This window comes from Streptomyces sp. NPDC057565 (genome assembly GCF_042801455.1).
In the GTDB taxonomy this organism is placed as follows: Bacteria; Actinomycetota; Actinomycetes; order Streptomycetales; family Streptomycetaceae; genus Streptomyces; species Streptomyces yanii.
Genome location: NZ_JBHVFU010000020.1, coordinates 1 through 56,460, shown reverse-complemented (window position 1 = coordinate 56,460; position 56,460 = coordinate 1). Strand labels below are relative to the sequence as shown.

Here is a 56,460-nt window from a genome sequence, read left to right as displayed (position 1 = left end):
GGTACGGCCCTCCGGCCGATCTGTGCCGCGGATCAGACGGCGATGGCCACCTCGGAGAGGCCACCGGTCTGCGCGACGACCGTGCGGTCGGCGCTGCCGCCCGGGACGAGGGCGCGCAGCGTCCAGGTGCCCTCGGCCGCGTAGAAACGGAACTGTCCGGTCGCCGAGGTCGGGACCTCGGCGGTGAACTCGCCGGTCGAGTCCAGCAGACGGACGTAACCGGTCACCGGCTCGCCGTCGCGGGTCACGCTGCCCTGGATCGTGGTCTCACCGGGCTTGATCGTCGAAGCGTCGGGGCCGCCGGCCTTTGCTCCACACATGGTGTTCTGTCCTTCTGGTCGGGGTCGGGGTGGTCCAGGTCGCGCGGAGTTACTTGTTGGCGCCGAGCTCGATCGGCACGCCGACGAGGGAGCCGTACTCGGTCCACGAGCCGTCGTAGTTCTTGACGTTCTCCTGGCCGAGCAGCTGGTGCAGCACGAACCAGGTCAGGGCCGAGCGCTCACCGATGCGGCAGTACGCGATGGTGTCCTTCGACAGGTCGACCTGCTCGTCCTCGTAGAGGGCCTTGAGCTCGTCGTCCGACTTGAAGGTGCCGTCGTCGTTGGCGTTCTTCGACCACGGGATGTTGCGCGCGGTCGGGACGTGACCCGGACGCTGCGACTGCTCCTGCGGGAGGTGCGCCGGGGCGAGCAGCTTGCCGCTGAACTCGTCGGGCGAACGGACGTCGACCAGGTTCTGGTTGCCGATCGCTGCCACGACGTCGTCGCGGTAGGCGCGGATCGACTGGTCCTGGGCCTGGGCCTTGTACTGGGTGGCCGGGCGGGACGGGATCTGGTCGCCGTCGACCAGGTCGCGGGAGTCGAGCTCCCACTTCTTGCGGCCGCCGTCGAGCAGACGGACGTCCTGGTGACCGTAGAGCTTGAAGTACCAGAACGCGTAGGACGCGAACCAGTTGTTGTTGCCGCCGTAGAGCACGACCGTGGTGTCGTTGCCGATGCCCTTCTCGGACAGGAGCTTCTCGAAGCCGGCCTGGTCGATGAAGTCACGGCGGACCGGGTCCTGGAGGTCCTGGGTCCAGTCGATCCGGATCGCGTTCTTGATGTGGTTCTTCTCGTACGCCGAGGTGTCCTCGTCGACCTCGACAAGAGCAACCTTCGGGTCGTCGATGTGGGCTTCGACCCAGTCGGCGTCTACGAGGACGTCACTGCGGCTCATTCTGTTCTCCTCCGGGGCAGTCTGCGGCGAGATGGTGCGGGGTGCGGATGTACGGGGGCGCGTTTCTGCGCGGACACACATGCACGGCAACGGGCCCTGACAGTGGTCGAAGGGCCGGGGAATGCGGGATGCGACGATCCCGCTCAGACAGTGCGACAGAGCATGGCGGCGACGCGGCACAGGTCTACTGCCCGCCGCTTCGTGAGATCCGCCTGGCCCCGCTGACGGAGACCGCTGATAGAGCACTGCATGGGACCGATCGTAGGGACGTGCGGGCGGACATGTCACCGCCGTGTCGCATTGTGAGACACGATCGTCCGCAATCCGGGACGGTTGACCGATTGCGGCGCCGCCCGGACCGGCGCCGGGCGAAGCGCGTCGTCCAGTCATCTGCGGGTCGGACGAGTCCGTCTCACTATGTGGCGCAACGGCTGCGGAATGTCCTACCCAGCCTGCACGCGGTTCATCTATCCCGCGAGCCGGATGTCCGAGCCCGTCACCGAGATCTCCAGACCGTCCTTCGTCGGCTCGATCCGCTGCAGCTTCAGCCCGCTGGGCAGGGCGCCGATCTCCCGCTCGAAGTCGGTCTTCCTGCGCACCAGGCCTTCGAGTCCGGGAATGCCCTCGCCCGGCACCTTGTCCGCGTGCACCCGCACGGTGCGGCCGTCGACGAGGGTGACGGTGGAGGTCACGCTGCGCGTGAGGGTGCGGCCGAGGATGTCGACGGCGCCGGTCACCTTCACCTTGCCGTTGCCGCCGTACTCGACGACGACGCCGTCGTCGGCCGCGTGCGTCAGGTCCTCGTACGAGATGGTCGCCGTGCCCGTGGCCCGGGCGGCGGTGGCGGTGGCGAAGCCGTCGGCCAGCGTGACGTCGTGGAGTTCGGCCTTCATCTCGCTGATCCGGATCCTGCGCCCAGCGGCGGCGGTCTCGATGCCGGTGAGCTTGATGTCGACCTGGTCGAGTGCCGATCCGGCGACCTGGGTCAGAAAGGGGAAACCCTTGATGGAGACGTCCGTCGAGTCGACCGTGCCCCCGCTGACCTCGATCCGGCCCGCGGCCTCGGACTCGGCGAAGTACACCGCGGTCCGGTCGACGACGATGAAGACGCCGCCCAGGACCACCACGATGACCAGCAGTATTCGCAGTGCACGCATGCCCGTTCTTCCCCCCACCCTGCCGTCCGCCCGGACCCCCTGGCGCCCGTGAGCCCACTGTCGCCGCACGGCACGCCCGGGGTGATCGACGAGCCCGGGCCCCTCCGCGGTTCCCGGTCGGCGGCGGTCCCGCGGGTCAGGAGATCGCGCGGCCGATCAGATACACGGCGGGGGCGGCGGCGGTGAGCGGCAGCGCCACCCCGGCCGTCATGTGCACAAAACGTGACGGGTAGTCGTAGCTCGCCACCCGCAGCCCGATCAGCGCGCAGCCACCGGCCGCGAACCCGAGGAAGGCACCCTTCGCGCCCAGGTCGGTGAGCCCACCGGCCGCGACACCGGCGCCCGCGGCGGCGAGCAGCGCCACCACGACCGAGGCGGGTCCGGGCACCGGCAGCGCCCTGGCGAGCACGGCGACCGCGACAGCCACACAGCCGACCGTCACGGCGTCCGGCGCCGCCGCGAGATGCCCGGCGGCGAGGATCGCCAGGGCGGCCGACGCGACGGTGGCCATCAGCCCGTACATCCGCTCGTCGGCGCCCGCGTGGCTGCGCAGTTGCAGGACGACGGTGAGCAGCACCCAGATGCCGAGGGTGCCGAGGATCGCCGCCGGGGCGTTGTCCCGGCCCGCGACGAGCAGCACGACATCGGCGACGAACCCGCCGGCGAAGGCGAGCGCGATGCCCTGCCGGGCGGGCCACATGCCGTTGAGCCGGAACCAGCCGGCGGCGGTCACGGCCTGGAGGAGCACCAGCGGTACGAAGAGCGCGTACTGTCCGATCGCGGCGCCGAGGGCGAGCAGCAGCCCGAGCCCCGCGGTGATCGCCGCAGGCTGCATCCCCGGCGCGATGATCGGCGAACGGCCCTCGGCGCGGGCGCGCTGGGCGTCGGTGATGCGGCTGTTGCCCAGGGTGGTGGGCGCGCTGTAGCCGGAGGCGTCGTGCGCGGCCGCCGCGGCCGGTGCCGGGGCGGCCGCCGGGACCTCGGGGGGCAGCGGGTACGAGCCGGAGGCGCCCTGAGGAATCGGGTATCCGGCGTCGACGGCGGGACCGGCGGCGGCCGCGACGGGCTGCTGCGGCGCCTGCGCCGGGTACGACTGCCCGTACTGGGGCTGCTCGTACTGAGGCTGCTCGTACTGCTGGGCGTAGGGCTGCCCGTGCTGAGGCTGCTCGTACTGCTGGGCGTAGGGCTGCTCGTACTGAGGCTGCTCTTGCTGCTGGGCGTAGGGCTGCCCGTACTGAGGCTGCTCTTGCTGCTGGGCGTAGGGCTGCCCGTACTGAGGCTGCGCATACTGCTGCGGCTGCCCGTACTCGGGCTGCTGCGGCTGCTGCGTGGGCTGGACGGCCGGCTGGTACTGGGTGTCCCAGGTCTGCCCCTCCCAGGTCTGTGCGACCCCGGGGTCCTGGATCGCCTGGTTCGGGTCGTACGGGACCTGCTGCCCGTACGACTGCGGTTCCTGGCCGTTTCCGTACCCGTAACCGGTCCCGGTCCCGGGCTGCTGTCCGTACGGATACTGCTGATCGCTGTTGCTCATGTGCTGCGGTTCACCCTCCTGCGAACGGCGGGAGCACCTCGACCGTGCCGCCCTCGGCAAGGCGTACGGTCTCATGGCTGCGGGTCCCCACGGGGTCACCGTCGATCAGGAACGAGCACCGTTGCAGCACTCGGGTGAGCTCACCGGGGTGCCGCTCGCGCACCGCGTCGAGCGCCTCGGCGAGCGTCGCGGCTGCGTACGGCTCCTCCGCGGTCCCGGCGGCGGCCTTGGCGGCGGCCCAGTAGCGGATGGTTCCCGCTGGCATGGCGACGCTCCCTTCGTCTCGCATCAGCTGTCCATGATGAATCACTCCGCCACCGCCCAGTCCGCGATCCGGGTGAGCAAGCTCTCGTCCGCCGCGTTCTCGGCGTGCCCCATGCCGCGCTGCAGCCACAGTTCCGCACCGCCCTGTGCCGCGTCGGCCAGCATGCGGGGGTGGTCGAGCGGGAAGTAGGGGTCCTGGTCGCCGTGCACGATGAGCAGCGGCGCCGGGGCGATCAGCGGGACCGCCTCGACCGGGGAGAGCGGCACGGGGTCCCACTCCTTGCGGTCGATCCGGGTGCGGAAGCCGTACCGGCCGACCAGCCGACCGGTGGGCCGGGTCACCACCCAGTGCAGGCGCCGCATCGGGGCCGTACCCCGGTAGTACCAGCGAGCGGGAGCACTCACGGCCACCACCGCATCCGCGTGTGCTGCCATGCGCCCCCCGTGCGCGGGAACCGGACGAGCGAGCTGCGCCGTGTCCGGAGAGGTCCCGGGAGCCGTATACAGCGCCCCGTGCCGGAGCACCACGGACCCGCCCATCGAGAACCCGACCGTCACCACCCGCCGGTGTCCGAGCGAGCGCGCCCACGCCACCGCGGCCGCCAGATCCAGCACCTCGCGGTCACCGACCGTCGACCGGCCCCCGGACCCCCCGTGCCCCCGGAAGGAGAACGTGATCACGGCCGCACGCTGGGCGAACACCCCCGCCGCGCGCCGCACGGCCGGCCGGTCCACCGAACCGGTGAATCCGTGCGCGACCACGATCGCCGTGCCGGTGTCCCCGCCATCGACGCCGGGGGCGGCACCGGTCGTACACGGTACGTACACCGCCTCGATCGGCAGCCCGTCATCCGTCCGCAATGTGGTGCGCCGGGCTCCCGGCGTGATCAAGCGAACAGAAGAACCCCGAAACGGACTCTCGGACACAGAACTCATGTGGGCTATTCTGCTGGGAAGAGGATCCGGGCAATGCAGCCCCCGGGTCCTTTTGTGCTTTACGCGCGTTGTTACGACGACGTTTCAACAAGCTCAGCGGTCGCAGGGCGCGGGACCGCACCGTAAAACTCGTATGACAACCGTCGTACGGCAGCAGCACGGAAAACGTACGAAGAAGTGCTGCAGATCTCCCCCGGGCCCCACCCGGGAGTGCCCCTCTCGCAGGGAACGAGGAGGACCGACGTAATGGGCGAGCAAGGCAAGAAAATCGTGCACGATCATCGACCGACGACCCGGGCAGGTGGGCGGCGATGAGTTCTCTGCTGCTTCTCACCAACGCTCTTCAACCGTCGACGGAGGTGCTTCCCGCCCTCGGCCTCCTGCTGCACAACGTGCGGGTGGCCCCCGCCGAGGGACCCGCTCTCGTCGACACCCCGGGTGCCGACGTCATCCTCGTCGACGGCCGCCGCGACCTGCCGCAGGTGCGGTCGCTGTGCCAGCTGCTGCGGTCCACCGGACCGGGCTGTCCGCTGATCCTCGTCGTGACGGAGGGCGGTCTCGCGGCCGTCACCGCCGACTGGGGCATCGACGACGTGCTGCTGGACACCGCGGGACCGGCCGAGGTCGAGGCCCGGCTGCGGCTCGCCACCGGCCGGCAGCAGCTCACCTCCGACGACTCCCCGATGGAGATCCGCAACGGTGATCTCTCGGTCGACGAGGCGACCTACAGCGCAAAACTGAAGGGCCGGGTCCTCGACCTGACCTTCAAGGAATTCGAACTGCTCAAGTACCTCGCGCAGCACCCGGGCCGGGTCTTCACCCGCGCCCAGCTGCTGCAGGAGGTCTGGGGCTACGACTACTTCGGCGGTACCCGGACGGTCGACGTCCATGTCCGGCGGCTGCGCGCCAAGCTCGGCCCCGAGCACGAGTCGTTGATCGGCACGGTCCGCAACGTCGGCTACCGCTTCGTCGCACCGGAGAAGGTGGAGCGCGCCGCCGAGGAGGCGAAGTCCCAGGCGGCGAAGGCAGCCGCCGAACCACTCACCCGTTCGGAGCATCCCTCCGTGCCCGAGGTCATGGAAGATGCCCCGGTCCGGCCTGCCAACAGGTAGGTCCATCCGCGTAGACTGCCGCGCGTGGCCAAGGTGACGCGGGATGATGTGGCGAGACTGGCGGGGACGTCGACCGCGGTCGTCAGCTACGTCATCAACAACGGACCCCGGCCGGTTGCCCCGGCCACGCGCGAGCGGGTACTCGCCGCGATCAAGGAGCTGGGCTACCGGCCCGACCGGGTCGCCCAGGCGATGGCCTCGCGGCGGACCGACCTCATAGGGATGATCGTTCCGGACGCCCGCCAACCCTTCTTCGCGGAAATGGCGCACGCGGTCGAACAGGCTGCCGCCGAGCGCGGAAAAATGGTTCTCGTCGGCAACTCCGACTACCGCGACGAGCGCGAGGTCCACTACCTCCGCGCCTTCCTCGGTATGCGCGTCTCCGGACTGATCCTCGTCAGCCAGGGACCCAGCGAGCGGGCTGCGGCCGAGGTGGAGGCATGGGACGCCCGGGTCGTGCTGCTGCACGAGCGGCCCGAGGCGATCGACGACGTCGCGGTCGTCACCGACGACATCGGCGGCGCGCAGCTCGCCACCCGGCATCTCCTGGAACACGGCAACGCGTACGTGGCGTGCCTCGGCGGCATGGAGTCCACCCCGGCGGTCGGCGACCCGGTCGCGGACCACGTCGAGGGCTGGCGAAGGGCGATGCACGAGTCGGGGCGCTCGACGGAGGGCCGGCTCTTCCAGGCCCCGTACAACCGCTACGACGCCTACCGGGTGGCGCTCGGACTGCTCTCCGGTCCGGATCGGCCCCCGGCGATCTTCTGCTCGACGGACGACCAGGCCATCGGGGTGCTCCGGGCCGCGCGCGAACTGCGGATCGATGTGCCCGGGGAGCTCGCGGTGGCGGGCTTCGACGACGTGAAGGAAGCGGGCCTGACCGATCCGCCACTGACGACGGTCTTCTCGGACCGCCCGGCGATGGCCAGGGCCGCGGTGGATCTGGTGCTCGACGACTCGCTGCGGGTCTCGGGCTCGCGGCGGGAGCGGCTGAAGCAGTTCCCGTCGGCGCTGGTGGTGCGGCGCTCGTGCGGGTGCGGGGAGCCGGCGGACCGGTAGCCGGGACACTTCCCCGGCCCGGGGCGCTCGCCCTCCCGCCCACCCGTACGACGTTCCCCGTGGTCCTTATATGGGGCATACGCGGTTCTGTCGGGCTTCTCAGGGCGTGCTCAGGGTTCTCTCATGTTCGCTGGACACAGTCGTAGACATGACTGAGAGCCAGCGCCCGAGCGGCGAGTACCCGATGTACCCCTCGTACGGCAACGGCGACGCGGCCTACCCGCCGCCGCCCTCGTACCGGCCCGCGCAGCCGATCGCCACGGGTCCCGGGACGACCGTGTGGCCCGGCGGCGGCGCCGACGGTCACAGCGGCGGCGGTGACGACGGCTACGGCGGCTTCCACGGGCTGCCGCAGCCCGCACCCCAGCCGCCCGCACGCGGCAGGCGCCGGGTCGGACGGCCGGTCGCCCTCCTGACGGCCGTGGCCGTCGCGGCGGCGGTCGTCGGCGGTGTCACCGCCACTGCCATCGGTCAGTTCACCGACTCCGGTTCCAGCGGCAGCGGCACCAGCAGTGCCGTCAGCGGCACGACCGTCTCGCAGAGCAGCGCGGGCACCGTCGCCGGAGTGGCGCAGGCGGTGTCGCCGACGATCGTCGAGATCGGCGCGAGCTCGAACATGGGGGAGTCCACCGGGTCCGGCGTGATCATCACCTCCGACGGCGAGATCGTCACCAACAACCATGTCATCGCGGGCGCCTCGACGATCAAGGTGACGCTCAACACCGGCAAGACGTACACCGCGAAGGTCGTCGGCACCGACGCCGACAAGGACCTCGCGCTCATCAAGCTGGAGGGGGCGAGCGGGCTGAAGACGGCCACGCTCGGCGACTCCTCCTCGCTCAAGGTCGGCGATCAGGTCGTCGCGATCGGCTCGCCCGAGGGCCTCACCGGCACCGTCACCAGCGGCATCGTCTCCGCGCTGAACCGCGATGTCACCGTCGCCAAGGACGGCGACAGCGGTCAGGGGCAGCAGGGCGGGGGCCGCAGCGACTGGCCGTTCGAGTTCGGCGGGCAGCAGTTCAACGGCGACACCGGTGACTCCACCACCACCTACAAGGCCATCCAGACCGACGCCTCGCTCAACCCCGGTAACTCGGGCGGCGCGCTCATCAATATGAACGGCGAGATCATCGGCATCAACTCGGCGATGTACTCGGCGAGTTCGTCCGACGGATCGAACAGCTCCAGCGCGGGCAGCGTCGGCCTCGGCTTCGCCATACCGGTGAACACGCTCAAGGCCGACCTGGACACCCTGCGGTCCGGCAACAGCTCCTGAGGAGATCAGCCATGAACCACCCGTCCGACACCCCCACCGGCCCGGCCGCCCTCGCGCTGCCACTGATACTCGCGACGGAGTTCGCCACCGTGGCGCGGCGCTCCCCGGAGGTCCGTGCGGCCACCCGCGCCACCGGCCGGCGACGCCGCGCCGCCCGCCGCCGCGCCACGGCCGTGCGAGGCTGAGAAGACAGCACCACGGCAGAGCAGAGAGAAGAGGACGACGAGCGATGAGCCCCGCCGAAGACGATCCGCAGCGCATCCTGATCGTCGACGACGAGCCGGCCGTGCGCGAGGCCCTGCAGCGCAGTCTGGCGTTCGAGGGGTACGGCACGGAGGTCGCCGTCGACGGACTCGACGCGCTGACCAGGGCGGAGTCGTACGCCCCCGATCTGATCGTCCTCGACATCCAGATGCCGCGGATGGACGGTCTGACCGCAGCCCGCCGCCTCCGCGCCACCGGCACCACCACGCCCATCCTGATGCTCACCGCCCGCGACACCGTGGGCGACCGCGTCACCGGACTCGACGCCGGCGCCGACGACTACCTGGTCAAGCCCTTCGAACTGGACGAGCTCTTCGCCCGTATCCGGGCCCTGCTGCGCCGAAGCTCGTACGCGGCCGCGGCGGGCGGCGGCGTCCCCGACGACAACGTGCTGTCCTTCGCCGACCTGCGGATGGACCTCGCCACCCGCGAGGTCACCCGCGGCTCGCGCCGCGTCGAGCTGACCCGGACCGAATTCACGCTCCTGGAGATGTTCCTGGCCCACCCGCGCCAGGTGCTGACCCGCGAGCAGATCCTGAAGGCGGTCTGGGGCTTCGACTTCGAACCGAGCTCCAACTCCCTGGATGTGTACGTGATGTACCTGCGCCGCAAGACGGAAGCGGGCGGCGAACCGCGGCTCGTACACACGGTGCGGGGGGTCGGTTACGCGCTCCGCTCGGGCCGCGGTGACGGATGACCGGGACCCTGCGCCGGTTCCGCGCCCTGCCGCTGCGCTCCCGGCTCGCGCTGCTGGTGGCGACGGCGGTGGCGGTCGCGGTGGCGGCGGTCGCGGCGGCCTGCTGGTTTGTGACGCGGGTCCAGCTGGAGCATCAGCTGGACACCTCGCTGCGCAACGTCCACGTCGACGACAAGTATGTGGAGACCCTGCTCACCGCCTGTACGCACCCCGGCCAGGCGGCCGCACCGCAAGTCGGCGGGGCATACGTCGTGCAGCTCGTCACCGTGTCCGGGAACACCTGCACCGCCCCCAAGGCGTCACCGATCGGTGTGACCACCGACGACATCGCCGTGGCCGCCGGTCTGCGGGACAACGCCCTGCACACGGCCAGGGCCGAGAACGGCAAGAAGATGCGCGTCTACACCTACACGACCCGCCCCCCGGTGCCGGGCCTGCTGCCCAACAGCTTCGCGGTCTCCGTCGCCCGCCCGCTGAGCGAGATCGCCGAGCCGCTCGCCACCCTCTCCTGGGTCCTCCTGGTCGTCTCCGGCATCGGCGTCGTCGGTGCGGGCGCCGCCGGTCTCTGGGTGGCCCGCACCGGCCTGCGCCCCGTCGACGAGCTCACCGAGGCTGTCGAGCATGTCGCCCGCACCGAGGATCTCTCGCTCCGCATCCCGGTCGAGGGCGAGGACGAGATCGCCCGGCTGTCCAGCTCCTTCAACTCGATGACCGCTTCCCTCGCCAGCTCCCGCGACCGGCAGGCCCAGCTGATCGCGGACGCCGGGCACGAGCTGCGGACCCCGCTGACCTCCCTGCGTACGAACGTGGAACTGCTCGCCCGCAGCGAGGAGACCGGCCGGCCCATCCCGCCCGACGACCGCAGAGCGCTGATGAAGTCGGTGACCGCGCAGATGACGGAGCTGGCGGCGCTCATCGGCGACCTCCAGGAACTGGCTCGCCCGGACGCGGCCCAGCCCGGCCCGCTCCAGGTCGTCGGCCTGCACGACATCGCCTCCGCCGCGCTGGAGCGGGCACGGCTCCGCGGCCCCGAGCTGACCATCACCGCGGACCTGGAACCCTGGTACGTCAGGGCCGAGCCGGCAGCGCTGGAGCGGGCGGTCGTCAATGTCCTCGACAACGCGGTGAAGTTCAGCCCGCAGCACGGCACGATCGCCGTGGCCCTGCGCGGCGGCGAGCTGACCGTGGTGGACCAGGGTCCCGGCATCCCGGCCGAGGAGCTCCCGTACGTCTTCGAACGCTTCTGGCGCTCCCCGTCCGCCCGCCAGCTGCCGGGCTCGGGGCTGGGCCTGTCGATCGTGGCGCGCACGGTCCAGCAGACGGGCGGCGAGGTCGCGCTGCGCCCGTCGCCGGGCGGCGGCACGGAGGCATGGATCCGCCTGCCGGGCGCCCCGCAGCCGCCGCCGGAGAACTAAGACCGACCGGCAATTGGGGGGCGGCGTCACGGGGCTGGGGCACGCACCTCGCGGCGTTGTCGTCAATCACCATGGCTCCTTCCCCAAGCTCTCGGCTTCGCTCGAGCAGGGGAGACCCCATCTGGCTCAATCCTCCGCCTTGCGATGTACGCACCCCAGCCCCGCTTCTTCACCCACCCCCCGATTGCCGGTCGGTCTAAAGGGCGTCGAGGGCCGGTGACGTGGCCTGGCGTACGGCGGCCACCGTGCTCGCCTCCAGCGCCGCGACACCGGCTTGGCTCGCCGGCCCCAGCCCGTGGCGCGCGGCGACCCATGAGGCGTCGTTGCAGGTCACCCAGGTGACCCCGGTGGCGTCCTGCCAGGCCAGCGCCTTCGCCGGAAGGTCGATGCCGGCGGTCTGCTTGTCCTGCATCAGGTGCGTGCCGCCCTCGGGCTTGCCGAAGATGAGCAGCTCGGTCGGACGGAGTTCCAGCCCCACACGGGCGGCGTGGTCCGCATGGTCGACCCGCGCGAACACATGGAAGCCCGCTGCTGTGATCGCGTCCTGAAGCCGGTCGATCGTCTCGCGGACAGGCCTGATGCTGGCCACGGTGACCAGGCCCTTGTCTGCATCTTCAGTCATTCTTGCGACCATAGGCGAGACTTTTTCGGATCCCCTGATGACACCAGGGCGGTGGGCCCATCCGGCCCACCGCCCCACTCACTCACCCGAGCACGGGCACTGCGTGTCCCTCAGGACCTACTGAACGACCGTGATCCGGTCCGTGACCGGCGGGGCCAGCGGCGCCGCCGCCGACGAGTGGGCCGACAGATAGGCGTTGAACAGGTCCAGGTCGGAGGCGCCGACCAGCTTGTTGGTGCCCTGGCCGAGCGCCGCGAAGCCGTCACCGCCACCCGCGAGGAACTCGTTCATCGCGACGCGGTACGTCTTGGCCGGGTCGATCGCCGCACCGTTCAGCTTGATCGTGTCGACGACGACGCGAGCGGCGCCGGTCTTCTTCATGTCCAGCGTGTAGGTGAGCCCCCTGGACACCTGGAGGATCTTCGGGCTGGCCTCGTTGGAGCCGCTGACCTGCTGCTGGAGTGCGGTGATCAGCTGGGCGCCGGTGAGGTCGACGACGTTCATCATGTTGGTGAAGGGCTGCACGGTGAAGGCCTCCCCGTACGTCACCACCCCGTCGCCCTCACTGCCGGTCGACTTGTACACCAGGTCCGCGCGGATACCGCCGGGGTTCATGAGGGCGACGACCGCCCCGCCCTTGTCCGCCGGGGCCAGGCCCTCGAGCTGCGCGTCGGCGATCAGGTTGCCGAGCGGCTTCTCGGGGGCCGTGGAACCGCGGCCGTTGATGTCGGCGGAGATGTAGCCCTGCGGCCTGCTCGCGATGGGCGCGGCGAGGGTGTTCCAGCGGGCGATCAGGGCCGTCATGTCGGTGGCCCTGGGCTGGTCCCGGGTGACGATGTGGTTCGTCGAGGTCGGGTTCGAGAAGCTCGACGACTTCACCGAGGTACGCACGATGTCCTGGGTGCGGCGGTCGTACGTGAGGGTCGTGTCCGTGTACAGCTTGCCGAACGACGAGGCCGAGGTGACCAGGCGCGGGTTGCCCGCCGGGTCCGGCACGGTGCACACGTACGCCTGGTGCGTGTGGCCCGTGACCAGCGCGTCGACCTTCGGGCTGATGCCCTTGGCGATGTCCACGATCGGCCCGGAGATGCCGTCACCGGCGCCGGGGCTGTCGCAGTCGTAGTTGTACGAGGAGGAGGCGGGGGCCCCGCCCTCGTGGATGAGCGCGACGATGGACTTCACGCCCTGGCGGTCGAGCTCCTTGGCGTACTTGTTGACCGTCTCGATCTCGTCGTGGAACTTCAGGCCCTTGACGCCGTTGGCGGTGACGATGTTCGGCGTGCCCTCCAGCGTCACCCCGATGAAGCCGATCTTGACACCGTTCTTCTTCCACACCGTGTACGGCTTGAGGATCGGCCTGCCGGTCTTCTCGTCCGTCACATTGGCGGCGAGATAAGGGAAGTCGGCGCCCTGGAACGTCGTGCCCTGCTCGTAGCACCCCTCGACCGGGTGGCAGCCGCCGTTCTGCAGACGGGCCAGCTCGGTGGCGCCCTCGTCGAACTCGTGGTTGCCGACCGTCGTCACATCGAGGTCGATCTTGTTGAGCGCCTCGATGGTCGGCTCGTCGTGGAAGAGACCGGACAGCAGCGGGCTCGCGCCCACCATGTCACCACCGGCCGCGGTGATGGAGTAGGGGTGGCCCTGGCGCGCGGTGCGCAGCGAGGACGCGAGGTACTCGACACCGCCGGCCGGAATCGTCTTCGTCGTGCCGTCGGCCTGCTGCTCGGTGACCGTGCCGGCCGACCCGGCCGGCGGCTCCAGGTTGCCGTGCAGGTCGTTGAAGGAGAGCAGCTGGACGTCGACGGTGCTGGCCGGCTCGTGGTTCCCAAGGCCCTGATCACGGCTCTGGGCATCGGCCGGCATGGCGGCGACGAGCGCGCCGACGGTGGCCAGACCGGCCGCGGCGGCAAGCACCCGCCGGGACGCACGGTTCTTATGCGGTGTCGCTGACATCGGTCCCCTTGTGAATTCAGCGGGAGGGTTCGGCCCGCAGCCTAGAGTCAACGCGCGTAGCGCGACAGGTGTTTCGAGTTACGAACTGGTTGCCTTGTGGTCAGTAAGGGCATCTATCACCGCACTTCACCCGTACGGCACCCATATGCAGGCAGGAACGTCACGGCATGCAGGTCGCCGCAGGCCGGTACGCCAGGGCCGACGGGCCGGGACCGGCCGCCGGCCGCGCTCACCCCGCGAAGGCGGCCCGGACCCGCACCGCACACCGCCGATCGAGGCCGCAACGCCCCGCTCCGCCCCACCAGCACCCCGCCCCGCCGTACGCTCGTACGCATGACGACTGATGTACCCCTCCCCGCTCCGGGACGCGAGATCCAGACGCTCGACGAGCTCTCTCCCGACCAGGCCGGAGCCGTCCTCGACCTGCTCGGCGAGGCGGCCCGCGCCGACGGCAGGCCCGCAGTCTCCGAACAGGGGCGACTGCAGCTGCGGGGCGGGCGCCGGGAGGGCGTACGGCACTTCCTGCTCACCAGCACAGGAACCCTCGTCGGATACGCGCAGCTCGAGGACACCGACCCCGTCGAGGCGCCCGCGGCCGAGCTGGTCGTGCATCCCGCCTACCGCGGGCAGGGGCACGGGCGTGCGCTGGGCGCCGCACTGCTCGCCGCGACCGGGAAGCGGTTGCGTGTATGGGCGCACGGCGGGAAGTCCGCCGCCCGCCATCTCGCCCAGGTCCTGGGCCTCTCCCTCTTCCGCGAGCTGCGCCAACTGCGCCGCCCGCTGAGCCCGCTGGACATCCCTGAGCCCGTACTGCCGCCGGGCGTCACCGTCCGTACCTTCGTGCCCGGCCAGGACGACGCCGCCTGGCTCGCCGTGAACAGTGCCGCGTTCGCCCACCACCCCGAGCAGGGGTCGCTCACCCAGCGCGACCTGGACGACCGCAAGGGTGAGCCCTGGTTCGACCCGAAGGGGTTCTTCCTGGCCGAGCGCGAGACCGAGGGCGTGACCGAGCTGGTCGGCTTCCACTGGACGAAGGTGCACGCCGAGGAGCAACTCGGCGAGGTGTACGTCGTCGGCATCCGGCCCGACGCGCAGGGCGGCGGTCTCGGCAAGGCGCTCACCGCGATCGGGCTGCGCCACCTCGCCGCCGAGGGGCTGCCGACCGCGATGCTCTACGTCGACGCGGACAACCCTGCGGCGCTGACGGTGTACGAGCGGATGGGCTTCGCCACCCATGAGGTGGACCTGATGTACCGCGCGGAGTCCTGAGCCCGCACACCATCCCTCCGGGGCGGCGTCGCTTGACGCCGCCCCTTTCTTCCGACACCCTTTCACTACTCAATTAGTGAAAGGGGTGAACATGGCAGAGTCCGCGGCGATCGACTTCCGCATCGACCGGCGCAGCGGCGTCGCCACGTACCTCCAGATCGTCCAGCAGACCAAACAGGCCCTCCGCCTCGGACTGCTGGAGCCCGGCGACCGACTGCCCACCGCACGTGAGGTCGTGGAGGCCACCGCCATCAACCCCAACACCGTGCTCAAGGCCTACCGCGAGCTGGAGCGCGAGGGCCTGGTCGAGGCCCGGCGCGGGATGGGCACATTCGTGCGCCGGACCCTCGGCACCGCGGCCACCACGGACACACCCCTGCGGGGAGAACTCACCGACTGGGCCCGCCGGGCCCGCACGGCGGGGCTGGAGCGCGACGACATGGCCGCGCTCTTCACCGCCGTACTGGACAGCACGTACAAGGGGGACGACCGCACATGACAGGCGCTGCGATCGAGGCGACCGGCCTCGGCATGAAGTACCGGCGCAGAAACGGTGGCTGGGCACTGCGCGACTGCTCGTTCCGGCTGCCCACGGGCCGGATATGCGCGCTCGTCGGGCCGAACGGGGCCGGCAAGTCCACCCTGCTCGCCCTCGCCGCGGGCTTCCTGCGGCCGGTCGAGGGAACCCTGCGGATCCTCGGCTCCGCGCCCGCCGAGGCCCGGAGCCGGGTGGCCTTCGTGGCCCAGGACAAGCCGCTGTACCCGCAGTTGACGGTCGCCGAGACGCTCTGGGCGGGTGCCGAGCTGAACCCCGCCACCTGGGACCAAGCCACCGCCGAACGCGTCATCGGGGACCTCCCGAGGGACGCCGGGGTCCGTACCCTCTCCGGCGGCCAGCGCACCCGCCTCGCGCTCGCCCTCGCGCTCGGCAAGCGCGCCGAACTGCTGCTGCTCGACGAGCCGATGGCCGACCTCGACCCGCTCGTCCGGCACCAGCTGATGGGTGTCCTGATGGCGGAGGCCGCCGAGCACGCCACCACCATCGTGATGTCCTCGCACATCCTCACCGAGCTGGAGGGTGCCTGCGACTACCTGCTGCTCGTCGACGGCGGCCGGGTCCGTCTCGGCGGCGAGACCGAGGACATCCTCGGCGCACACGCCCTGCTCACGGGTCCGGTACAGGACCTGGCACCGCACACCGTCGTCGAGTCCCGCACGACGGGGCGCGGGCTGACCGCACTGGTACGGAGGGAGGGCCCGGTGGACGAGGCGGCCTGGGAGATCGCGGAACCGTCACTGGAGGAGCTGCTGCTGGCGCATCTGCGGTCACCGGAGGCGCCCGCGCTGCTGACGCCGAGCGCGGCGCACGGCGAGACCGTGGCCCGTGAGGCGGTGGCGGCGCGATGAGCACCCTCAGCCTGAGCGGCCCGGCCCGGATCGTCGTACGCCGGCACCGCCGGACCCTGTGGACCGTCGGCGCCCTCGCGCTCGCCGGGATCGCCGTCGTGGTCGGCACCTATCTGTGGAGGAGTTCCGTCTCCGACACGTTCGCGGGCACGGGCTGCTCGGCCCAGAACGTCACCCGGGGCTGCGGCGACACCGTCCGTCACTTCCTCGACGCCGAATTCCAATTCCACCGCGTGCTCCAGTACGCCGACCTGGTGATGATGCTGCTGCCCGCCTTCATCGGCATCTTCGTCGCAGGTCCGGTGATCGGCCGGGAGCTGGAGAGCGGCACCTACAAGCTGTCCTGGACCCAGTCCGTGTCACCCGCGCGCTGGCTCGCCGCGCAGCTCGCCGTGCCCGCCGTCCTGACTCTTGCCGGAGTCTCCGTCCTGTCCGCCGCCTCCGCCTGGGCCTGGGCGCAGGGGAACGAAACGCTCTACCAGCTGGAGTGGTACGAGCGGGTCGTGTACGGCGCGATGGGCACCGTCCCCGTGGGCTACGCCCTGTGCATGCTCGCCTTCGGCGCACTCGCCGCGCTTCTGCTGCGGCGCACGGTCGCCGCGATGATCGTGACGGTGGTCGCGTACGGCGCGCTGGTCGTGGCCCTGAACACCGTACGCAACAGCCTGTGGCCGGTCCGTACGGACACCTTCCGGTTCGATGGCGCCTACCGGTTCCCCCGGGCGGCTGCCGACACCGGCCAGGGGTGGATCACCACCGGCGGCAAGCGCCTGCCCTCCGACGTGTGCCTGAACTCGGCCGACGATCTGAAGGACTGCCTGGCCGGCCACGACGTCGCGTTCCGCTACCTCGACTACCACCCCGCCTCGCACTTCTGGCCCCTCCAGCTGGTCGAGACGGGCATCCTGCTCGTCCTCGCCGCCGCCGCCGTCGCCCTCGCCTTCCGGGTACTGCGCCGACACCACGGCTGAACCGCCACGATCGTCCGGGTCCGGGCCGCAGAGGGGGCGGCCCGGACCCCGCACACGCAGCGCGACACCGCAACCCGCACCGCACACCGCTTCCTGCACGTCATGTCGCCGTTACCGGCCATTCAGACGCGCTTGCGACCCTCTCAGGATGCAGCCAGCTGTGCCGACCCCCCGGAACGGGAGAAATCCCGGCAGAAACCCCGTGTTTTCCGCGATCTCCGCCCCTTCCGACGCGCCTCAGGCACCTTCCGCGCGGAACAATAGGGCCATGAGCCAGTTGCCCAGCTCCGAGGTCCCGGTCCAGCCCGCCGTGCAGCCGTCGGTCGGCTCTCTCGCCGCGCACCGGCCGCATGCCGTCGCCTCCCCGAATTACGCGGGAGCCGGTCTTTCCATGGCCGCCGACCTCGATCCCGATCTCGACGCCGACGTGGACGTGTACGAACCCGACGTCGACGGCAGCGAGCTGCCGCATGGCCGGTTCCTGGACCGGGAGCGCAGTTGGCTCGCATTCAACGAACGGGTGCTGGAGCTCGCCGAGGACCCGGCGACGCCCCTCCTCGAACGAGCGAATTTCCTCGCGATCTTCGCCTCTAACCTGGACGAGTTCTTCATGGTCCGGGTGGCCGGTCTCAAGCGCCGTATCGCCACCGGCGTCGCCACCCGCTCCGCGTCCGGTCTGCAGCCCCGCGAGGTCCTCGATCTGATCTGGACGCGGTCCCGCGAGCTCATGGCCCGGCACGCCGCCTGCTTCCAGCAGGACATCGCGCCCGCGCTGTCGGACGAGGGCATCCAGCTGATCCGCTGGCCGGAGCTGACCGAGAAGGAACAGGCCCGCCTGTTCACCTTCTTCCGGCAGCGGGTCTTCCCCGTACTGACGCCGCTGGCCGTCGACCCGGCGCACCCCTTCCCGTACATCTCGGGCCTCTCGCTCAACCTCGCGGTCGTCGTACGCAACCCGGTCAGCGGCCACCGCCACTTCGCCCGCGTCAAGGTGCCGCCGCTGCTGACCCGGTTCCTGGAGGCGTCGCCGCAGCGTTACGTACCCATCGAGGACGTCATCGCGGCGCATCTGGAAGAGCTCTTCCCGGGCATGGAGGTCCTCGCCCACCACATGTTCCGGGTCACCCGGAACGAGGACCTCGAAGTCGAGGAGGACGACGCCGAGAACCTGCTCAAGGCCCTGGAGAAGGAGCTCATGCGGCGTCGCTTCGGCCCGCCGGTGCGCCTGGAGGTCGAGGAGTCCATCGACCCGTACGTGCTCGACCTGCTGGTCCGCGAGCTGAAGGTGTCCGACGCCGAGGTCTACCCGCTGCCCGGACCGCTCGACCTCACCGGGCTGTTCGGCATAGCGTCGCTGGACCGCCCGGAGCTGAAGTACCCCAGGTTCATCGCGGGTACCCACCGCGATCTCGCCGAGGTCGAGTCCTCCTCGGCGCCCGACGTCTTCGCCGCGCTGCGCGAACGCGATGTGCTGCTGCACCACCCCTACGACTCGTTCTCCACCTCCGTCCAGGCCTTCCTGGAGCAGGCGGCGGGCGACCCGGACGTGCTCGCGATCAAGCAGACGCTGTACCGGACCTCGGGCGACTCGCCGATAGTCGACGCCCTGATCGACGCCGCCGAGTCCGGCAAGCAGGTCCTCGTACTCGTCGAGATCAAGGCCCGCTTCGACGAGCAGGCCAACATCAAGTGGGCGCGCAAGCTGGAGGAGTCGGGCTGCCATGTGGTCTACGGCCTCGTCGGGCTGAAGACGCACTGCAAGCTCTCCCTCGTCGTCCGCCAGGAGGGCGACACGCTGCGCCGCTACTCGCACGTCGGCACCGGCAACTACCACCCCAAGACCGCGCGGCTGTACGAGGACCTCGGCCTGCTGACCGCCGACCCCCAGGTCGGGGCGGACCTCTCCGACCTCTTCAACCGGCTCTCCGGCTACTCCCGCCGCGAGACGTACCGCCGCCTCCTCGTCGCCCCCAAGTCCCTGCGCGACGGGCTGATCTCCCGGATAAACAAGGAGATCACTCACCAGCGGGCCGGTCGTCCCGCCTACGTACGGTTCAAGGTCAACTCGATGGTCGACGAAGCGATCATCGACGCCTGCTACCGGGCCGCCCAGGCGGGCGTTCCGGTGGACATCTGGGTACGCGGCATCTGCGCGATCCGCCCCGGCGTCGCCGGCCTCTCCGAGAACATCCGGGTCCGCTCGATACTGGGCCGTTTCCTCGAACACTCCCGGGTCTTCTCGTTCGGCAACGGCGGCGAACCCGAAGTGTGGTTCGGCAGCGCCGACATGATGCACCGCAACCTCGACCGCCGGATCGAAGCACTGGTCCGGGTCACCGACCCCGCCCACCGTGCCGCGCTCAACCGGCTCCTGGAGACCGGTATGGCCGACACCACCTCCTCCTGGCACCTCGGTCCCGACGGGAACTGGACCCGGCACGCCACGGACGCGGACGGCCAACCACTGCGGCACGTACAGGAAATGCTCATTGACGCCCGGAGGCGCCGGCGTGCGACGCCCTGACCACCAGACGACGACCCGGACGGACGTGTCCGCGGGCGCGGTCCTCGCCCCCTACCTGCAGGAACAGGCCGCGAACTTCCTTCGCAGCCTGCGTCTGCACCGCGAGAACAGCGCTCCCACGGACGCCGGGACACTCGCCGCCGAGCAGGCCGCCGGTGCACTGCGCCGCTCGGCCCGCCGCATCAGCGGCACCCTCCACACCTTCCGGTCGGCACTCGAACCCGGCTGGGCCGAGCAGCTCCGTACGGAACTGGCCTGGCTCTCCGGCACATTGGCCCGCGAGCACGCGTACGCGACCCGGCTGACCCGGCTCCTCGAAGCGCTGCACACCCTGTCCGGCACCCCGCTGCCGCCGCCCCGCGCACAGCGGACCGCCGCCGCCGGTGCCGATATCGATGTCACCCCGCACGACGCCGCGCAGGCCAAGGAACGGGCCGCACTCGGCGTCGGTGCGGCCCGGGCCGGAGCGCTTCTGGAACGACAGCTCACCCTCGCCAGGACCCGTGCCCACTCGGCGGCCCTCCAGGCGCTCGGCTCGTCCCGGTTCCACGCGGTCGCCGACGCGGTCGCCCTGCTCGCCTCCGAGGTCCCGCTCTCCGCCGCGTCCACGGCCCCGGCCGCCGAAATGCTGCACGGGCCCGCGAACCGGGCCGAGCAGCGGCTGCTCGGCGCGGTGGCCGCGCTCCCCTCCGACCAGGCGGTCGAGCCGTACAACGAGGCGCACGACGCGCCCTGGCACCAGGCCCGCCTTCTGCTGCGACTGCACCGGTACGCCCACGAGGTGGTACGCGGCGCCCCCGACCCGGTCCTGGCCGCCTCCGGACACGCGCTCGACCTGCACCGGGACGCGGCGGAGGCAGCCGCGGCGGCGGCATCGGCGGCCCGTACGCCGAGGATCGCGCCGGCCACCGCCTACGCCCTGGGAGTGCTCCACGCCGACCAGCGGCACGAGGTGGAAGCGGCCCGCGGGGTGTTCCGGGAGACCTGGCCGTACACGACGGCGGCTGTGACCGCGCCATGAGCGGCGGGACCGTGCAGGCCGCGGGGTGTGTGCTGTGGCGCCGGTCGGAGCACTCCGGGGAGCTGGAGATCTGCCTGGTCCACCGGCCCCGTTACGACGACTGGTCACATCCGAAGGGCAAGCTCAAGCGCGGCGAGCCGGCGATCGACGGCGCCCTGCGCGAGGTTCTGGAGGAGACCGGCCACCACTGCATACCGGGGCCCCCGCTGCCCACCGTCCGGTATCTCGCGAACGGCCGCCCCAAGGAAGTCCTGTACTGGGCGGCCGAGGCGACGGACGGCCTGTTCGTACCCAGCGACGAGGTGGACCGCATCCTCTGGCTCCACCCGGAAGCGGCCCGCGCCCAGCTCACCCAGCCCCGCGACCGCGACCTGCTGGACGCACTGCTGATCAGCGGGTGACGGCCGGTGCGGTGCCCGGGTCCGGGGTGACCGGTTCCGTCCTCGATCGCCGGACGGGCTGGATTTTCGGCGCCGTGTCCCGGGGGCGCCGCCGCCTCTGCCGGGTGGTGGGGTGGGCGGGGCCCCTCCGGGGCGTCTCCTCAGGACTGGCGCGGAAGCCCGCACGCGGACGAACCCGGCACGTACGCCAGCCCCTGCGGGGACTCCCCTGCACGGCCCCACCCAGGCATCACCCGCGCCCACCACCCGGCGGTCGTGACACGAGGGCACACCAGGCCGCGGACGCGCGACGACCGGTCCGGGGCCGTGCAGGGGAGTCCCCGCAGGACAACGAACGGACACCCGGGCCCCCCGCGTACCCGCCGAACGTTCGTCGTTCGAGGAGACACCCCGGAGGGGCCCCGGACCACCACCCACCAGGGCAGGCGACCGTGCCACCAGAGCCCAGACCGACACCCCAAGCCCGTCCGGCGATCGAGGACGGAACCGGCCACCCCGGACCGGGGCACCACACCACGCAACGCCCCGCCCAGGGGCCCCGCACCACGCAACACCCCCGCCCCGCCCAGGGGCCCCGCACCACGCAACACCCCCGCCCCGCCCAGAGGCCCCGCACCACGGCGACGAGAACCAGGCCGCCCGCCACGGTTCACCTCCTGTTCACTCTCCCCCGTAAGCCGCTTCACCTGTTCTGCCTAATTTCGGCAGTGCACGGTGCGCGGCGAAACGCCGCACCACCCACCACATCGCACGCCGTCGTAGAACGAACAAGACCTCGGCGGCTCCTGGAAGGAAAAACCCGAAAGTGAAGCTTCAGCGCAAGAACCGGCTTCGTGCCACCGCGCTCGGTGCCCTCGCCGTCTCCAGCGCCCTGGTCCTCACGGCGTGCGGTTCGGACAACAACAGCGGCAGCGACACGGGCGGCAGCGGCGAGAAGACGAGCGCCGCGTCGAACATCAAGTGTGACGACGCCAAGGGCCAGCTCCTCGCCTCCGGCTCCAGCGCGCAGAAGAACGCCATGGACCTCTGGGTCAAGGACTACATGGCGGGCTGCAAGGGCGTAGAGATCAACTACAAGTCCTCGTCCTCCGGTGAGGGCATCATCGCCTTCAACCAGGGCACGGTCGGCTTCGCCGGCTCCGACTCGGCGCTGAAGCCCGAAGAGGTCGCCGACTCGAAGAAGATCTGCAAGACCGGCCAGGGCATCAACCTCCCGATGGTCGGCGGCCCCATCGCGATCGGCTTCCACCTCGAGGGTGTCGACAGCCTGACGCTGGACGCCCCCACGCTCGCCAAGATCTTCGACGGCAAGATCAAGAAGTGGAACGACCCCGCGATCGCCAAGCTCAACGACGGCGCGAAGCTTCCGGACAAGGCGATCCAGGCCTTCCACCGCTCCGAGGACTCCGGCACCACGCAGAACCTCGGCAAGTACCTCGCCGCCACCGCGCCGAACGACTGGAAGTACGAGCCCGAGAAGAAGTGGCCGGCCCCCGGTGGCCAGGCCGCGTCCGGCTCGGCCGGTGTCGCCGCCCAGGTGAAGCAGGTCGACGGCTCGATCGGTTACTTCGAGCTCTCGTACGCCTCGTCGCAGTCCATCTCCACGGTCGACATCAACACCGGTGGCTCCGCCCCGGTCAAGGCCTCCTCGGAGAACGCCTCCAAGGCCATCGCCGCCGCCAAGATCAAGGGCACCGGCAAGGACCTGGCGCTCGACCTCGACTACACCACCAAGGCCGAGGGTGCGTACCCGATCGTCCTGGTGACCTACGAGGTCGTCTGTGACACGGGCAACAAGGCCGAGACGCTCCCCACGGTCAAGTCCTTCCTGAACTACACCGCGGGTGACGAGGGCCAGAAGCTCCTCACCGACGCCGGTTACGCGCCGATCCCGACCGAGATCAACGCCAAGGTCCGCGAGACCATCGCGTCCCTCTCGTAACCAGAAGCAACACCCGTAACACCAGCTGAAACCCAGCTCCACCAGCAACACCCGGCAGGCCGGCCCGGTGCACCCCTCCGGACCGGCCCGTCGGCATCACCCCCATCCGGTGCACCGCCGCCAGGGGAGCGTGTCGCTCCCCCACACAGACCGGAAAGACCATGGCTTCCACCACACCGATAAACACGCCACCGGTACCCCCGGTGCAGCGCAAGCGCGCCAGGCCCAAGCCGGCCGGACGCGCGGGCGACAAAATCTTCCTGGGCCTCTCACGGGGTTCAGGCATTCTGCTGCTCGTGATCATGGCGTCGATCGCCGTGTTCCTCACGTACCGCGCGACCCTCGCCATCTCCAAGGACGAGGGCAACTTCTTCACCACGCTGGACTGGAACCCGGTCGGCGACAAGCCGGTCTTCGGTATCGCGGTCCTGCTCTTCGGCACGATCGTCAGCTCGATCATCGCGATGGTCATCGCGGTTCCGATCGCTGTCGGTATCGCCCTCTTCATCTCGCACTACGCGCCGCGCAAGCTGGCCGCGCCCCTCGCGTACGTCGTCGATCTGCTCGCGGCAGTGCCCAGCATCGTGTACGGCATCTGGGGCGCCCTCTTCCTGGTGCCGTACCTGGAGGGGCTGAACCTCTGGCTCGACCAGTTCTTCGGCTGGACGTACGTCCTGGAGAAGACCGAGGTCGGCGTCGCCCGCTCGCTCTTCACCGTCGGCATCCTGCTCGCGATCATGATCCTGCCGATCGTGACGAGCGTCAGCCGCGAGGTCTTCCTCCAGGTCCCGAAGATGAACGAGGAAGCCGCCCTCGCTCTCGGCGCCACCCGCTGGGAAGTCATCCGCCTCTCGGTGCTGCCCTTCGGCCGCTCCGGCGTGATCTCCGCGTCGATGCTGGGCCTGGGCCGCGCACTCGGCGAGACGATGGCCGTCGCCACGGTCCTGTCGCCGAGTTTCGTCATCTCGGCGCATGTGCTCAACCCCGGCGGCGGAACGTTCGCCCAGAACATCGCCGCGAAGTTCGACGAGGCCGACCAGTTCGGGCGCGACGCCCTGATCGCCTCCGGGCTCGTCCTCTTCATCCTCACCCTGCTGGTCAACGGCGCGGCCCGGCTCATCATCGCCCGCCGCAAGGAGTACTCGGGGGCCAACGCATGAGCCAGGCAGCCAACACCGGCATACAGGAACGCCCCGCACCCACAGCGGCCGCTTCCCCGGGCAGCCTCAGCAGCCGGTCGCTCCCCCGCTGGGCCCCGGCCGCCTTCGCGGGTGCCGCGATCGTGCTCGGCGTCGGCATCGGCGCCGCGGCGGGCTGGCAGAGCCGCATCCAGTGGGGCCTGCTCTCCGCGGTGCTCTTCATCGTCATCTCGTACGTCACGACGTCGGTCGTCGAGAACCAGCGCCAGGCCAAGGACCGGCTCGCCACCAGCGTCGTCTGGGTGTGCTTCCTCCTCGCCGTCGTGCCGCTGGCCTCGCTGATCTGGACCACGGTCAGCCGCGGCGCGAAGGTCCTGGACATCTACTTCCTCACCCACTCCATGGCCGGTGTGCTCGGCACGGCGCCGGGTGGCGGTGTCTACCACGCCCTGGTCGGCACCCTGGAGCAGGTCGGCCTCGCCACCTTGATCTCCGCCCCGATCGGCCTGCTGACCGCCGTCTACCTGGTGGAGTACGGCAAGGGTGCGCTCGCCAAGGCCGTGACGTTCTTCGTCGACGTGATGACCGGTATCCCGTCCATCGTCGCCGGTCTCTTCATCCTGTCGATCATGCTGATTGCGCAGCTCCAGCCGTCCGGCCTGATGGGTTCGCTGGCGCTGACGATCCTGATGATCCCGGTCGTGGTCCGCTCCACCGAGGAGATGCTCAAGCTCGTCCCGAACGAGCTCCGCGAGGCATCACTCGCCCTCGGCGTCCCGAAGTGGCGCACCATCCTGAAGGTGGTTCTGCCCACCGCGATCGGCGGTATCACCACAGGTGTGATGCTCGCCATCGCCCGGATCGCCGGCGAGACCGCACCGATCATATTGCTGGTCTTCGGCAGCCAGCTGATCAACTCCAATCCCTTCCAAGGCGCGCAGTCGTCGCTCCCCTTCTACATCTGGGAGCAGTACAAGATCGGCAGCGAGGCGTCGTACGACCGTGCCTGGGCCGCCGCTCTGGTCCTGATCGCCTTCGTCATGATCCTCAACCTGGTGGCCCGCGGTATCGCCCGCTGGAAGGCCCCGAAGACCGGCCGCTGACGCGGCACGAAAGAAGCAGTGATTCAGATGGCCAAGCGCATCGACGTCAGCGGCCTGTCCGCCTATTACGGCTCCCACCTCGCCATCGAGGACATCTCGATGACCGTGGAGCCCCGCTCCGTGACCGCCTTCATCGGCCCGTCCGGCTGCGGCAAGTCCACCTTCCTTCGCACCCTGAACCGGATGCACGAGGTCACCCCCGGTGGCCGCGTCGAGGGCAAGGTCCTTCTGGACGACGAGAACCTGTACGGGTCCCACGTCGACCCGGTCACCGTGCGCCGCACGGTCGGCATGGTCTTCCAGCGGCCGAACCCGTTCCCGACCATGTCGATCTTCGACAATGTCGCGGCGGGCCTGAAGCTGAACGGTTCGTACAAGAAGGGCCAGCTGGCGGACGTCGTCGAGAAGTCCCTCCGTGGCGCCAACCTCTGGAACGAGGTCAAGGACCGCCTGAACAAGCCGGGCTCCGGCCTCTCCGGCGGTCAGCAGCAGCGCCTGTGCATCGCCCGCGCGATCGCGGTCGAGCCGGATGTGCTGCTGATGGACGAACCGTGCTCCGCCCTGGACCCGATCTCCACCCTCGCCATCGAGGACCTGATCGGCGAGCTGAAGGAACGCTTCACGATCGTCATCGTGACGCACAACATGCAGCAGGCGGCCCGCGTCTCGGACCGCACGGCGTTCTTCAACCTCGCGGCGGTCGGCAAGCCCGGCAAGCTCGTGGAGATAGACGAGACGGAACGGATCTTCTCCAACCCGTCGGTCCAGGCGACGGAGGACTACATCTCCGGCCGCTTCGGGTGATCAAGGACGGCCTTTGGGGTGCTGCATGGCGGTGCCACCCTCAAGGCAAAGGGTCCGCCCCCGCTCCTCACGAGGGAGCGGGGGCGGACCCCTTTCACTTCAAGCCCGTCGGGACGTCTCAGGCGCGTCCGGCAGCCGAGGACGGAGCGGCCACCGGACAACCCCGGCAGAGCCCACCCCGCTCACCCGAACAGCAGCACGACGACCCCGTAACTCGCGGCAGCAACCAGAGCCGCGGCCGGCATCGTGATGAACCACCCGAGGACGATGTTCTTCGCGACCCCCCACCGCACCGCGTTGACCCGCTTCGTGGCCCCCACACCCATGATCGCCGAGGTGATCACATGCGTCGTGGAGATGGGCGCGTGGAACAGGTAGGCCGAGCCGAACATGATCGACGCCCCGGTCGTCTCCGCGGCGAATCCCTGCGGCGGGTCCAACTCGATGATCTTCCGGCCGAGCGTCCGCATGATCCGCCAGCCACCCGCGTACGTACCCAGCGAGAGCATCAGCGCGCAGACGAGCTTCACCCAGACCGGGATCGGGTCGCTCGGACTCTCGACATCGGCGATGACCAGCGCCATCACCACGATGCCCATCGTCTTCTGCGCGTCCTGCAGACCGTGCCCGAGCGCCATGCCTGCCGCCGAGACCGTCTGCGCTATGCGGAATCCGCGCTTGGCCTTGTGCGGGTTGACCTTCCGAAACAGCCACATGATCGCGACCATCACCAGATAGCCCACGACCAGACCGACGACCGGCGAGACGAACATCGGGATGACGATCTTGTCGAGCACCCCGTTCCAGTGCACCAGCGTTCCGCCGGCCAGCGCCGCACCGACCATGCCGCCGAACAGCGCGTGCGAGGACGACGAGGGCAGACCGAAATACCAGGTGACGAGATTCCAGATGATCGCGCCGACCAGGGCGGCGAAGAGGATTCCCATCCCCTTCTGCCCCTCGGGCGTCGCGATCAGGCCCTCACTGACGGTCTTGGCGACTCCCTGCCCCAGGAAGGCACCGGCGAGGTTCATCACCGCGGCCATCGCCAGGGCCGCCCGCGGGGTCAGCGCCCGGGTGGAGACCGAGGTGGCGATGGCGTTCGCCGAGTCGTGGAAGCCGTTCGTGTAGGTGAAGCCGAGCGCGACACCGATGGTCACGATCAGCGCAAAGGTGTCCACGTGGTTCAGGACTCCTTGACCGCGATGGTCTCCACCGTGTTGGCGACGTGCTCGAACGCATCGGCCGCCTCTTCCAGCACATCCACGATCTGCTTGAGCTTCAGCACCTCAATGGCGTCGTACTTGCCGTTGAAGAGATGGGCGAGCAGCTTGCGGTGGATCTGGTCGGCCTGGTTCTCCAGGCGGTTGACCTCGATCCAGTACTCGGTGAGGTTGTCCATCGTGCGCAGGTTGGGCATCGCCTCGGCGGTCAGCTCGGCCGCCCGCGCCAGCACCTCGATCTGCTGCTCGACGCCCTTGGGGAGTTCTTCGATCTGGTACAGCACGACCAGGTCGACGGCCTCCTCCATGAAGTCCATGATGTCGTCGAGCGACGATGCGAGGTTGTAGATGTCCTCGCGGTCGAACGGCGTGATGAAAGAGGAGTTCAGCTGGTGGAAGATCGCGTGGGTGGCATCGTCCCCTGCGTGCTCCGCTGCCCGCATACGTTCCGCGATCTCGACTCGGGAGGCAGCATCCGCCCCGAGCAGTTCCATGAGGAGTTTCGAGCCCGTGACGATGTTGTCCGCGGATGCGGAGAACATGTCGTAGAAGCTCGTCTCCCTGGGGGTCAGACGAAAGCGCACGTGGGGTCCTCGGGATGCTTTGGTTTCGGTCAGGCTGATGCTAGGCGCATCATCCGGCCACGGCTAACCGGCATTCTTCAGTGTCGCGCATCGAACACGGTGATCAGCACGGGCCCCCGGTCACGGTTCAGCTGAATTCGTTAGGATATACCCACCCGGGGTATATAAAGCGCAGGGTAAAGGGAAAACGGGAGGCAGCAATGACCACCACCGAGACCACAGAGGCGACGGAACCCACCGAGGAAACGGCGGAGATCCTCACCGACCACGACCGCGGCATACACGGCTACCACCACCAGAAGGCCGACCACGTCAAGCGGCTGCGCCGGATCGAGGGCCAGATCCGTGGTCTGCAGCGGATGGTCGACGAGGACGTCTACTGCATCGACATACTCACGCAGGTCTCGGCGTCCACCAAGGCCCTCCAGTCGTTCGCGCTCCAGCTCCTCGAGGAACACCTGCGCCACTGCGTCGCCGACGCGGCGGTCAAGGGCGGCGAGGAGATCGACGCGAAGGTCGAGGAAGCCACGAAGGCCATCGCCCGCCTGCTCCGTACCTGAGGCAGCGCCGCTGGAGGTCGCACCGTGTGTGGTCGCATCGCCTGGGACACTGTCCGAGGCACCGCCTGACGTGCGCTTTCGTCCGTCAACCCCGGTGGTCGCCCTGCCGGGGGACGGTGGTGAGTTCGGTGCCCGCCCCGACGTTGAGCACCTCGTCGATACGGTCCGCACTGAGCCGTTCCCCGATCGCGGCCGACGCCGCGATCATCAGCTCACCGCATAGCTCGATCTCGGCGAGGGCCACATGGTCCTGAACGGTCCGAGTGCTGAGCGTCACCACGTACGTCACCTCTCACTGCCGTCGCCGACTTCCTAGCGTAGGGAGCGGACCACGCGCCGCGCATGGCACGGACGGACCATTTCGGCCCCTCCGGATGCCTACACGCCCGGCCCGCCGCGTCCTCCGCCGCTACCGCTGCCCTGCTCGATCTGCCCGGTGTAGATGTCGCGATCGTCCGGAAGCTTCACATTCACGGACACCCCGAACCCGAACAGCAGCGTCGTCGACACCACCTGCACCGCCGGTCCCTCATTGACGAAAGTGAACCGGTGCCGCACCTTCCGCAGCCGCCCCGCCTCGTCCAGATACGCATCGAACGGCACCGCGTCCGTGCGGAACCCTTTCGCCGCCGCGGCCAGTGCGCCACGCGATTGCGGCGAGGCGGTCCGCGCCGCGCGTCCGAGGTCCGCGGTCCCCCGGTAGTGCCGGACCATGACTCCGGCGAGCTCGCTCTCCCCCATGTACGTCACTGTGTCCGCGCCGCGCAGCAGTTCGGCGGCAGCCATGGGATCGGTGGCCCCGCCCGTGACGAGATTGCCGTCCTCCAGGGCCGTCGTATCGACCCGGACCCACTTGCCGACGGGGACTCCGGCACCACGGTTCTTCATGTAGAGCGCACCGGGGGCGAGGAGTTCGGTGATGGGGCGGTGTTCGTACTCGCCCGCGGCGTCCTTCGGCAGCACCACGGTGAGTCGGCCGAGCTGCCTGCGGAAGTCGTACGTCCCCCGGCCGGTGATCGTCACCCGTGTCCCGCCTGCCGCGGTCTCCATCGACGTACGCACCTCGGCGCTCCCGGCGACGTCGCGGCTCCCTGGCCGATTCCCGTCCCCCGTCCCGGCGAGCACCGCCGCCGCCCGGTGGATCGCATCGAGAAAATCGCCCCCACCCCGCTCGTCCACCACGCTCCGGCCGCCGGCATCGATCCCGTCCCGGCCACCGCTGTCCGAGCATCCGGCGGCCGCCGCCATCACGCCCACCACGGCGAGGGCGCAGACGGCGCGCGCCCCGCCACCGGACCTGTGCTGCACCACCATCGCCTGCCAACCCCCAACGACGTACCGCTTGCCCGAGCCCCCCACCCGCCCCGCATAACGACCACCCGTGTCCCCCGTCACGCCGTCCTCGGGGGCCCCACGGACGGGTGCCCGTCCCCAGTACCGTGGACGCGTGTACGACCAACACACCGCGGAGGTCACGCCGACCGCTCCCGCCACCCCGCCGACGCCCCCCGCCCACGAGCCCTTCACCATCGAACGCGGCTCGTTCTGCATCGCCCGCTGCGGATGCGGATGGACCGGCCCGGCCCGTCGCTCCCGCGACCGCGCCCGCACCGACGCCGAGGAACACCGCACCGCCCGCTGATCACGGATCACGCATCACGGATCACCGACAACCGATCCATCCGACGGTCGCCCGACCGATCGACCCGCGAGGCCATGACCCGGAGGTCCGATGACCCTGCCGAACCGGCGCACCCTGCTCACCGCGGGCGCGGCAACAGCCCTGGCCGGCGCCACGGCCACCGCCTGCAGAGGCACCGGCACGGGTTCCTCGGCCGACACCTCGGCCACCGCCACCCGCACGTCGCCCACACCAGCCGGCTCACCGTCTGCCACAACCGGCAAGGCGGACTGGCCCGCCCTGGCCAAGAGCCTCGACGGCACCCTCGTGCGCCCCGAGGACGCGGCGTACCGGACGGCCCGCCAGCTCTACAACACCCGCTTCGACGGCCAGAAACCGGCAGCCGTCGCGTACGTCCGGCACGAGGCGGACATCCGCGAGTGCCTGGCCTTCGCCCGCCGCAGCTCCACCCCCGTCTCGATCCGCAGCGGCGGCCATTCCTACGCGGGCTGGTCGAGCGGCAACGGGCGCCTGGTCATTGACGTCTCGTCACTCTCCCGGGTCGACCGGGACGGCACCGTCGGCGCGGGCGCCAAACTCGTCGACGTCTACCGGGGTCTTGCCCGGCACGGTCTGACGGTCCCCGGAGGCTCCTGCCCCACGGTCGGCATCTCCGGTCTCACACTCGGCGGCGGCCACGGCGTCGCGTCCCGCGCGTACGGCCTGACCTGCGACAGCCTCACCGCGGCAACGCTCGTCACCGCCGACGGCACAACCGTGACCGCCGACGCCAAGCACCACCCCGACCTCTTCTGGGCACTCCGCGGCGCGGGCAACGGCAACTTCGGCGTGGTCACCGAGCTGACGTTCCGCACCCGCCCGGCCCCGCAGACCGTCACCGCGTACATGTCGTGGCCGTGGTCGCGCGCCCGGTCGGTCATCGCGGCCTGGCAGGAGTGGGGCCCGGACCAGCCGGACGAGATCTGGTCCTCCGCACATCTCGCGGCGGGACCGGGCGGCGGCAACCCGACCGTGTCGGTCGCCGCGTTCAGCCTGGGGACCTACGGCGACCTCCAGAACGCCGTCGACCGCCTCGCCGACCGGATCGGCGCATCGGCGTCCTCGGTGTCGCTGCGCCGCCGCAGCTACGAGGAGGCGATGCTGGTGTACGCGGGCTGCTCCGGCATCAGCGACGCGCAGTGCCATCTGCCGGGTACGACACCCGGCCGCACCGCGCAGGGCGCGCTCCAGCGCGAGACGTACGCCGCCGCGTCCGACTTCTTCGACCACTCCCTGTCCCCGGCAGGCATAGGGGTTCTGCTCGACCGGACCGAGGCGTTCACCCGGATCGGCGTGACCCCGAGCGGCGGCGGCGGATCGATCGCGCTCACCGCGCTCGGCGGGGCGATCAACCGGGTCGACCCGCAGGCCACGGCGTTCGTCCACCGCCGCTCGCGCATGCTCGCCCAGTACATCGCCGCCTGGCGCCCCGGCACGGCGGGCACGGCCCAGCAGGACTGGCTGAAAAACACTCACGGGGCGCTGCGGCGCTACGCGTCCGGGGCGGCGTACCAGAACTACACGGACCCGACGCTGACCGACTGGCGGCAGGCCTACTACGGAACGGCGGCCGATCGGCTCGCCCAGGTGAAGAAGCAGTACGACCCCGAGCACCTCTTCACTTTCCCGCAGGCGCTGTAACGCAGAACCGGGGGGCGCGAACGCCCCCCGGTTCTCCCTCGGACCACTCAGGCGGCCAGATCCTTCTCGCCACCGCTGCCCGACCGCGGGCGCGGCTCCGGGATCCCGAGCGGGCGCCCCTCGGCCGCGGCCGGCACGGGCTGCCGCGACCGCACGAGCCACCCCATCCGCTCCGACCGCGAGACGGCGGCGACGACCGGCGTCAGCAGCGCCATCGCGAGCGGGGCGAGCAGCAGTGCGGCAGCTGTGCCGAGCGCGAATCCGCCGACGACGTCGGTCGGGTAGTGAACCCCCATGTAGATCCGGCAGAACCCTTCCGCCAGCGCGAGGGCGATCGCGGCGAGCCCGAATTTCCGGTTGGCCACGAACAGCCCGACGCCGAGGGCCATCGCCATCGTGGCGTGGTCGCTCACGAACGAGAAGTCGTTCTTTCCCGACACCAGGACATCCAGGCCCTGGTGGTCGCGGAACGGGCGCGGACGCTCCACGAAGCCCCGGATCGGAATGTTGACGAGCAGCGCGATCCCGGCGGCGAGCGGCGCCCAGACGATCCCGGCGACCGCAGTCACCGAGTCCTCGACCGTGCCGCGCCGGCGGACGCTCCACCAGCACCACAGGACCACGAGGACCATGCCGAGCATGATCCCGTACTCGCCGACGAACTCCATGACCCGGTCGAACCAGGTCGGAGCGGATTTCGCGAGCCCATTGATGTCGTAGAGCAGGCTGACGTCGGGGTTCGACCCATCCAGTGCGAGTCCAGCCATCTGCTGCGGCCCCTTGCCTTGTCTGCTGCCGCGGCGCACACCCGTGTGCACCGCAATTGACGAACCCCCGTATTCGGTTCGACCACTACTTCGATCACTGCTGCGTCAGGTACGCGACTGTGCCGGTCAGCGTCGCATGGTCAGTGCGCATGCTGTCCCAGTCCAGGGAACGACGCTCTCCATGTGTACGTTCCACTCTCCACCGAATGATCACCATGACGTTATCGAAGAGAGACTCGTCGCCGCAGCTCAGGGCCCAGGCTTCACGGAGAGTTCCGGCCACGGCCGACTCCCGGTCACGCCGCCGGCTGGGCGGTCGGGAGTGCCGCGGCGCCGTCCTTCGTCACGCGTGTCGCACCGAAGTAGTCGGGCGTGTCGATCTTGTCGAAACGGATCACGGCCCCGGTGTACGGCGCGTTGATCATGTAGCCGCCGCCGACGTACAGCCCGACGTGGTGGATTGCCCGGGAGTTGGTCAGGTCGTCCGAAAAGAAGACCAGGTCACCGGGGAGCAGCTCGTCCCGCGAGGGATGCGGCCCGGCGTTGTACTGGTCGTTCGCCACCCGCGGCAGCTCGATGTCCACGGTCCGGTACGCGGCCTGCGTCAGCCCGGAGCAGTCGAACCGTCCACCCTGCTCAGCCGTGCCGTTCCCGCCCCACAGGTACTTCGTACCGAGCTTCTTCTGCGCGAAGTAGATCGCCCCGGCCGCCTGCCGCGAGGGCTCGACCCGCCCGACCGGCCGGGCGAAGCTCTTCTCCAGCGAACGGATGATCTTGACGTAGTTCTGCGTCTCCGCGATCTTCGGTACGCCACCCGACCTGATGACCCGGTACGCACCGGCGTTGTAGGCGGCCAGCATGTTGTCCGTCTGATCCCCCGGCACCTTCTTGACGTAGCCGGCAAGTTCGCAGTCGTAGCTGGCGGCGGAGGGGATGGCGTCGGCCGGATCCCATACGTCCCGGTCCCCGTCCCCGTCCCCGTCGATCCCGTGCCCGGACCAGGTCCCGGGGATGAACTGCGCGATGCCCTGCGCGGCGGCCTTGCTCTGGGCCCGCGGGTTCCACCCGCTCTCCTGGTACAGCTGCGCGGCGAGGAGCGCGGGGTTGATGGCCGAGCAGAGGTTGCCCCACTTCTGCACGAGCGGCTGGAACTTCGCCGGCACGGCCCCCTTCGCCAACCCCACGGCCGCGTTGCCGCCGGCGCTGCCGAGGCCGGCGGCAGCGGAGTACGTACCGACAACGAGCAGGCCCACGAAGCACATGGCGACCCCGATGCCGATCCCACCGACCACCCAGAATTTCCGCACCCCTCAACCATCCCCCATCCGGGGCGGGTTCAAGGCAGGATTCGCGGGTGTGTGCGAGTTGTTCGGAGCACAGGCAGGCTCACCGGGGTCACCGATCGCGCGATCGAGCACGAACTCACGTCACTGACGCACCTTCAGGATGCCCCGGCGGACCAGTAGTCGGAGTGCACGTTGGGGCGCGGCAGGGGGTAGACACCCTCGTACGCCGGACCGTTCGGCTCGGACGTGGAGTCCGCGACCTTCGACTCCTTCACGCAGGGACTGTCCGCCTCGAAGAACACCTGCCCCTTTCCGCGGAAGCTGACACTGATACCGAACCCGGCGTCCGTGTGGGCATAGACGGCCGGGAACTCCGTGTCATTGTTGATCGCCTTGATCCGGTAATCGCTCCTCCGCCAGAACGTCTCCACCTGATCCAGGAAATCCGCCCGACGCGACGCCGACACGATGGTCATCACGGTGCGCCTGCGGGTCACATCGCACGTCCCCGTAGTCGTCGGCCCGTGCGCCCACTGCACCTCGGGATCAATGGCCTTCAGCACCGCGTCGAGCATGCCGTCGGACCGCTCGGCGGCCTGCTGCATGTCCATGCGCCCCTTCTTCCCTCCGGCATCCCCTTGTACCCGGTGGTCGCTCCCGCACGCGGACAGGGAGAAGCCGAGGGCCAGGGCCACCGCAACGATCCGGAACCGTCGCTTCATCGCTGTGCCTCCATCTTGAGCCTGTCGGCATGTCCCGACACGATCAGAGCGATGCTGTCCGCCGAGACGGCGTCCCTGACCGGATCGAAGTAGAGAGAGTGGGCATCGAAGCTCAGGCCGGAGCCACTGACCACCGGTGGCCCGTCACCCACAGGGAAGCGCCTGGCGCCGAATGCCTTGCTCGCCGGGTCCTTGCCGAACCAGAGATCGTCATCCCCGGGGTCGGCCAGATCCCCGGCGAAGTATGCACCAGCAGGACCGAGGGCCAGCATCCCCAGCACACCCACGGCGGACTGCAGCTTGGACGGGAGCTTGGTCACCGGGTCGTTCGCCGCGGCGCCGACGAAGACGTGTCCGGCACCGACCCCGAGATCCACGGCCTGATCCACGCCCACCCCCGGGCTGCCGACCAGAATGATGTCGTCGACCCCCGGGATTCCGCCGACATGCTGCGCAGCGGCTCCCACGGTCCGCGAACCGTACGAGTGCCCGATGGCCGTCAGATGCGGATCCTTGTTCTGGTTGGTGGCGACCAGCCCGCTCATGAAGTCGTTGTACGCCACGCCGCCCTTCTCCGCCCGCCCCGTACCCATGACCGCCAGACTGCTCAGCCCGTCCGGCGTCTGCGGCGCGTCGTAGCCGAGCCAGACGATCGCCGCACTGGACTGGTCGTACCCCTGGGCGCCGATAGCCGTGTCGCGAGCCCGCTTGAGATCGTTCTTCGCGAATTCCTCGTCCAGAGACGTGTTCAGCCCGGGCACGTACGCCGACACGTTCTTCGACGTGTCCGGATTCCCGAACGAGACGATCGCCCGGCCGTTTCCCTCGTCCGATATGCCGAGCAGGTACATCGGCGGCTGCTTCCCGTTCTCCTTCAACTGCCGCTCGATCTCCCGCAGTCCGGCGAGCTGCTTCTGCGACTTCGCGTCGTCCTGCCCCGACAGCTTCCCGATCAGCTGAGTCAGGTTCTTCCGGTTGGCCGCGTCCCTGGTCGCCGCCGGGATCCCGTCGAGGCCGCCGATCTGATCCGGGGAAAGGGCGAGGTACTGGTCGCGCTGGTCCTGCGTGAGACCGTCCCACCACGCCTTGCGTCCGGCAGCAGTGCCGTTGCGCGGGATGCGGGCGTTCAGATAGTCGCGCTGGTCCGCCTGCACGGCCGCACCGACACGGGAGCCGGAACCGGGCAACCCGGCGCCGACGCCACCGACCCCGGTGGCCCCCTTGATCAGCTCCCCCGCCGCACCGGCACGGTCGCCCTGGGACCACTTGTTGCTTGCGTTCTGCGCGTACTGGGCGACCTGGTTGCCGAGGTTCCTGCCGTTCGCGACGGGGTGGAGGACGGCGTCCGCGGCACCGCTGACATCGCCCCAGAGACCGTCGCCGACGAGCCCGGTGAAGAAGCTGCCGTCCGATGCGTGACCGGCGGCGCTCGCACCGTCGCCACCCTGGGCGGCCTGAGTGGCGCTGCCGCCGTCTCCGCCGGATGCGGTGGACCCGCCCGACGCATCCGTGCCGCCCGAGTCCGAACCACCTGAGTCCGAACCACCCGACGCTGCGGAACCGCCGGAGTCCGATCCACCGGAGTCCGATCCACCGGATGCTGCGGAGCCCCCCGCGTCCGTCCCCCCGGATGCGGTGGACCCACCGGACGAGGAAGTCCCTCCGGCCACGGTCGACCCCCCGGAGTCCACACCGCCGGACTCCGTACCGCCACCGCCAGAGGCACCGCCGCCATCAGTGCCATGGCCGGCCACCACGCCGCTGCCCGCCGCCGGGCAGGCGCTACCGGTCAGCTGGCAGATCGCACTCCGGATCCCACCGGTCAGCTGCCCGCCGATCTGCGTCGCCATGAGCGCACCGACAAGGGCCACGACCACCAGGACCGCGCCGAGGTACTCCATCGCGGTCTGGCCACGGTCACGACGGGCCCTGATCACCCGCGCGAGAATGAACGGCCTTTGCGCGGCGCGCTGTTCAGGGCTGAGCCTGAACCAGGCGCGGGAACTCCTCAGGAACAAAAGGACGACGACGGCGACAGGTATCACCAGCTGGGCGACACCCTGGACGCCCCCGTCCCCACTCAAGGCGGCCAGCGCGCCGAGGACGAGCCAGACGTGTACGGCAAGGAGTCCGCGCCGGATCCGAACGCCACCGGTCCACAGATAGAGCGAGAGGACGAACCCGGTGACACCCGGCAACGCCGCGTACAGCAGCATGCCCAGCAGCCGACCGTTCACCGCGTCGACCGAGGACGCCACCGACAACACGTCGATCACTCCGACGACGGTGACGACGAAGAGCACACGGACGAGGATCAGCACTGCTTGCAACGTGCTCGGCAGGGGCTGCCTGCCCGAATGGACCACGACAGCATCCGGGTCAACGCCACCCGGAACCGCTAATCCTCGTATGCCAGACACGGCGAATCCCCCTACCTTGTGAGTGGGTGCAGTGAGCAGTGACAGATCCGCCACTCCACGTATGCGACCACACGGGCACCGGGCGGGGCATGGGCCCCAGGGCCCAATGCGGGACTCAAAGTGCGTGATGCGTCTGGAGGTTCAGGCCACGTTGTTCTGATGTGACGTCAGGGTGCTCCGGCGGACCAGAAGTCGGAGTGCACGTTGGGGCGCGGAAGGGGATAGACGTCCTCGTACGCGGGACCGTTGGGCGGGGTGGTTGACTCCGCCACCTCCGATTCCTTCACGCAGGGACTGTCGACTTCGAAGAAGGCTTGGCCCTTGCCGCCAAAGACGAGGCTGATCCCAAAGCCAGCATTCGTTTGCGCATAGATCGCTGGCACTTCCGTACTATTGTTGATCGCCTTGATTCTGTAATTACTATTCCGCCAAAAGCGGTCCACGACACCCAGAAAACTTCCTCGCCGCTCTGCAGAAACAATGGTCATCACCGTGCGTCTACGGGAGACATCACAGCTCCCTGCAGTCGTCGGCCCATGGGCCCACTGAACCTCAGGCTCGATAGCGTTCAACACAGCATCAAGCATCCTGTCTGCGTGTTCCGCCGCTCCCTGCATATCCATGTCGGTCCTCTTCTCACTACTCATGCAGCCGAACAGTGGCACACACAACAGCACTACTGCTGCCACGATCCTGAACTGGCGCCTCACCGCGGCTCCTCCATCTTGAGTTCACGGGACTGCCCTGCGGCAACCAGAGCAATACTGTCCGCCGATACGGCGTTTCGTTCTGGGTCGAAATACTGGGAATGCGCATCGACTGAGATCCCCGCGCGACTGATCAGTTGCGGACCCTCCTCTACACGAAAACGCCTAGCACCGAATTCCTTACTCGCCGGATCCTTGCCGAACCAGAGGTCATCATCACCGGGATCCGCGAGATCCCCGGCCATATACGCAGTGACTGGCCCTCCGGCAATCAGTCCCAGGACACCAACAGCACTCTGCCGCTTGGAGGGAAGCCTGGTCACCACGTCGTTCTCAGCCGCTCCGACGAAGACATGCTCCTTCCCGACTCCGAGATCCGCCGCATGATCCACGCCGACCCCGGGACTTCCGACTAGCACAATGTCGTCCACGCCAGGAATCCCCCCACGTTGTTGAGTAGCAGCACCCACGGTGCGTGAGCCATAGGAGTGCCCGATAGCCGTAAGATGCGGGTTCTCGTTTTCATTCGTAACTGCCAGGCCACCCATAAAACCATTGAACGCTGCACCACCTTTCTCAGCCCTGCCATCGCCCATGACAGCCAGGCTCCCCAGGGGATCATCAATGGGCGTTTGCGGTGCGTCATAACCAAGCCAGACGATGGCAGCACTGGAAGAATCGTGACGCTGAGTCCCAATTGCCGTATCACGAGCACGCTTCAGGTCACTCTTCGCAAATTCCTCGTCTAGCGCCGTGCTCAAGCCCGGCACATAAGCCGACACATTCCGAGCCGTATCCGGATTCCCGTATGAGACAATCGCCCTCCCATTCCCCTCGTCCCCAATCCCGAGCAGAAACATCGGCGGCTTCCGGCCGTCATGCAGCTGCCGGTCAATCTCCCGCAACCCCGCCAACTGCGTCTCCGCCCTGTCCCCCTCCTGCCCTTCCAGCTTTCCGATGAGCAGTTGCAGGTTGTCCCGGTTGGCGGCGTCCCGTACGACCGCCGGGATTCCGTCCAGGTTGCCGATCTGGTCCGGGTACACCGCGAGGTACTCCTCCCGCTGTTCCTGTGTCAGCCCGGCCCACCACGCCTTGCGTTCGGCCGGGCTCGCGTCGTGCGGGATGGCTTCGTTCAGGTAGGCGCCCGCCGCGTTCCGTACCGCTGCCGCGTCCGTCGCCGCGTCCGTCCAGGTCGAATCGGGGACCTTCAGGCCCTCCTCGGCCTTCAGCTCCCGCAGGATCCGCGTGTACCGCCAGTCGATGTCGGCCGCTGTCCGCAGGGCCTTGACCACCCGGTCGGCGATGTCCTGCGCCTTGGCCACGTTCGGGTTGGGGGCGACGAGTCCCGAAGGCGGCAGCAGCCCCGGTACTCCTCCCCCGGTCGCCGTGCCGCCCGGCATCGGCCTGCCGTCGATCAGCCCCTCGCCGGCCTCCGGGTAGGTCACTGACCCGTCCGGGTGCACGGTGAACTTCAGGGCTTCCGCGTCGTCCAGCGCTTCCTGCAACGCCCTTTGCTGGCCCCTGATTTCGTGGGCCATGCTGTTCAGCGTGGTGCGGAGCAGACCGCACTCCGTGTACACGTACTGGAAGTTCCGGCTGAGTTGCCGCAGCCGCCCTACGGCCGCGTCGGCCGCCTCGCCCTGCTGCGTCTCGCGCAACCCGTTCAGCAGCTGCTTGTCGATGCGGTCCCGGCCGGTGTCGGCCAGGTTGCTGGCCCGGCCCCATCCGTCGGCCGCGCCTTCCAGTTCTGCGCAGTTCATGTCGCGCAGTTGGGCCCACGTGATCTTCGAGGTCATTGCCCACCGGTCCGCGACGCCACCCGCGCGAAGGACGACTTCACGGTCTCGTTCGTGGCGCCCTGGGCCCGTGCGACGGCGCGCAGTTTCCCGGCGAGGCTCCCGCACTCGCCGCGCGCGGCTTCGATCCGTCGCTGCCACGACTCGCGTACGGCGCGGAGTTCGGCCAGCGCCTCCAGCCCGGCGGTCCCGGTCACGACCCCTTCGTGCGCGGTCTCCAGCTCGGTCCTTACCGGCCCCAGCAGCGTGTGCAGCGACTCGGCTCCCCCGGCAGCCTGCAGCCAGGGGCCGTCGCTGTGCTTCAGTTCATCTCCGCCACCACCACCCGCACCGCCACCAGCCCCGCCCGCCCCGCCCAGATCGCTCAGCCTCTGCCGGCTCACCACGGCCACACTGCTCACCCCGCTCCTTGATCGTGGAGCGGCACTGTCCCAAAGACGGCGCACCCGACATGCCATGCGCGTCGGCCCTCGGGGCGGGCGTTCGGCCCTGAATTGCAAGGCCGAAGCCCCGCCCCGCCCCCAGCGGGATTTCACCCGATCGGTGGGCCGCCGGAGGACGTGCGATCAGGCATTGCCTGCCGGGCAGTTGTGGTATGCGGCGACCAGCCAGCCCTCCCCCGCCCCCTGGCCAGCCGCCTTTGCCAGGACCCATGTGGCGAGTACGAAGCGGTCGGCGGGGACCGTGGACTCGCCCGCCGACAGGATTCCGCTGCGGCTGATCACCACGGCGGCGTCCTCGCCGGTGAACCGAACGCTCCGCACCTCGTCGACAACGGTCGAGCCCTTGAGCGGTCCCGCGAATCCGGCTGCCATCCGCGCACGGATCGCTTCTTTTCCGTCGCTGTACGAACCGGGCAGCACCGAGGTCGCGTCCTGCGTGTACAGCGCCGCGAAGGCGTCCGCGTCGTTGTCGGCCCAAGCCGCGTAGACACGGTGCAGCACCTCCCGTACGGCAGCCTCGGACTGCGTCGAAGCAGCAGTGGCGATGTTCTCGATCACGGTCTTCCTCTTCTCTCCGGGATGGACACTCGTACGTACCGAGCAGCCCCCGGGAACTCATCGCTCCGCCGGCCACCGATTCACGAGAGGCACACCCTGTGGTCACATCGCCGAACGAGGACTTCGCCGTCCGCACCGCCCCCTTCAGACGCGAACTGCTGGTGCACTGCTACCGGATGCTCGGTTCGGTCCACGACGCCGAGGACCTGGTCCAGGAGACGTACCTGCGGGCATGGCGCGCGTACGAGCGGTACGACGACCGCCGGGCCTCGCTGCGCACCTGGCTGTACCGCATCGCCACCAACGCCTGCCTGAACGCGATCGAAAGCCGCAGCCGCCGCCCTCTGCCGTCCGGTCTCGGTGCTCCGAGCGAGGACCCCGAGCAGCCGCTGGTCCCCGGGTGGGAGGTGCCGTGGCTGCAGCCGTTCCCGGACGGCCTGCTCGACGCGGACCGGGGCGACCCGGCCGGCGCCCTGGCCGTACGCGGCACCTTGCGGCTCGCGTTCGTCGCCGCCGTACAGCTTCTGCCCGCACGTCAGCGGGCCGTACTGCTCCTGCGTGACGTCCTGGAGTTCCCGGCGGCCGAAGTCGCCGGGCTGCTGGACACGACGACGGCCGCGGTCAACAGCGCACTCCAACGTGCCAGGGCCCGCCTGGCAGGCGCTGCGCTCACCCAGGACGGATCGTTCACCGAGTCGGCCACCGGCGTCGATGAGCCCACCGATCCGGAGCGGCGCGCTCTGATCGACCGCTATGTGAAGGCGTTCGAGGACGCCGACATCGCCACCCTCACCACCCTTCTCACCCACGACGCCATCCTCGAGATGCCGCCGTTCCTCACCTGGTACGTCGGGCGCGAGCTCTACACCCGTTTCCTGGCCCGGATCTTCGCCCTCCGGGGCACCGACTGGCGGATGCGCCCGACCGGTGCCAACGGGCAGCCCGCCGTCGCCGCCTATGTGCGCGACGACGACGGCACATACCGCCTGCACACCCTCCAGGTCTTCACCGTCACCGTCTCCGGCATCAGCCGCACCACCGTGTTCCAGGACCCGGACGTCTTCGCCGCGTTCGGCCTGCCGCCCCAACTGCCGCCCCTCTGAGGTGAAGAAGGTGCCGACCAGGCAGAGCCAAGTGTGAAGTCGATGGCCTGCACCCACCTCATCGAGAACCCGGTGCAGGCCCTCCCGCGGATCTCCACCGTGTCTCCCGGCAGATCCTGGATCCAGGACTGCCATTTCCACCGGTCATGGCAGGACCGCCCGATGCCGTACCCCCACAGGGCCACCGGGATACGAGCCGTGTCTCGGACGCTCGTGCGCCCCGTTGGCCGGAGCGTGCACCACACGCTTGGTCCATCCGGACCCGCCTCATGACGAAGCATCCGCTTTCTTGTGGTTTCGCATGCTTTCATCTCGCCATGGAGGCGATCAGATGATGGCTGAAGATCGACAACAGGGCACGCGCACACAGGTGACTACGTCGCGGCGGCGCGTGCTGGCCGCAGCTGCGCTGGCACCGATGCTGGCCGGAGCCGGGGCAGGGGCAGCCGCCGCTGAACCCGTACCGGACGGAATGACCGGGATGCCTTGGAACCGGAGGCACCGGCGGGTCAGGCCGGTGACCACCACCGAGGCGGACTGGGCGGACGTAGCACACACGCTGGGCCGCAGAGGCAACATGCTGCGGGGAACGACCTACCACACGCCCTTCCCCCGCGGGGATCTTCACGTGGTCTCCGACGGCATCGCCATCACACCGGCGCTCGCCCTGGGCACGCACGTGGCCTTCGTCCGTTACGCCGACGGCAGCACGATGTGTATGGGCGATGTAGCAGTCACCGAGGACGAACTGCAGCAGGTGACCGACGCCTTTCAGGCGCACGGGATCGCGCAGACCGCGCTCCACAAGCATCTGCTCGGCCAATCACCCGACATCTGGTGGACCCACGTCCACGGACACGGCCACGACGCAGTGGCCCTGGCGCGCGGCCTGCGCGCGGGATTCGACCTCACCGGGACTCCGCCGGCAGTTCCGACCGGCCCGCCGGTCCCCAGCGACCTCGACATTGCCGGAATCGAGGCCGCGCTGGGCGCCAAGGGTTCCAGCGATGGCGTGGTCTACAAGCTCGTCTTCGCCCGCCGCGAGACGATCTGCGACGGCCACCTGGTGCTGCCTCCCGGTCTGGGATCGACCAGCGCGTTCATCTTCCAGCCACTGGGGGGCGGCCGGGCCGCGCTCAGCGGCGACTGCGTCATGCTCGCCGAGGAGGTCCAGAACGTACTGGGGGCCCTGCGGCGCGGCGGGATCAAGCTCGTCGAGTTGCACAACCACCACTTGACGGAGAACCCTCGCCTGTTCTTCACCCATTTCTGGGCCGTGGGCGATGCCGTCGAGCTCGCCCGAGGGCTGCGCCCCGCAGTGGATGCCACCAACGTCGTGCCGACCAGCTGAGAAAGAGGGGTGGGGAGCGGGTTGCCCTCGGGTACCCGCTCCCGGGTCCTTGGGCGTCCTCGGCGCCGACGGCGCACCATTCGCGCGGCACCGGCACGCCCCGCCCCTTCCGCGGGCCAGAGCCTTCCGCATCACCGGGGCGGTCAATTCCAATGGCCCAATTGCCCAGGAGCGGTGCGTGCCTCGGAAGACGATCGGGTACCGATGACCTGTTCATCCCAGTACGTTACGAATCATCCGTCAGATCCGATTTCTGGAGCTCCGTATGGAACCAGTCTCCACGCCGCGGAACTGTCCATTCGACTATGCCGAGGCCCTCGAATTCGATCCGCTGCTCAAGCAGCTGCAGAACGAAGCACCCGTTTCCCGCATCCAGCTGCCCCACGGCGACGGGGAAGCATGGCTCGTCACCGGCTACGACGACGTACGCACGGTGACCACCGACCGGCGATTCAGCCGCAGCGCCATCATCGGCCGAAACTTTCCGCGGATGACCCCTGAACCCATCGTTCAGGACGAGGCGATCAATGTGATGGACCCGCCGGCCAGCAGCCGCCTGCGCAGCCTGATCTCCAAGGGCTTCGCGCCGCGCCACATGGAGCGCATGCGGGTCCGTACCCAGCATGTCGTCGATGAGCTGCTGGACCGGATGGAGGAGCACGGTTCCCCCGCCGACCTCTTCGAGCACCTCGCGGCCCCCCTGCCCCTGACCACCATCTGCGAGGTCCTCGACATCCCCGAGGGCGACGACGCGCAACTGCGCGCCCACGCGCGGACCATGATGGACGTCGGTATCGACAACCGGGAGAACGCGGTCCGCGCCAAGGCCGACCTCCGCGCCTACTTCGCGAAGCTGACGGCGCACCGGCGCCAGAACCCGGGCGATGACCTGATCAGCGCGCTGGCCGCCGCCCGCGACGGGGACGAGCTCCTCAACGATCAAGAACTGACCGTCATGGCCATGGTCCTGCTCATCACCGGCCAGGACACCACCACGTACGAGATCGGGAACATCGCATACACCCTGCTCACTCGCCCCAAGGAGCTGGCCATGCTGCGCGCCCGGCCCGAGATGCTCCCGCAGGCCATCGAGGAACTGCTGCGCTTCATCCCCTTCCGCAAGGGCGTCGGCATTCCCCGCGTCGCCACCGAGGACGTGGAACTGAGCGGGGTGAAGATCCGAGCGGGAGACATCGTGCACGTCTCCTACCTGACGGCCAACCGGGACGGCCGGAAGTTCGACCGGCCTGACGAGCTGGACCTGGAACGCACAGGTCCGTCCCACATGACCTTCGGCTGGGGCGGCCACCACTGCCTCGGCGCCCCGCTCGCCGCCACGGAGCTCCACGTCGCACTCGGAACCCTTCTGAAACGCTTCCCCGACCTTCGGCTGGCAAAGCCGGCCGAGGAAGTGGCCTGGAACAAGACGTCGATCTGGCGCTATCCGCTTGCGCTGCCCGTCGCCTGGTGACGTCGATACCCCAGTAAGAGGACCTCGCAAAATGGACGCCGCGAGCCGGGCGCCCATTTTGCGAGGTCCTCTACTGCTGATCTTTGCGTGATGTCGCGTCGCGGTTGCCCTTCGCTGCAGGTCAGGGCCACCGCTGAGGCGGCGCCCTTGGAGACCCACCGCGCTCCGACCCGGGTCCGGCCATCGCGCGAGAGAGCCCGGGCCGCGGCGCGCAGCCCGGGCGCCGCCGAGCGGGTGAATCGATGCCGTCCGGGCAGCAGGGCGTCCCGCGCCCGGCTTCGTGGCTCGCACCGTGCGACGGCACGAGGCGGCCCGCTCCACCCGGTGATCACCGGTCCACGGGATCGGTGACCGTCGCCCGCAGCCGTGCGTCTCCCGGCGTGGGGCGGCCCCTCGGCAGGCCGGTCGTGCACGCGCCGGGCAGGGCCGGCCACGGCGGTCCGCCCGCCGTGGCCGAGGACAAACAAGGTGGTCAGCGGTGCCGTATTGGCCCTCAGGGGGCAAAATCCCAGGACAATCCGGGGCTCCCGCACAGCGCGTTCCGTCCGACGTGCGGCCCTCATCCGCCTGTCGTAGCGTGATCTCCAGGGCCGATCAGGTGCGACCGAAATTCATCTGCCCATACGGTGAGAATTCAGCGCATTCGTCGATCGGCCCGTCCATGCCCATCCCAGGGGCATGGAATTCGGCGCCACAACCAAAAGGTCTGTCGCGCGCCGCTCCACGCACGGTGCCGCAGTGGCAACCGTCGGCCGACACCTGCCCCCGCATCCGGTCAGGGCTCGGCCGTGTGGTTCATCGTCCGCTAGGAGGAGATCCATGGCGGTACTCTGCAAGCCCGCAATCGCAGTTCCCGAGTACGTCATCACCAACGACGAAACCCTCGAACTGGCACAACGGCTGCACGGTGACCATCCGCAGCTCGATCTGGTCCTGCGTCTGATCGAACACACCGGGGTTCAGAAACGACACCTGATCCAGCCGATCGAAAAGGTGCTGCAGCACCCGGGGTTCGATGCGCGCAGCGAAGTCTACGAAGCGCAGACCAAGGCCCGCGTCCCGGCTGTTGTCCGCCAGGCACTGGACCAGGCGGAACTCGAGCCGTCGCAGATCGACTTGATCATCTACGTCTCCTGCACCGGCTTCATGATGCCTCCGCCGACCGCGTGGCTCATCAACACGATGGGCTTCCGGCCGCAGACGCGGCAGATGCCGATCGCCCAGCTGGGCTGTGCAGCGGGCGGCGCAGCCGTCAACCGGGCCCACGACTTCTGCACGGCGTACCCCGACGCCAACGTGCTCGTCATCGCTTGCGAGTTCTGCTCGCTGTGCTACCAGCCCACCGATCTGGGCGTGGGGTCCCTGCTGTCCAACGGATTGTTCGGCGACGGGATCGCCGCCGCCGTGGTACGGGGCAAAGGCGGCACCGGAGTCCGTCTGGAACGCAACGGGTCGTACATCATCCCGGACACCGAACGATGGATCTCCTACGCGGTCCGGTCCACGGGCTTCCACTTCCAGCTCGACAAGCGCGTGCCCGGAACCATGGAGCCGCTTGCCCCGGCCCTGAGCGCCCTCGCGGATCAGCACCAGTGGAACGCCAGCAAGCTGGACTTCTACATCATCCACGCCGGCGGTCCGCGCATCCTGGACGACCTGAGCCGCTTCCTCGATGTGCCGCCCGAAGCATTCCGCTTCAGCCGGGCCACGCTCACCGAGTACGGCAACATCGCCAGCGCGGTGGTACTCGACGCCCTGTCCCGCATGTTCGATGAGGCGTCGACCCTGCACGGCCAGCGCGGCATCATGGCCGGCTTCGGACCGGGCATCACCGCCGAGATCTCCTTGGGAACGTGGACCTCGGAGCCCGAGGCAGTGGGCTGAGCCTCACACCAGCACGGTGTGTGCGCCCGGCAACCCGACCTGGAAGCCCCGCAACCACACCGTCCCGACCCCCCGGTCCTCAAGCGCCCTCCGCAGCTTGAGGACCGGGGGCAGTAACATCTGACGCCCACCGCCACGTGCGTAACATCGCGCATTCGGCTCAGTACGATCCCTGCATGGCTGAACTGCAGCGTCTTCGTGTCGACCATGCCCCGGCTCTTCTTGCGTTCGAGCAGGAGAACCGAACCTATTTCGCCGCGTCGATTCCCGATCGTGGCGACGACTACTTCGCCCACTTCGATGCGCGCCATCACGACCTGCTCGCGGAACAGGCTTCAGGGCTGCACTTCTTCCATGTGCTGGTGGACGCCGGCGGTGCGGTGGTCGGGCGGGTCAACCTGGTCGACGTGGCGGACGGTTCGGCCGAACTCGGATACCGGATCGCCGAGAAGAGCGCCGGACAAGGACTGGCCACGGCCGCCGTCCGTGAGATCTGCGCCCGTGCCGCAGCGGAGTACGGTCTGACGACGCTGCGGGCCGTCACGACCCTCGACAACGCCGGGTCACGAGCCGTACTGGCCCGCACCGGATTCATACCCACCGGCGAGGTCCGGCTGGGCGGCCGCCCGGGCCTTCGCTTCGTACGGGATCTGGGGGGAAGTGCTTGAAGACACCGCCCCGTGACGGACGCAACGACTCAGGGCGCCACTTCGCGGAGCTAGTCGGCGAGGGCCCGGTCACCCCGGCCTGACCGCTCGCGCTCCTGTCGGACGGCACGAGCCGGCCTGCTCCTCACTGTTTGCCGCCCGTCCCACCGACAGGCTTTCGCTACGTCACGCCCCTCTCCGCGCATTGAACTTGCTCCTGACCGGGAACAAATGACCACATCCCCACCATCGGGTCCCGGCAGCAAGGATTGATCCATGAACCGTCTCGCGCGCTTGATCAACACCACGGACGACGTACCGGGCCGGATTCTGCACTGGAACTTCTTCATCGGCGGCCACTTGAGCGCATCGGTGCCCGTACGCCTCGTCGACCGCACCGACGAGGGCCAGCTGATATGGATGGAGACGGGTGCGCCCATGTGGCGCACAGACCTCCCCGGAGGCGCACATCTCCGGGACATCGCCCCGGACGACCGACCCGCCACCGGATATCCGGTGGTCCCCGATCGGTGGCCGATGGGCAGCGCCCTCTTCTATCAGCCCACCGGTGCCGCACATTCCGTGCTGTGGCTCTTCGGCCGCAGGGGAAAGTTCCGTGGTTGGTACGTGAATCTGGAGCGCCGCGTCCACCACGGCGACGACATCGACATCGCCGACCACGAGCTCGACATCAACGTCGCACCGGACCGGTCCTGGCAGTGGAAAGACGAGGAGTCCTTCGCCGAGAAGACCGGCCACCCCGTCTACTGGTCGGCCGATGAAGCGGCCGCCATCCGCGCCGAGGGCACCAGAGTCGCGCGGCTGGTCGAGGCCGGAACCTTTCCCTTCGACGGCTCCTGGTGCGACTTCCGGCCACCGAAGACCTGGACGACTCCGCCTCGCCCGCCGGGCCCCCGTCGCTCCGTCCTCTGACTGGCCCTCAACCCGCCTGCCCCGATGGGCGCGAGAAGGGACCGGAGGCGGGCTTCGGCCAGGGTGGCGAGATGGCAATGATTGCCCAGAGTCACCACCCGTGATACACAGAGTAACCATACATATGTGGTCACACAACGATTCGATCCGCAGGTCAGGGCGGTCGGACCGGTCAAACGTGCGAGATCCCATGAAAGAGAGGCGCCAAGTCGTCCCACCTGGGCGGATTCATCAGCGAAGATAGAGAGCGACCCGTGCCACGTGGCAGGGGCAGTGAACTACCCAACAGGGGCGGTGACTTACATGGTCCTGGCAGCTGACACTGATAAGGGCGGCATCAGCACCATCATCAACGGCATCGCTCCCAAGTGGGGGCCGTTCGGAGCCCTGGGCGACGAAGCCAAAGTGATGATCGAGGTCGTCATGGCCGTTGCCATCCTGCTCTGCTTCGGCATCGCCATCTGGGGAGCAGCCAAGCAGCGCATCGGCGCGACGGCGTTGCGCGACACGTTCAGCGCGGAACAGGGCAAGGGCCTGATCGTTGCCGGTCTGACCGGTGTGTTCATCATTGGATCACTGGGAACCCTGTTCACCATCGTCTACGGGATGGCCATCTAGCCGTCCGTCAGCCTGCCCGGAAGGCTGCCGCCGCCTCCTTTCCGCTTCCACCCCATCCGTCCGTCGTGCCCACCGGCAGAGGTTGCGTCTCCCTGATGTCGAGTCATAACACCGCGTCCGCGCGAGAACCAGCACGGCTACCGTCGTACTACGCGGAATCGCACATGGTTGAGGGGGCCTACGCAGCATGAGTGCCGGCGACGATCACGGCTACAGCGACTCGGGCACAGGCCGTACGGACGATGGATACAGCACCCTTGGCGGAACGCGCCAGACCCGTACACGATTCCCCGACGGCGAGGGCGGCGACGGGTACGGCGGCTCCCGTCGGCCGGCCCGCAGTTCACGGTCCCTGGTCATGGTGGTCGGCGTGGTCGTCCTCCTCATCGCGGCTATCGCGTTCGCGAACATGGGCGGGGGCGGGAACGACGGCGGGGCGTCGGAAGGGCGCGGCGGCGGCAGCAAGGCGGGCTCGGCGCCTACCGCTGCGACGGGCACGAAGCCGGTGACGGGGAAGAACGGCTCGATTCCTTCGGGATTCGCCCACGACGAACAGGGTGCGCAGAGCGCGGCCGCGAACTACTCGGTGGCGCTCGGATCCGCCGAGATGTTCGATTCGACTCATCGCCGCCAGATCGTGAACGCCGTATACGCACCTGACGTCGCCGCGGCCCGTCAGGGCGACTTGGACAAGGTGTACTCCGGCGAGGCATTCCTCACCAGCATCGGACTCAACGCGGACGGCACTGCCCCGAGCGGCATGACGTTCATCTCGCGCTCCAACCCAGTTGGTACCAAGGTCGTGAAGTTCGGCGGCGACACCGCAAGTGTCGCCGTTTGGTACTCGGCCCTTTTCGGGCTGGCTGGTGAAGGTTCCAAGAACCCGGTGTCCGAAAGCTGGTTCACCAACACCTTCGAGTTGGCGTGGATCGCTGGCGAATGGAAGGTCACCGACTTTACGCAGAAGGATGGCCCCGTCCCTGTCGGCCGTGACCAGGCTGCCTCCCCCGCCCAGGAGATGGCTGATGCCGTGGAACAGTTCGGAGGGTTCACGTATGCCCGGTAAACAATCTCACCGAGCCCTCTCACTGGCTGCTGTGGCAACGGGCCTGCAGGTCGCCGTCGTGCTCCTGGCAGGTCGCGCCTTCGCTGCGCCCTCGCCCAGCCCGTCACCGAGCAAGAGCAACAACGCTTGCGATCTGATCCGGGGCCCGGCTAGGAGCTACTGCGAAAACGGCGACGCCGGCAGCCCCAAAACCACCTCCCCCGACGACGCCGCCAACGCCCTCGACCCCCTCTCCTCCCTCGCCCGCGGCTGCGCCGACGCCGCGGCCTGGATCGTCGGCAAGCTCAGCGACGCAGTCAAAGGCACCGCGAACGTCGACTTCACCAACCCCAAGTTCCTCCAGCAGTACGCGGTCATCTTCGCCGCCTCCACCGTGCTCACCCTCGTCCTCTGGCTGCTCGCCGTCGCCAAGCGCGCCATCCGTGGCGTTCCGGTGGCCACCGCGATCTCCGAGGCTGTCGGGTTCCTCTGGCTGACCGTCCTCGCGTCCGCGTTCACGCCGCTCGTCCTCTACACGGTCGTGTCGGCGACCGACGGGGTCACCGACGTCATCGCGTCGTCCTCCGGCGGGCAGACCGATGTCTTCTTCGGTTCCTTCGCCGAGGCGCTGAGCAAGGGTTCCGACATCGGCGGCGGGCCGATCATGCTGATCGTCGTCTCGCTCGTGTCGATCCTCGCCGCGGGCGTGCTCTGGCTGGAGCTCGTGATCCGGGCCGCCCTGCTCTACGTCGGCGCGCTGCTCGGCGTCGTCGTCTACTCGGGGCTCGTCGACAAGAACATGTGGGGCCATGTCCGCCGCTGGGCGGGCATCATGATCGCGGTGATCATGGTGAAGCCGGTCATCGTCATCGTGCTCGGGCTGGCCGGCGCACTCTCCTCCGACGGGGGACCGAACGCGTTCTCCGCCGTCGTCTCCGGGCTCGCCATCATCCTCCTGGCAATCTTCGCCTCGGCGATGATCTACCGCTTCGTCCCAGGCTTCGGCGACGAGATCCAGGGCGCCCGTACCAACCGCAAGCAGGCCACCGACGGCGCCCAGGCCGCAGCCCTGATCAGCTCCCCCGCCGCCCTCGTCTCCCAGGGCATCAAGACCCACAGCAGCCGGAGCGGCGGCGACGGCGGACAGGGCGGCGGCAACAGCGGCGGCAGGCCCGCCAACCCGGTCAGCGGCGGTGTGGCCGCGCACAGCTCCCGCAACACCGGCGGGAGCGGGGTCGGCGGCGGATCTGTCCCCTCCGCCGCACCTCCGCCCCGCAGCGGATCGGGCCCCACCTCCGGCACCCCGCACAGCAGCCGCACCAGCCGGGGCGGCGGTACAGGCAATGCAGGTAACAACAGCACAGGAGGTGGAGGGCGTTGACGACCCAGTCCCATCCGGTCGCGCCCCGCCGTACGTATCTCATCGGCCGGGCCAGGCCGAACGCGATCGTCGGCAAGAACCGCGAAACCGGCGAGATCGCGCTGATCATCGTCGGCGCGTTCCTCGGCATGATGAGCGGGCTGATCGTCCCCGTCCTGTCCCTGCGGATCGTGCTGCTCACGGGCTTCCCGCTGCTGGCGCTGGCGATCGTGTACGTCCCGTACAAGCACCGCACCTTCTACAAATGGTTCGAGATCAACCGCAGCTTCAGGCGGTCCGTGCGCCGCGGCGCCACCTACCGTTCCTCCGCCATGGAAGCGGGCGTACGGGGCGACGGCCGCGAGGTCGAGGTCGGGCCGCCCCCCGGCATCGGCCGGATCAACTGGCTCTCCGCCCCCTTCGGCCCGGACGAGATCGCCGTACTGCTGCACGCCGACCGCCGCACCGTCACCGCGGCGATCGAGATCGAGGGTCCCGGCGTCGGACTCCGCGACAGCGAGGACCAGGAGGCGCTGGTCGACCGGTTCGGCACGCTGCTCAAGCACGTGGCCAACGGCGACGGCTTCGTGACCCGCATCCAGATGCTGGCCCGCACCCTGCCCGCCGACCCCGACGCTCACGCGAAGGACGTCGCCCAGCGGGGCGACAAGGCGGCCCCGGGCTGGCTGCAGGAGTCGTACGACCAGCTCCAGTCGATGGTCTCCACCTCCAGCGAACAGCACCGCGCCTACCTCGTCGCGTGCATGCACTTCAACCGCGAGCTGGCCGCCGAGGCGAACGCCATGGCCCGCGCCGCCCGCCCCCAGGCAGGCCGCAAGCTCGACCGGGACGCGGGGCTCGCCGTCGTCATGGCGCGCGAACTGACCGACATCTGCGCCCGCCTCGCCGAAGCCGACATCCGGGTGCGTCAGCCGCTCGGCCAGAGCCGGCTCGCCTCCCTCGTGCACTCGATGTACGACCCCGACCACCCCATCGACCACATCCAGGCGATGACGAAGCGCAACGCCTGGCCCGCCGAACTGGATGCGGTCGAGCCGACGTATCTGCAGGCCAAGACCCGTGAGTCGGCGACACGTGCACCCTGGTGCCACGCCACGGCGTGGGTGAAGGAGTGGCCGATGACGCCCGTCGGCGTCAACTTCCTCGCCCCGCTCCTCGTCCACACCCCGGACGTCATCCGTACGGTCGCGGTCTGCATGGACCTCGAACCGACCGAGGTCGCCATCGAGCGGATGCTCACGGAGAAGACGAACGACGAGGCCGAGGCGAGCCGCCAGGCCAAGATGAACCGGACCGTCGACCCGCGTGACATCGCCGCCCACGGCAGGCTCGACCAGCGGGGTGAAGATCTCGCGAGCGGCGCGGCCGGAGTGAACCTCGTGGGGTACATCACCGTGTCGTCGCGATCACCCGAGTCCCTCGCCCGTGACAAGCGGACGATCCGGGCCTCGGCCGGCAAGTCGTACCTGAAGCTGGAGTGGTGCGACCGCGAGCACCACCGCGCCTTTGTGAACACCCTGCCGTTCGCCACCGGCATCCGTCGCTAACCGAGAGGGCAGTCACGCCATGCGAGATCCGCTGTCCGCGTTGTCGGATGCCTTCACCTCCTTCCTCTTCGGGAAGGTGGAGACGACCAGACTGCCCGTGCGTACCTCCACCGGCCAGGCCCAGGCGGTGTACCTGCCCACCGCCGCGCCCGGTCTCGGCGACTCCGGCGTGATCATCGGCCGCGAGGTGTACTCCGGCAAGGGGTACATCTACGACCCCTTCCAGCTGTACGGGCAGCAGCTCCCCGCCCCGCACTGGTTGGTGCTCGGCGAGTCGGGCAACGGCAAGTCCGCGCTGGAGAAGACGTACGTGCTCCGTCAGCTCCGCTTCCGCGACCGCCAGGTCGTCGTCCTCGACGCCCAGGGCGAGGACGGCGTCGGCGAGTGGAATCTCATCGCCCAGGAGCTCGGCCTCACCCCCATCCGTCTCGACCCGACCGCGGCCCTGAACGGCGGCATCCGGCTCAACCCGCTGGACCCGTCGATCACCACGACGGGCCAGCTCGCCCTGCTCCGTACGATCATCGAAGTCGCGATGGGCCACGGCCTCGACGAGCGGTCCGGCTTCGCGCTGAAGGTCGCGCACGCCTACGTCAACCAGACGATCAACGAGCGGCAACCCGTACTGACCGACATCGTCGAGCAACTGCGCCACCCGGAACCCGAGTCCGCCGAGGCGATGAACGTCGACATAGACGACGTGCGCGCCTGGGGCCTCGACGTCGCCCTCGTCCTGGACCGGCTCGTCGACGGTGACCTGCGCGGCATGTTCGACGGCCCGACCTCCGCCGGCATCGACCTGGACGCGCCCCTGATCGTCTTCGACCTCTCGCACATCGACCGGAACTCGATCGCGATGCCGATCCTGATGGCGATCGTCGGCGTCTGGCTGGAACACACCTGGATCAGGCCCGACCGGAAGAAGCGCATCTTCCTGGTCGAAGAGGCCTGGCACATCATCAATTCACCGTTCGTCGCCCAGCTCTTCCAGCGGCTGCTGAAGTTCGGCCGGCGGCTGGGGCTGTCGTTCGTCGCCGTGGTCCACCACCTCAGCGACGTGGTCGACGGGGCCGCGGCACGCGAGGCGGCGGCGATCCTCAAGATGGCGTCGACCCGGACGATCTACGCACAGAAGGCCGACGAGGCCAGAGCGACCGGGCGCGTACTCGGCCTGCCCCGCTGGGCGGTCGAGATCATCCCCACCCTCACCCCCGGCATCGCGGTATGGGACGTCAACGGGAACGTACAGGTCGTCAAACACCTGATCACCGAGGCGGAACGGCCACTGGTCTTCACCGACCGTGCGATGACCGAGTCGTCCGCAGTCGATCTGCTGCCGGAGGACGTACGGGCCGCAGAGCTGGAGACCGAACAGCGCGCGGCACGCATCGAGCACCAGCAACGACTGAACGAGTCGTCCGAGTCAACGGTGGCATGACATGGCAGGGCGTACAGAGCAGCAGACCGGTCCGAGCACTGGCGGCATCCCGGACGGTCTGCTGGTCGGCCTGCTGGGCTTCCTACTCGGGCTGGCCCTCCTGGCCTGGACGGCCACCGGTCTGTCCGGACTGTTCACGCACGGCGCGTGGCCGAAGGGCGTCACCTTCACCGAGACGCCGCTTGCCATGCGTCGGCTGGCGGCGTCCCCGCACGACATCCCGGCAGCCTGGCCCGACACACCGGCGGACGAGCTCTCCGGGTACGGGCTGTTCTGGGGCCTGTTCATAGGCGAACTCATGGTGCTCATGGTGCTGACAGTGTTCGTGATGGGCGTGGTGGCCCGCTGGCGCGCGGTACGAGCACGTCGGCGGGAAGAACGCCGCGAAGAGCGCTTCGCAGCGACCGTCGAAGCGCGGGACGAGGAGAGCGACGCGAGACGCACGGCGCACGCGAGGCGCGAGGAGCCCGCAGGGGTGGAAGTTTCCGTCCCCGCACCTGAGCCCGCGCCTGTCCCCACACCCACCCCCGCTGTCGCAGCCACCCCGGCACCGGACGAATCCGCCGAGGGCCCCGCGCCCGCTCTCCTCGCGCCGGCCGTTCCTTCCCCTCGCACACCTCTCGTCGTCTACGGTTCGGCCGCCACCCGCCGGCCCACGGTCGTCCAGGCCATCCGGGAGGCGGACGGACCCGCCCTCGTCATCACCTCGGACCCCACCGTCTGGGCGGAGACCAAGGACGCCCGCGCCAAACTCGGCCCGGTCCTCGTCTACGACCCCGGCCACCTCTGCGACACCCCGGCCCGCCTCCACTGGTCCCCCACCGCCGGATGCGAACAGCCCGATACGGCAGCCGCTCGCGCCGCCGCGCTCCTCGCCCCGGTCCGGCCGCAGGCCCGTATCGACGCGATGACGGCCGAGACCGCGGAGACCCTGCTCCAGTGCTGGCTGCACGCCGCCGCCATAGACGGTCGCCCGTTCCGCCAGGTCCACCGCTGGGCCCTCAGCGGCAGCGCCCACGAACCCGTACGCCTGCTCCGTACCCATCCCAAGGCGGCCTCCGGACTCGCCGGCCTGCTGGAGTCCGCGCTCACCGGTCACCTCGAACGCCGGGAGATGGCCCAGGAGCTGACGGTACGGGCGTTCGCCGCGCTCTCCTCGGTCCACATCCGCGAGGCCTGCACACCGAACCGGGCCGATTCGCTGGTACTGGAATCTTTTGCGGGCGAAGGGGGCACGCTCTATGTGGTCGGTGAACCCATCGAGGATCCTCGCTCCGCACCCGGCGCGATGCCCCTCCTCACCGCCCTCGCCTCACACGTGGTCGAGCGCGGCCGCCGCTTGGCCGCACGGTCAACCGACGGCCGGCTCGACCCACCAATGGCCTTGATCCTCGACGACGTCGCGGCTGTGGCGCCATTCCCCCAACTCCCTGAACTGCTGTCGACCGGCCAGGACCAGGGCCTGCCGACGCTCGTCCTGCTCCGCTCGAAGGAACAGGCCCGGGCCCGCTGGTCGTCCCCGCTCTAGTGCCCCTCACGGCACTAGGAGTTACGTGACGGGTATCGAGGCCGCCGGAAAGCCCAGCCGCTCCGGGCGACAGCCGGCCGAGCCGGTGCGGCAAGCCATCAGAGCGGACGGACGATCTCGTACTCCAGGTCCAGCACCCTCGGGTCGTCCGGCTCGACGATGGTCTCCCCGGTCGGTACGAAACCGAACCGGCGGTAGAACGCACTGGCCCGCGGGTTGTTCTCGTGGACGTAGAGACGCACCCGCTCGATCCGCGGCTCGCCCAGCGACCACGCCCAGTCGACCCCGGCCCGGAACAACTGGTCGGTCAGCCCACTGCCCCGTGCCTCGGGCCGCACATAGACCCCGACCACATGGGCCTGGTGAACCTTGGCGGGCGCACCGAACCGCAGGTCCCCGTCCGGTCGCTCGATGAGCACGCTGATCGTGCCGGCCCAACTCCCGTCGGGGGCCTCGGCGATGAACTGACGTGTCTCGTCGCCACTGGACTCCGCCCCACCGGCTGCGCGCCCCTGCCAGAAGTCGTCGGGCTGAGCCGCCCCCTGCTCGTACGTCTCCAGAAACGCCACAGGAGCCGCGGGATCCTGCAGGGCGGCGAGCCGTATGTCCTTGACCAGCGTCCATTCCTCGGCGCGTACAGGGCGAATCACATAGTCCATACACCGATCCTGTCCGGCTTCCCGTCCCCGAGCAATCGAATTCGTGCTCCCGGGCCCGCACCAGCTCGTACTGTCTCCGCATAGCGGCGATGGAGTCGGTGATCTGGGGCCAGGACCTGAGCATGATCGGGGACGACCTGGCGGGCCGGGTCGCCGCTGCCCCGGACGACATCACCGTCCTGGTCGCCGAAGCAGACGGCGAACTTGTCTCCGCTGCCTGGCTGGTCTTCAGGACGGGAACCGAATTCGCGGCCCCGTGAACGCAGAAAAGCCCCACACCAGAGGTGCGGGGCTTTCCCGGAATAATTGTTCGGCGGCGTCCTACTCTCCCACAGGGTCCCCCCTGCAGTACCATCGGCGCTGAAAGGCTTAGCTTCCGGGT

General features: G+C 69.2%; 55 protein-coding genes and 1 rRNA gene. 33 read left to right on the top strand and 23 right to left on the bottom strand.

Translation table 11 applies throughout. From position 1 onward, the window contains the following. Positions 1-32: 32 nt before the first annotated feature. The 7 genes from ACFU8W_RS28940 to ACFU8W_RS28910 all read right to left on the bottom strand — a co-directional run bounded on the left by ACFU8W_RS28940 (position 33) and on the right by ACFU8W_RS28910 (position 5,103). Positions 33-320: a DUF1416 domain-containing protein gene (locus ACFU8W_RS28940; RefSeq protein ID WP_018490348.1), complete on the bottom strand. Its 288-nt coding sequence runs from the start codon at positions 318-320 to the stop codon at positions 33-35. 49 nt (positions 321-369) lie between these two features. Continuing rightward, a complete protein-coding gene (locus ACFU8W_RS28935) occupies positions 370-1,215 on the bottom strand; it encodes a sulfurtransferase (protein WP_345512415.1) in 846 nt (281 codons plus the stop codon). 143 nt (positions 1,216-1,358) lie between these two features. Then, positions 1,359-1,466: a putative leader peptide gene (locus ACFU8W_RS28930; RefSeq protein WP_351392369.1), complete on the bottom strand. Its 108-nt coding sequence runs from the start codon at positions 1,464-1,466 to the stop codon at positions 1,359-1,361. Between the two features lie 216 nt (positions 1,467-1,682). Continuing rightward, positions 1,683-2,372: a DUF2993 domain-containing protein gene (locus tag ACFU8W_RS28925; protein WP_384043117.1), complete on the bottom strand. Its 690-nt coding sequence runs from the start codon at positions 2,370-2,372 to the stop codon at positions 1,683-1,685. 136 nt (positions 2,373-2,508) lie between these two features. Further along, positions 2,509-3,903, bottom strand: a complete 1,395-nt coding sequence (locus tag ACFU8W_RS28920; RefSeq protein ID WP_384043114.1) for a hypothetical protein — start codon at positions 3,901-3,903, stop codon at positions 2,509-2,511. A gap of 10 nt (positions 3,904-3,913) precedes the next feature. Further along, positions 3,914-4,168, bottom strand: a complete 255-nt coding sequence (locus tag ACFU8W_RS28915; protein WP_030925031.1) for a MoaD/ThiS family protein — start codon at positions 4,166-4,168, stop codon at positions 3,914-3,916. Positions 4,169-4,209: 41 nt separating this feature from the next. After that, on the bottom strand, positions 4,210-5,103 hold the full coding sequence (locus tag ACFU8W_RS28910) for an alpha/beta hydrolase family protein (protein ID WP_384043111.1): 894 nt from the start codon (positions 5,101-5,103) through the stop codon (positions 4,210-4,212). A 311-nt stretch (positions 5,104-5,414) separates the two neighbouring features. Here ACFU8W_RS28910 and ACFU8W_RS28905 point away from each other — a divergent pair, with 311 nt between their 5' ends. The 6 genes from ACFU8W_RS28905 to ACFU8W_RS28880 all read left to right on the top strand — a co-directional run bounded on the left by ACFU8W_RS28905 (position 5,415) and on the right by ACFU8W_RS28880 (position 10,929). Then, entirely contained in the window at positions 5,415-6,215 is an 801-nt protein-coding gene (locus tag ACFU8W_RS28905; RefSeq protein ID WP_345512420.1) for a response regulator transcription factor, read from the top strand. A gap of 24 nt (positions 6,216-6,239) precedes the next feature. Continuing rightward, on the top strand, positions 6,240-7,277 hold the full coding sequence (locus ACFU8W_RS28900) for a LacI family DNA-binding transcriptional regulator (RefSeq protein WP_384043108.1): 1,038 nt from the start codon (positions 6,240-6,242) through the stop codon (positions 7,275-7,277). A 148-nt stretch (positions 7,278-7,425) separates the two neighbouring features. After that, positions 7,426-8,553, top strand: coding sequence for a S1C family serine protease (locus ACFU8W_RS28895; RefSeq protein ID WP_384043105.1), 1,128 nt, complete (start codon positions 7,426-7,428; stop codon positions 8,551-8,553). Between the two features lie 11 nt (positions 8,554-8,564). After that, complete coding sequence (locus ACFU8W_RS28890; protein ID WP_384043101.1) at positions 8,565-8,738, top strand: hypothetical protein; 174 nt, start codon at positions 8,565-8,567, stop codon at positions 8,736-8,738. 44 nt (positions 8,739-8,782) lie between these two features. Further along, positions 8,783-9,514 carry a response regulator transcription factor gene (locus ACFU8W_RS28885; protein ID WP_384043098.1) on the top strand — a complete coding sequence of 244 codons (732 nt, stop codon included), beginning with the start codon at positions 8,783-8,785 and terminating at the stop codon, positions 9,512-9,514. After that, positions 9,511-10,929 carry a sensor histidine kinase gene (locus tag ACFU8W_RS28880; protein WP_384043095.1) on the top strand — a complete coding sequence of 473 codons (1,419 nt, stop codon included), beginning with the start codon at positions 9,511-9,513 and terminating at the stop codon, positions 10,927-10,929. Before ACFU8W_RS28885 ends, ACFU8W_RS28880 begins: the two co-directional genes overlap by 4 nt. A gap of 196 nt (positions 10,930-11,125) precedes the next feature. Here ACFU8W_RS28880 and ACFU8W_RS28875 read toward each other — a convergent pair whose 3' ends face one another. Both ACFU8W_RS28875 and ACFU8W_RS28870 read right to left on the bottom strand, forming a co-directional pair. Beyond that, entirely contained in the window at positions 11,126-11,551 is a 426-nt protein-coding gene (locus tag ACFU8W_RS28875; protein ID WP_384043092.1) for a DUF302 domain-containing protein, read from the bottom strand. 117 nt (positions 11,552-11,668) lie between these two features. Further along, positions 11,669-13,504 (bottom strand): bifunctional metallophosphatase/5'-nucleotidase, encoded by a 1,836-nt coding sequence (locus ACFU8W_RS28870; RefSeq protein WP_384043087.1) that lies wholly within the window; start codon positions 13,502-13,504, stop codon positions 11,669-11,671. A 333-nt stretch (positions 13,505-13,837) separates the two neighbouring features. On the opposite strand from ACFU8W_RS28870, the gene mshD reads away from it, so the two are divergent. From mshD to pstB, 11 genes are all read left to right on the top strand, one after another. Continuing rightward, a complete protein-coding gene (gene mshD / locus ACFU8W_RS28865; RefSeq protein ID WP_345512428.1) occupies positions 13,838-14,773 on the top strand; it encodes a mycothiol synthase in 936 nt (311 codons plus the stop codon). A gap of 91 nt (positions 14,774-14,864) precedes the next feature. Continuing rightward, positions 14,865-15,272, top strand: coding sequence for a GntR family transcriptional regulator (locus ACFU8W_RS28860; protein WP_266983274.1), 408 nt, complete (start codon positions 14,865-14,867; stop codon positions 15,270-15,272). Beyond that, positions 15,269-16,180, top strand: coding sequence for an ABC transporter ATP-binding protein (locus ACFU8W_RS28855; RefSeq protein WP_384043082.1), 912 nt, complete (start codon positions 15,269-15,271; stop codon positions 16,178-16,180). The genes ACFU8W_RS28860 and ACFU8W_RS28855 overlap by 4 nt, the downstream gene beginning before the upstream one ends. Further along, the gene (locus tag ACFU8W_RS28850; protein WP_384043080.1) at positions 16,177-17,151 is read left to right on the top strand and encodes a hypothetical protein; all 975 of its coding nucleotides are present in this window, start codon (positions 16,177-16,179) and stop codon (positions 17,149-17,151) included. Before ACFU8W_RS28855 ends, ACFU8W_RS28850 begins: the two co-directional genes overlap by 4 nt. A 268-nt stretch (positions 17,152-17,419) precedes the next feature. Further along, the gene (locus ACFU8W_RS28845; protein WP_384043077.1) at positions 17,420-19,675 is read left to right on the top strand and encodes an RNA degradosome polyphosphate kinase; all 2,256 of its coding nucleotides are present in this window, start codon (positions 17,420-17,422) and stop codon (positions 19,673-19,675) included. Next, a complete protein-coding gene (locus ACFU8W_RS28840) occupies positions 19,662-20,696 on the top strand; it encodes a CHAD domain-containing protein (protein ID WP_384043074.1) in 1,035 nt (344 codons plus the stop codon). Before ACFU8W_RS28845 ends, ACFU8W_RS28840 begins: the two co-directional genes overlap by 14 nt. Beyond that, on the top strand, positions 20,693-21,097 hold the full coding sequence (locus ACFU8W_RS28835) for an NUDIX hydrolase (protein ID WP_384043071.1): 405 nt from the start codon (positions 20,693-20,695) through the stop codon (positions 21,095-21,097). Before ACFU8W_RS28840 ends, ACFU8W_RS28835 begins: the two co-directional genes overlap by 4 nt. 805 nt (positions 21,098-21,902) lie before the next feature. Then, on the top strand, positions 21,903-23,039 hold the full coding sequence (gene pstS / locus ACFU8W_RS28830; protein ID WP_384043068.1) for a phosphate ABC transporter substrate-binding protein PstS: 1,137 nt from the start codon (positions 21,903-21,905) through the stop codon (positions 23,037-23,039). A 161-nt stretch (positions 23,040-23,200) separates the two neighbouring features. Continuing rightward, a complete protein-coding gene (gene pstC, locus ACFU8W_RS28825) occupies positions 23,201-24,199 on the top strand; it encodes a phosphate ABC transporter permease subunit PstC (protein WP_345512436.1) in 999 nt (332 codons plus the stop codon). Continuing rightward, positions 24,196-25,281, top strand: coding sequence for a phosphate ABC transporter permease PstA (gene pstA, locus ACFU8W_RS28820; protein WP_384043065.1), 1,086 nt, complete (start codon positions 24,196-24,198; stop codon positions 25,279-25,281). Before pstC ends, pstA begins: the two co-directional genes overlap by 4 nt. A gap of 27 nt (positions 25,282-25,308) precedes the next feature. Further along, positions 25,309-26,085, top strand: a complete 777-nt coding sequence (pstB, locus tag ACFU8W_RS28815; RefSeq protein ID WP_345512438.1) for a phosphate ABC transporter ATP-binding protein PstB — start codon at positions 25,309-25,311, stop codon at positions 26,083-26,085. Positions 26,086-26,267: 182 nt separating this feature from the next. Here the strand turns inward: pstB and ACFU8W_RS28810 are convergent, their stop codons facing one another. Further along, a complete protein-coding gene (locus tag ACFU8W_RS28810) occupies positions 26,268-27,266 on the bottom strand; it encodes an inorganic phosphate transporter (RefSeq protein ID WP_345512439.1) in 999 nt (332 codons plus the stop codon). Positions 27,267-27,271: 5 nt separating this feature from the next. Next, a complete protein-coding gene (locus tag ACFU8W_RS28805) occupies positions 27,272-27,892 on the bottom strand; it encodes a DUF47 family protein (protein ID WP_345512440.1) in 621 nt (206 codons plus the stop codon). Positions 27,893-28,092: 200 nt separating this feature from the next. On the opposite strand from ACFU8W_RS28805, the gene ACFU8W_RS28800 reads away from it, so the two are divergent. Then, complete coding sequence (locus tag ACFU8W_RS28800) at positions 28,093-28,452, top strand: metal-sensitive transcriptional regulator (protein WP_266983293.1); 360 nt, start codon at positions 28,093-28,095, stop codon at positions 28,450-28,452. Positions 28,453-28,537: 85 nt separating this feature from the next. On the opposite strand, the gene ACFU8W_RS28795 is transcribed toward ACFU8W_RS28800, so the two are convergent. Both ACFU8W_RS28795 and ACFU8W_RS28790 read right to left on the bottom strand, forming a co-directional pair. Further along, positions 28,538-28,732 carry a hypothetical protein gene (locus tag ACFU8W_RS28795; RefSeq protein WP_345512441.1) on the bottom strand — a complete coding sequence of 65 codons (195 nt, stop codon included), beginning with the start codon at positions 28,730-28,732 and terminating at the stop codon, positions 28,538-28,540. Positions 28,733-28,830: 98 nt separating this feature from the next. Then, entirely contained in the window at positions 28,831-29,766 is a 936-nt protein-coding gene (locus ACFU8W_RS28790; protein WP_384043059.1) for a hypothetical protein, read from the bottom strand. Positions 29,767-29,899: 133 nt separating this feature from the next. Here ACFU8W_RS28790 and ACFU8W_RS28785 point away from each other — a divergent pair, with 133 nt between their 5' ends. Both ACFU8W_RS28785 and ACFU8W_RS28780 read left to right on the top strand, forming a co-directional pair. Next, positions 29,900-30,094, top strand: coding sequence for a hypothetical protein (locus ACFU8W_RS28785; RefSeq protein WP_345512443.1), 195 nt, complete (start codon positions 29,900-29,902; stop codon positions 30,092-30,094). 90 nt (positions 30,095-30,184) lie between these two features. Next, a complete protein-coding gene (locus ACFU8W_RS28780) occupies positions 30,185-31,774 on the top strand; it encodes an FAD-binding oxidoreductase (RefSeq protein WP_384043056.1) in 1,590 nt (529 codons plus the stop codon). A gap of 47 nt (positions 31,775-31,821) precedes the next feature. Here ACFU8W_RS28780 and ACFU8W_RS28775 read toward each other — a convergent pair whose 3' ends face one another. From ACFU8W_RS28775 to ACFU8W_RS28740, 8 genes are all read right to left on the bottom strand, one after another. Then, complete coding sequence (locus ACFU8W_RS28775; protein ID WP_384043053.1) at positions 31,822-32,541, bottom strand: phosphatase PAP2 family protein; 720 nt, start codon at positions 32,539-32,541, stop codon at positions 31,822-31,824. Between the two features lie 296 nt (positions 32,542-32,837). Next, on the bottom strand, positions 32,838-33,848 hold the full coding sequence (locus ACFU8W_RS28770) for an NlpC/P60 family protein (protein ID WP_384043050.1): 1,011 nt from the start codon (positions 33,846-33,848) through the stop codon (positions 32,838-32,840). Between the two features lie 134 nt (positions 33,849-33,982). Continuing rightward, positions 33,983-34,549: a hypothetical protein gene (locus ACFU8W_RS28765; RefSeq protein ID WP_384043047.1), complete on the bottom strand. Its 567-nt coding sequence runs from the start codon at positions 34,547-34,549 to the stop codon at positions 33,983-33,985. After that, on the bottom strand, positions 34,546-36,870 hold the full coding sequence (locus tag ACFU8W_RS28760) for an alpha/beta hydrolase (protein WP_384043041.1): 2,325 nt from the start codon (positions 36,868-36,870) through the stop codon (positions 34,546-34,548). Before ACFU8W_RS28760 ends, ACFU8W_RS28765 begins: the two co-directional genes overlap by 4 nt. 266 nt (positions 36,871-37,136) lie before the next feature. Next, positions 37,137-37,616: a hypothetical protein gene (locus ACFU8W_RS28755; RefSeq protein WP_384043301.1), complete on the bottom strand. Its 480-nt coding sequence runs from the start codon at positions 37,614-37,616 to the stop codon at positions 37,137-37,139. Positions 37,617-37,675: 59 nt separating this feature from the next. Next, on the bottom strand, positions 37,676-39,472 hold the full coding sequence (locus tag ACFU8W_RS28750; protein ID WP_384043038.1) for an alpha/beta hydrolase: 1,797 nt from the start codon (positions 39,470-39,472) through the stop codon (positions 37,676-37,678). Continuing rightward, on the bottom strand, positions 39,469-39,873 hold the full coding sequence (locus ACFU8W_RS28745) for a hypothetical protein (RefSeq protein WP_384043035.1): 405 nt from the start codon (positions 39,871-39,873) through the stop codon (positions 39,469-39,471). Before ACFU8W_RS28745 ends, ACFU8W_RS28750 begins: the two co-directional genes overlap by 4 nt. Positions 39,874-40,038: 165 nt before the next feature. After that, positions 40,039-40,473 (bottom strand): SgcJ/EcaC family oxidoreductase, encoded by a 435-nt coding sequence (locus ACFU8W_RS28740; RefSeq protein WP_384043032.1) that lies wholly within the window; start codon positions 40,471-40,473, stop codon positions 40,039-40,041. A gap of 98 nt (positions 40,474-40,571) precedes the next feature. On the opposite strand from ACFU8W_RS28740, the gene ACFU8W_RS28735 reads away from it, so the two are divergent. From ACFU8W_RS28735 to ACFU8W_RS28680, 12 genes are all read left to right on the top strand, one after another. Further along, the gene (locus ACFU8W_RS28735) at positions 40,572-41,576 is read left to right on the top strand and encodes a sigma-70 family RNA polymerase sigma factor (RefSeq protein ID WP_384043029.1); all 1,005 of its coding nucleotides are present in this window, start codon (positions 40,572-40,574) and stop codon (positions 41,574-41,576) included. A gap of 517 nt (positions 41,577-42,093) precedes the next feature. Then, entirely contained in the window at positions 42,094-42,927 is an 834-nt protein-coding gene (locus ACFU8W_RS28730; RefSeq protein ID WP_384043026.1) for a DUF1259 domain-containing protein, read from the top strand. 265 nt (positions 42,928-43,192) lie between these two features. Further along, positions 43,193-44,398 carry a cytochrome P450 gene (locus ACFU8W_RS28725; protein ID WP_384043023.1) on the top strand — a complete coding sequence of 402 codons (1,206 nt, stop codon included), beginning with the start codon at positions 43,193-43,195 and terminating at the stop codon, positions 44,396-44,398. A gap of 819 nt (positions 44,399-45,217) precedes the next feature. Further along, positions 45,218-46,282 carry a type III polyketide synthase gene (locus ACFU8W_RS28720; RefSeq protein ID WP_384043021.1) on the top strand — a complete coding sequence of 355 codons (1,065 nt, stop codon included), beginning with the start codon at positions 45,218-45,220 and terminating at the stop codon, positions 46,280-46,282. Between the two features lie 176 nt (positions 46,283-46,458). Next, a complete protein-coding gene (locus ACFU8W_RS28715) occupies positions 46,459-46,950 on the top strand; it encodes a GNAT family N-acetyltransferase (RefSeq protein WP_384043018.1) in 492 nt (163 codons plus the stop codon). Positions 46,951-47,205: 255 nt separating this feature from the next. Continuing rightward, positions 47,206-47,862 (top strand): DUF402 domain-containing protein, encoded by a 657-nt coding sequence (locus ACFU8W_RS28710; RefSeq protein WP_384043015.1) that lies wholly within the window; start codon positions 47,206-47,208, stop codon positions 47,860-47,862. 303 nt (positions 47,863-48,165) lie between these two features. After that, positions 48,166-48,480, top strand: coding sequence for a hypothetical protein (locus tag ACFU8W_RS28705; RefSeq protein WP_030924923.1), 315 nt, complete (start codon positions 48,166-48,168; stop codon positions 48,478-48,480). Positions 48,481-48,667: 187 nt separating this feature from the next. Next, positions 48,668-49,546 carry a hypothetical protein gene (locus ACFU8W_RS28700; protein WP_384043013.1) on the top strand — a complete coding sequence of 293 codons (879 nt, stop codon included), beginning with the start codon at positions 48,668-48,670 and terminating at the stop codon, positions 49,544-49,546. Then, positions 49,536-50,906, top strand: a complete 1,371-nt coding sequence (locus ACFU8W_RS28695; protein WP_384043010.1) for a hypothetical protein — start codon at positions 49,536-49,538, stop codon at positions 50,904-50,906. The genes ACFU8W_RS28700 and ACFU8W_RS28695 overlap by 11 nt, the downstream gene beginning before the upstream one ends. Beyond that, positions 50,903-52,453, top strand: a complete 1,551-nt coding sequence (locus ACFU8W_RS28690) for an SCO6880 family protein (RefSeq protein ID WP_384043007.1) — start codon at positions 50,903-50,905, stop codon at positions 52,451-52,453. Before ACFU8W_RS28695 ends, ACFU8W_RS28690 begins: the two co-directional genes overlap by 4 nt. Positions 52,454-52,472: 19 nt before the next feature. Next, positions 52,473-53,891, top strand: a complete 1,419-nt coding sequence (locus ACFU8W_RS28685) for an ATP-binding protein (protein WP_327245198.1) — start codon at positions 52,473-52,475, stop codon at positions 53,889-53,891. Position 53,892: 1 nt separating this feature from the next. Continuing rightward, a complete protein-coding gene (locus tag ACFU8W_RS28680; protein ID WP_384043003.1) occupies positions 53,893-55,419 on the top strand; it encodes a type IV secretory system conjugative DNA transfer family protein in 1,527 nt (508 codons plus the stop codon). Between the two features lie 98 nt (positions 55,420-55,517). Here ACFU8W_RS28680 and ACFU8W_RS28675 read toward each other — a convergent pair whose 3' ends face one another. Further along, a complete protein-coding gene (locus ACFU8W_RS28675; protein WP_384043001.1) occupies positions 55,518-56,078 on the bottom strand; it encodes a GNAT family N-acetyltransferase in 561 nt (186 codons plus the stop codon). An 89-nt stretch (positions 56,079-56,167) separates the two neighbouring features. On the opposite strand from ACFU8W_RS28675, the gene ACFU8W_RS28670 reads away from it, so the two are divergent. Then, positions 56,168-56,338 carry a hypothetical protein gene (locus tag ACFU8W_RS28670; protein WP_384042996.1) on the top strand — a complete coding sequence of 57 codons (171 nt, stop codon included), beginning with the start codon at positions 56,168-56,170 and terminating at the stop codon, positions 56,336-56,338. A 48-nt stretch (positions 56,339-56,386) separates the two neighbouring features. Here ACFU8W_RS28670 and rrf read toward each other — a convergent pair. Then, positions 56,387-56,460: ribosomal RNA gene (gene rrf / locus ACFU8W_RS28665) — 5S ribosomal RNA — on the bottom strand; the annotation flags it as partial.

Coding starts and splice junctions, on each gene's coding strand:
- ACFU8W_RS28940 (WP_018490348.1), bottom strand. CDS start 320: ATGTGTGGAGCAAAGGCCGGCGGCCCCGACGCTTCGACGATCAAGCCC.
- ACFU8W_RS28935 (WP_345512415.1), bottom strand. CDS start 1,215: ATGAGCCGCAGTGACGTCCTCGTAGACGCCGACTGGGTCGAAGCCCAC.
- ACFU8W_RS28930 (WP_351392369.1), bottom strand. CDS start 1,466: ATGCAGTGCTCTATCAGCGGTCTCCGTCAGCGGGGCCAGGCGGATCTC.
- ACFU8W_RS28925 (WP_384043117.1), bottom strand. CDS start 2,372: ATGCGTGCACTGCGAATACTGCTGGTCATCGTGGTGGTCCTGGGCGGC.
- ACFU8W_RS28920 (WP_384043114.1), bottom strand. CDS start 3,903: ATGAGCAACAGCGATCAGCAGTATCCGTACGGACAGCAGCCCGGGACC.
- ACFU8W_RS28915 (WP_030925031.1), bottom strand. CDS start 4,168: ATGCCAGCGGGAACCATCCGCTACTGGGCCGCCGCCAAGGCCGCCGCC.
- ACFU8W_RS28910 (WP_384043111.1), bottom strand. CDS start 5,103: ATGAGTTCTGTGTCCGAGAGTCCGTTTCGGGGTTCTTCTGTTCGCTTG.
- ACFU8W_RS28905 (WP_345512420.1), top strand. CDS start 5,415: ATGAGTTCTCTGCTGCTTCTCACCAACGCTCTTCAACCGTCGACGGAG.
- ACFU8W_RS28895 (WP_384043105.1), top strand. CDS start 7,426: ATGACTGAGAGCCAGCGCCCGAGCGGCGAGTACCCGATGTACCCCTCG.
- ACFU8W_RS28890 (WP_384043101.1), top strand. CDS start 8,565: ATGAACCACCCGTCCGACACCCCCACCGGCCCGGCCGCCCTCGCGCTG.
- ACFU8W_RS28885 (WP_384043098.1), top strand. CDS start 8,783: ATGAGCCCCGCCGAAGACGATCCGCAGCGCATCCTGATCGTCGACGAC.
- ACFU8W_RS28880 (WP_384043095.1), top strand. CDS start 9,511: ATGACCGGGACCCTGCGCCGGTTCCGCGCCCTGCCGCTGCGCTCCCGG.
- ACFU8W_RS28875 (WP_384043092.1), bottom strand. CDS start 11,551: ATGACTGAAGATGCAGACAAGGGCCTGGTCACCGTGGCCAGCATCAGG.
- ACFU8W_RS28870 (WP_384043087.1), bottom strand. CDS start 13,504: ATGTCAGCGACACCGCATAAGAACCGTGCGTCCCGGCGGGTGCTTGCC.
- mshD (WP_345512428.1), top strand. CDS start 13,838: ATGACGACTGATGTACCCCTCCCCGCTCCGGGACGCGAGATCCAGACG.
- ACFU8W_RS28860 (WP_266983274.1), top strand. CDS start 14,865: ATGGCAGAGTCCGCGGCGATCGACTTCCGCATCGACCGGCGCAGCGGC.
- ACFU8W_RS28855 (WP_384043082.1), top strand. CDS start 15,269: ATGACAGGCGCTGCGATCGAGGCGACCGGCCTCGGCATGAAGTACCGG.
- ACFU8W_RS28850 (WP_384043080.1), top strand. CDS start 16,177: ATGAGCACCCTCAGCCTGAGCGGCCCGGCCCGGATCGTCGTACGCCGG.
- ACFU8W_RS28845 (WP_384043077.1), top strand. CDS start 17,420: ATGAGCCAGTTGCCCAGCTCCGAGGTCCCGGTCCAGCCCGCCGTGCAG.
- ACFU8W_RS28835 (WP_384043071.1), top strand. CDS start 20,693: ATGAGCGGCGGGACCGTGCAGGCCGCGGGGTGTGTGCTGTGGCGCCGG.
- pstC (WP_345512436.1), top strand. CDS start 23,201: ATGGCTTCCACCACACCGATAAACACGCCACCGGTACCCCCGGTGCAG.
- pstA (WP_384043065.1), top strand. CDS start 24,196: ATGAGCCAGGCAGCCAACACCGGCATACAGGAACGCCCCGCACCCACA.
- pstB (WP_345512438.1), top strand. CDS start 25,309: ATGGCCAAGCGCATCGACGTCAGCGGCCTGTCCGCCTATTACGGCTCC.
- ACFU8W_RS28800 (WP_266983293.1), top strand. CDS start 28,093: ATGACCACCACCGAGACCACAGAGGCGACGGAACCCACCGAGGAAACG.
- ACFU8W_RS28790 (WP_384043059.1), bottom strand. CDS start 29,766: ATGGTGGTGCAGCACAGGTCCGGTGGCGGGGCGCGCGCCGTCTGCGCC.
- ACFU8W_RS28780 (WP_384043056.1), top strand. CDS start 30,185: ATGACCCTGCCGAACCGGCGCACCCTGCTCACCGCGGGCGCGGCAACA.
- ACFU8W_RS28775 (WP_384043053.1), bottom strand. CDS start 32,541: ATGGCTGGACTCGCACTGGATGGGTCGAACCCCGACGTCAGCCTGCTC.
- ACFU8W_RS28765 (WP_384043047.1), bottom strand. CDS start 34,549: ATGAAGCGACGGTTCCGGATCGTTGCGGTGGCCCTGGCCCTCGGCTTC.
- ACFU8W_RS28755 (WP_384043301.1), bottom strand. CDS start 37,616: ATGAGTAGTGAGAAGAGGACCGACATGGATATGCAGGGAGCGGCGGAA.
- ACFU8W_RS28750 (WP_384043038.1), bottom strand. CDS start 39,472: ATGACCTCGAAGATCACGTGGGCCCAACTGCGCGACATGAACTGCGCA.
- ACFU8W_RS28725 (WP_384043023.1), top strand. CDS start 43,193: ATGGAACCAGTCTCCACGCCGCGGAACTGTCCATTCGACTATGCCGAG.
- ACFU8W_RS28720 (WP_384043021.1), top strand. CDS start 45,218: ATGGCGGTACTCTGCAAGCCCGCAATCGCAGTTCCCGAGTACGTCATC.
- ACFU8W_RS28715 (WP_384043018.1), top strand. CDS start 46,459: ATGGCTGAACTGCAGCGTCTTCGTGTCGACCATGCCCCGGCTCTTCTT.
- ACFU8W_RS28710 (WP_384043015.1), top strand. CDS start 47,206: ATGAACCGTCTCGCGCGCTTGATCAACACCACGGACGACGTACCGGGC.
- ACFU8W_RS28705 (WP_030924923.1), top strand. CDS start 48,166: ATGGTCCTGGCAGCTGACACTGATAAGGGCGGCATCAGCACCATCATC.
- ACFU8W_RS28700 (WP_384043013.1), top strand. CDS start 48,668: ATGAGTGCCGGCGACGATCACGGCTACAGCGACTCGGGCACAGGCCGT.
- ACFU8W_RS28695 (WP_384043010.1), top strand. CDS start 49,536: ATGCCCGGTAAACAATCTCACCGAGCCCTCTCACTGGCTGCTGTGGCA.
- ACFU8W_RS28685 (WP_327245198.1), top strand. CDS start 52,473: ATGCGAGATCCGCTGTCCGCGTTGTCGGATGCCTTCACCTCCTTCCTC.
- ACFU8W_RS28680 (WP_384043003.1), top strand. CDS start 53,893: ATGGCAGGGCGTACAGAGCAGCAGACCGGTCCGAGCACTGGCGGCATC.
- ACFU8W_RS28675 (WP_384043001.1), bottom strand. CDS start 56,078: ATGGACTATGTGATTCGCCCTGTACGCGCCGAGGAATGGACGCTGGTC.
- ACFU8W_RS28670 (WP_384042996.1), top strand. CDS start 56,168: ATGGAGTCGGTGATCTGGGGCCAGGACCTGAGCATGATCGGGGACGAC.